The organism is Sagittula sp. S175, from assembly GCF_049800975.1.
Lineage (GTDB): Bacteria > Pseudomonadota > Alphaproteobacteria > Rhodobacterales > Rhodobacteraceae > Sagittula.
Genome location: NZ_JBNAGB010000006.1, coordinates 167,423 through 221,445 on the forward strand (window position 1 = coordinate 167,423; position 54,023 = coordinate 221,445).

A 54,023-nucleotide genomic window follows, 5' to 3' on the forward strand; every position below is an offset into this window, starting at 1 on the left:
CCCCCCGCGGGCGGCGCGGGCGCCGCCCCCCCCGGGCCGCCCGGCGGCCCGCCCCCCCCCCCCGCGGGTCGCCTCGGCGTCAGCCGAGGCGAAACATCATGCGGCGATGAACTCGTTCCACTTGCGGACCATGTACTGGTTCTCGTCCATGACGGCGTTCCAGCAGGCCACGCGGCCCATACGCTCCTCGAAGGACCCGCCGTCACGCACGTCGCCCGCCTTCGCCAGCACGTCGCCGGTGGGCGAGGTGATGTCGCCGGTCGCGGGTTTGCCCTCGAACCAGTAGCCCCACTCGTTCTCGGACATGAACTCCTTCGAGGTCTCCGGCACCGCCGAGTAATAGCCCTGGCGCATCAGGTAGCCGCCGACCCAGCCCGAAAGATACCAGTTGATGTATTCGTAGGCCGCATCCAGTTCCATGCCGGACAGCGAGTTCGACAGGCCGATGCCGCCGCCCCAGGACCGGTAGCCTTCCTTCAGCGGTTGGTAGACGCACTCGATGCCGCGCGACTTCACCGCCGTGATGGCGGGCGACCACATGGACTGGATGACGACTTCGCCCGAGGCCATCAGGTTCACCGACTCGTCAAACGTCTTCCAGAAGGCGCGGAACTGGCCGTTTTTCTTGGCTTCCATGAAGATACCGATGGTCTTGTCGATCTCTTCCTTCGTCATGTTGCCCTTGTCGCCATACTGGATCTCGCCCATGGCCTCGCAGACCATGGCCATGTCCATGATGCCGATCGACGAAATGTCGAGGATCGAGGCCTTGCCCTTGAACTCCGGGTTCAGCAGCTCGGCCCAGGACTCAATGGGGCGGCCGATCAGGTCGGGGCGGATGCCCAGCGTGTCGGCGTTGTAGATCGTCGGGATCAGCGTCATCCAGTTGGTCTGCTCGTCGGCAAAGGTCTTTGCGCCCTGCTCGGGGACAAAGCCCACGGTGTGCGGCGCGGTGCCCTGCGCGATGACCGAATCCTCAGTCAGCTTGCCGGATTTGAAGATGCCGACGATCTTGTCGTAGTTCTTGATCTTCGAGACATCCATCGCCTGCAGGTTGCCGGTCGGCCAGACCTTCTTGCAGATCCAGTACTCGATATCGGCGATGTCAAAGCTGTCCGGCTGGGTGGCGGCGCGCTGTGTCACGGCGTCGGAATCCAGTGCGGTCATCTCCAGGGTAAAGCCCAGGTCTTCCTTCACCTTGTTGGCCACGTCGTTCAGGTTCGACACGCCGGTGCCGAACTGGCGCAGGGTGATGTTCTTGGTCTCCTGGCCCCAGACCATGGGCGCGGGCAGGGCCGCTGCGGCCAGTGCCGCGCCGCCGGTCTTCAGCAGCGAACGCCGCGAGTAGCGGACTTTCGAAATCGTCGTCATGGTGTCATCCCTGTTCTTGGTTGGTGGTGTCCGAAATTTCCAAGGAAATTTCGATCACGCCCGTCGGGCGTGGTTTCGCGTCAGGCCCGCAGCGCGTGCAGGGCCTCCTGGTCCCAGTCGAGGCCAACGGCCTCGCCCACATCCTTCGGCGCGCCGAAGAAATCCCTGTCCGTCATCAGAGCCGTCAACTCCTGATCGCCCGCGACCATGGCGGTCAGGGCCACGTGGATGCCCTGATACTCGACCGAGGCCACGCGGCCCTGCAGTTTGGCCGCCTCGGGCGCCACGATCCGCAGCTGGTCGGACCGCACCGCGAAATGGCCTTCGGGGAGCGCGATCACGTTGTGGCTGCCGAGGAATTTCGCGACAAAGGCGGTGGCGGGCGCGTCGAACACCTCGCGGGTCGGACCCGCCTGTTCGATGACGGCGTTGTTCATCACCACGATCTGGTCGGCCAGCGCCAGCGCCTCGTCCTGTCCGTGGGTGACATGGATGAAGGTGATCCCCAGTTCCTTCTGCAACTTGCGCAGCTCGGCGCGCATGCGGATGCGCAGGAAGGGGTCCAGCGCCGACAGGGGTTCGTCCAGCAACAGCACCTGCGGGTTGGTAATCAACGCCCGGGCCAGCGCGACACGCTGTTGCTGTCCGCCGGACAGTTGCGCGGGCAGGCGGTCGGCAAGGTGGGTCATGTCCACCAGTTCGAGCATCTCCATGGCACGCTTGCGGCGCGGGGCGGCGTCGGTGCCTTTCATCTTCAGGCTGAAGGCCACGTTGTCCGCCACGCTGAGGTGGGGGAACAGCGCGTAGCTCTGGAACATCATCGCCGTGCCACGCTTGGCGGGCGGCAGGTGGCCGATGTCCTTGTTGCCCAACAGGATCGCGCCATCGCTGACGCTTTCGTGCCCGGCGATCATGCGCAGGGTCGAGGACTTGCCGCAGCCCGAGGGGCCGAGCAGGCAGGCGTAGGTGCCGGCAGGGAACATGTGGTTGATGGCGTCGACGGCGACCGTATCGCCATAGCGCTTGGTCAGTTTGACGAGCTCGAGGTCGAGGTCGGATCGCATGAGTGGCCCCCTTCAGATTGCATACGATCTGGCGGCGAACCGTCGCGAATCGGAACGGTTTTCTGTGATGGCGCAGAGGGATTGGTCATGATTTGCCGCAAATTTGTGCGAAAACCGCCAAGAAACGTCGAAAAACTGGCGCTGGATTGTATACGATCTGGTCAGTGATCGTGTGGCGGAGGGGCGAATCTTGCCGATGGTCCGGTCGGCGCATACCTCTAAAGGCAGATAACGAGGAGCAGTCAGGTGGATGTGACACCCCATGGCGCCAGCACGGCAGAGCAGATCGCGGCGCAGTTGACCGAGGCGGTCCACGAGCATCGCGTCCTGCCGGGCATGAAGCTGTCCGAGGACGAGGTGGGCGAGATCTTTGGCGTCGGGCGGACGGTGGTGCGGCAGGCGCTGCACGCGCTGGCCCATGACGGCCTGCTGACCATCGAGCGCAACCGGGGCGCATTCGTGGCGAAACCAACCGTGAAGGAGGCCCGCGAAGTCTTTGAGGCGCGGGCCCTGCTGGAGCCGCGCATGGCGCGCTCTGCCGCCGAACGCACCACGCCCGGGGACATTGCCCTGTTGGAACGGCACATTTCCGAGGAGCACACGGCGCTCAGAAACGGTGCGCCGGGGCTGGCGCTGAAGCTGTCCGGGCATTTCCACGTCGAGATCGCCCGGATCGCCGATCAGGCCACGGTGGAGGCTTTCGTTCGCCAGCTGGTGTCGCGTTCGTCGCTGGTGATCGCGCTGTACTGGCGGCGGCGCAATGCCATGTGTGAAAGCCACGCGCATCACGCTCTTGTGGACGCCCTTCGCAGGCAGGACGGCGACGCCGCCGAGGACCTGATGAAGGGGCACCTTCTGGACCTGATTTCACAACTGGACCTGCGGGACCTGCCCGATGGGGCGCAGTCGCTGAGGGAGGCTTTGGGGCGATGATCTTCTTTCGGAACATGGGCTTGGACGAATTGCAGCAGGTGCTGGACTGGGCCGCGGCAGAGGGCTGGAACCCGGGGCTGGACGACGCCGTATCCTTCCATGCGGCGGACCCGGAGGGGTTCTTTGTCGCCTGCGACGGGGAAGACATCGTGGCGGCGATCTCCGTCGTCAATCATTCCGAGGCTTATGCCTTCCTCGGCCTTTACCTGTGTCTGCCGGAGTATCGCGGCAAGGGGATCGGGTACGCCCTGTGGCAACATGCGCTGGCGCATGCCGGGACGCGCTGCGTGGGTCTGGACGGGGTGCAGGCGCAGCAAGCGAATTACGAACGCTCGGGATTTGTCCGGTCGGGAGAGACGGTGCGCTACGCCGGGCGGATCGCGGCGGACACCCATCCGGCGGTGCGGCTGATGCAGCCGACGGAGGCCGGGGCCGTGGTGGCGCTGGAAGCGCGCGCATCCGGTCAGGCAAAGCCCTATCTGGAGCGGTGGGTGCGCGGAGATACGACGCGGCAGACCTTTGTGCTGGACCGCGGCGGCGAGATTGCCGGGTTCGCCACGGTCCGGGCTTGCCGGGCGGGGGCGAAGATCGGGCCGTTTTGGGCGCAGACCGCGGAGGACGCGCGGGCGTTGTTGCAGGTGGCGGCGATCCCCTTTGGCGAAAGCGTGATGATCGACGTGCCGACACGCTCTGATCTTCTGGGTGGTATTTGTGACGACATGGGATTAACCCCCGGTTTCCGCACCGCGCGCATGTATCGCGGAACCGCGCCGGATTCGGCGGAAAGGCTTTTTGCCGTGGCGACGCTGGAGCTGGGCTGAGGCTTGAGCCTGCGCGTCGGGAATGGCATGTCTGGCGCTAACAGCGGAGGGCGACATGCGCACGATTGACGATATGGCGGCGGACATCCTGAATGCGGTTGCCGGGCGGCCCGCGCGGGGGCGGCGGCGGCTGATTGCGCTGGCCGGGGCGCCGGGGTCGGGGAAATCGACGCTGGCAGAGGCGGTGGCGGCACAACTGCCCCATGCGGTCGTGATGCCGATGGACGGCTTTCACCTCGACGACCGGCTTTTGGAGCCTGCCGGACTGCTGCCGCGCAAGGGCGCGCCGGAGACCTTCGACCGGGGGGGCTTTGCCGCGACGGTGGCGCGGGTCGCGACAGAGGAGGTGGTCTACCTGCCGGTGTTTGACCGCGCACGAGAGATTGCCATCGCGGGCGCGTCCCGCATCGGGCCGGAGACGGAAACCGTTGTTGTCGAAGGCAATTACCTGTGTCTGGACGAAGAGGGCTGGCGCGATCTGGGCGCGCTGTGGGACGTGTCCGTGTTCCTCGACGTGCCGGTGGAGGAGTTGGAGCGACGCCTGATTGCGCGCTGGCTGGGGTTCGGGTTCGACGCGGCGCGCGCCCGCGAGAAGGCGCTGGGCAACGACATTCCCAACGCGCGCCGTGTCGCGGAACGAAGGGTCGAGACAGACGTTACCGTGCACTGGGCGTGAATTTCGCCGCAATGCAGCATCAGGGGTGGTTGTCCGGTCCCCGGTTGGGCATAGTTGGTGAAGGCACGTAACGAGGGGGCACCATGGGGCTGGTTGTTTTCACCGATCTGGACGGGACGCTGCTGGACCACGGGTCCTATTCCTGGGAGGCCGCGCGACCCGCGCTGGAGGCGTTGAAGGCACGCGGGGTGCCGGTGGTGCTGGCGACCTCGAAAACCGCCGCCGAGGTGGCGGTGCTTCACGACGCACTGGATCTGGGCGACACACCCGCCATCGTCGAGAACGGCGCGGGGCTGTACCGCCCCGGCGAGGCGATCTCGGGCGGGGCGGACTATGCCCGGATCAGGCAGGCGCTGCAGGATGTGCCCACCGAGTTGCGGGCGGTGTTCGAAGGCTTTGGCGATGTCTCCGAGGCGCGGGTGGCTGAGCTGACGGGCCTGTCGGAGGAGGCCGCCGCACTGGCGCGCCAGCGGATGTATTCCGAGCCGGGGTCCTGGACCGGGACCGATGCGGAACTGAGCCATTTCAAGGCGATGCTGGGCATGTACGGGGTCAGCGCGCGCCATGGCGGGCGGTTCCTCACGCTGTCTCTGGGACGCACGAAGGCGGACGCCATGCGCGAGGTCATGGACATGCTGGGGGCGACGGTGACGATTGCGCTGGGCGACGCGCCCAACGACCGCGAGATGCTGGAGACGGCAGATTACGGGGTGATCGTGCGCAACGATCAGGGCACCGGGTTGCCGCCGATGGACGGCGAGGAAGACGGGCATATCCGGCGCACAGAGGCGCCGGGGCCGGAGGGCTGGGCCGAGGCGGTCCTGGCCCTGTTGAACGAGATCGAGAAGGACTGACCCATGGCGGATTTTCACCAGAACGGCAACATTGCCCAGTTTCACAATCTCCGCCAGCGGCCCATCGAAGAACTGGTCTACGAGATCGAAAGCTACGCGCAGACGCGGAAGATCTCGCTGGTGCTGCCCTCGCTGTTTTCCGAGCTGGAGGGGCCGGCGCTGGCAAACATCCTCAAGGAATTGAGCGAAGTCAGCTACTTGCACCGGATCATCATCGGGCTGGACCGCGCCGACGAGGACCAGTTCCGGCGGGCGAAGGACTTTTTCTCGGTGCTGCCGCAGGAGCATGTGGTGCTGTGGAACGACAGCCCGCGCATGAAGGCCTACATGGACAAGCTCGAAGGCCTTGGGCTTGCGCCCGAGGAGCCGGGCAAGGGCAAGAACATGTGGACCTGCATGGGCTACATGATCGGTTGCGCGGATACCTCGGTCATGGCGCTGCATGACTGTGATATCGTGACTTATCAAAAGGATATGCTGGCGCGGCTGGTCTATCCCGTGGTCAATCCGAACTTTCGCTATCAGCTGTCAAAGGGGTTCTATCCGCGCATCGGCGACGGCAAGCTGAACGGGCGGGTGACGCGGCTGCTGGTGTCGCCGCTGCTGATCGCGCTGAAGAAGGTGATCGGGGATCGCGACTACATCGACTACCTGCGGGCCTTCCGCTACCCGCTGTCGGGGGAGTTCGCCCTGCGCACCGGGCTGGTGCCGGATCTGCGCATCCCCTCGGACTGGGGGCTGGAAATTGGTGTGTTGTCAGAGGTTTGGCGGAATTCCGGGCGGCATTCTGTCTGCCAGGTGGAGATCGCGGATGCCTATGACCACAAGCATCAGGACGTGGGCGAAGAGGATGCGAAATCCGGTCTGAACCGCATGTCGACGGACATCTGCAAGGCGATCTTTCGCAAGCTGGCGGCGGACGGGACGCTGTTCTCGGCTAATACCTTTCGGACGCTGAAGGCGACTTATTACCGGATCGCATTGGATTTGCTGGAATTTTACGACAACGATGCGCGGATGAACGGGCTGACGCTGGACCGGCACCGCGAGGAGAAGACCATCGAGATGTTCGCCGAGAACATCATGGCGGCGGGGCATGTGTTCCTTGCGAAACCCAACGAGGCGCCGTTCATCCCGAACTGGAGCCGGGTGAATGCGGCGGATGCGGGCCTGATCGGTGAGTTGCGGGGAATCGTGGCAGCGGACAACGAGGAATTCGTGGCCAAGGCGTTTTGATGAACGACCGTTAAGGTTAATGCACCGGGCGCACGGGTTAAGGCCGCGTGCGCTGGGCAGGTATGGGGGGCTGGGCGGTACGAGCCACAAGGGTATAACCGTTTGGTAACGCAGCTTTCCGGTCTGTAAGGGGTAAACCGGCCGGTTTGCCCCGGTTAAACGGCCGGTTGGTAACCTTTCTGCGCTGCGGCGCGGAAAAATGGTTAATGATGGGCCGGGTCGGGGACGGGACTCGCGCGTGCCGCGCATCGCCCGCCCGCCGACCCGTCGGTCCCCGTGGCGGCTGCAGGTACGATGCTGTCGATTGGCGTGGGGCTCGCGCTTCCATGGCGGAGACCGTCAGGGGAGACAGGGTGCCGTCCCCCCTGACGTGGATCAGGTCACGAGCAGGCCGATATAGGCGGCGTATCCTGCCAGCAGCACGGCCCCTTCGCGGCGCGAGATGCGCAGGCCGGTCTTGGCGAAGATGACGAAGAGGGCCGAGACGGCCAGCATGACCAGATTGTCGAGAGTGACGATCTGGGCCGGCACTTCGGATGGCGCGCTGAGGGCGGTGATGCCGCCGATGCCGAGGATGTTGTAGATGTTCGATCCGACGATATTGCCGAAGGCCACGTCGCCCTGTTTGCGCAGGGCCGCGATGACCGAGGTCACCAGCTCTGGCAGCGAGGTGCCGACCGCGACGATGGTGAGGCCAATGACCTCCTGCGAGATGCCGGCGGATTCGGCCAGCGAGACGGCGCCGGACACGAGGTAGGTGCCGCCCGCGACAATCATGGCAAGGCCGCCGAAGGTCAGAGCCAAGGGCCAGAGGATGGGGCCCGGGGGCAGGGCATCGTCCTCGATGGTGGGCGCGGTGCGTTCCTGGCTGTAGACCAGCACCACGTAGGCGATCAGCGCGCCGACGCAGAGGAGGCCCGGCAGGCGGCCCATGTCCAGCACGAAGCTGAGCACGGCGAAGGCCGCCGCCACGGCGACCATGACCGTGGCATCCCGCTTCAGCCCGGCGGGGGAGACCGCAATCGGGAACAGCAGCGCCGAGAGGCCGCCGATCAGCAGGATATTGGCGATGTTGGAGCCCACGATATTGCCGTAGGCGATGCCCGGCGCGCCCGTCAGCGCGGCGCGGACCGAGGTCACCAGCTCTGGCAGCGAGGTGCCGAAGCCCACCAGCACAAGGCCGATCATCAGGGGCGAGACACCTAGGCGGCGGGCCACGTCAACCGCCCCCCGCACCAGCACGTCACCACCGACCACGAGAAGCACGAGACCGCCGAGCAGCGGCGCCCATATGTCGAGCATTTGATCTTCACACGGTAAGGCCCCGTGCGGGATGCACGGGGCGGTTCGGCTCAGGTGTGGTGGTGCGATGCGGCCCGCAAGAGGGCGGGGGGCAGGAGTCTGAAATAAACATCTCGGGCGCGAGGGGGGCGGTACGCCTGCGTCCCCGCCTGACCAATTGGGCACCGTGCCCCTGCCCGGAAGCTTGGCGATGGTTTGTCCGCCGCTTCGCTGACTCGCAGTATGTGCCGAAGTGGGGGCTCTGCCCCCGTCTCCCGTGCCGGGAGACTCCCCCGCGGTATTTGGATCAAGATGAAGGGCAAGGGCGCGCGCCCCTGCTTCTTTGGTTTTTCAAATACCCTCGGGGGAGTCCCGGAACGGGACGGGGGGCAGAGCCCCCTGCCACGGTCACGACCGGTGCGCGGTCTGGAGCCGGGGAGAGGCTGTCGGTTTTACGGGAGCAAGGGGGAGGGCGCGGCGGCGGCTCGGGGCTTTACCCCCGGTTGGTGATCCAGCGGCACTGGTAGGGGGCCAGCGTCACGCCGTCGGTTTCCGGGTGGAGGGTTTCTTTGGTTAGGAGGTCGGTCCAGTCTTCGTCGGCGATCAGGTTCATGGCCTTGGGGGGCAGCTCCACCGTGTCGGCGCTGACGTTGTGCAGGGCGAAGATGGATTGCGAGCGGTCGGGGGCCTGCCGCCAGACGGCGAAGACGCGGTCGTCGAGGGCGAGAGTGAAGTTCGTCGCGTTGGGGTGGAAGGCGGGTTGTTTCGCGCGGATCTTCAGCCGGTCGGAGAGGGCGGTGAGGACCTGCGATTGCGGGCTGGCGGGGTCCTTCAGCAGCGCGCGCAGCTCCGGGTAGTCCCAGCGGTGGCGGTTGATGGCGCGGTTCATCTGGCGGCGGGTGACGCCGTCGAGGTCATTTTCCGTGGCCAGCATGGCGTGGATGTAGAAGGCTGGGACGCCTTCGAGCGACATGACGATGGTTTGCGAGGCAATGAAGCGCGCGAGGTGGTGGTCCGTGTCGCCCTTGTACGTGCGGGCGGTGGCCGAGAAGAAGGTGGCGTTCAGTTCGTAGACGGCGGTGCCGCCGTCCGGCAGGGCGCGCATCGACGCGCGGCCGCCGGAATCCATGACGGTGGAGATCATCCTGGCGATTTCCTCGTCCGGGAGCAGCCCCTCGGCGGGGCGCATCCCGATGCCGTCATGGGAGGCGGTGAAGTTCAGGTAGGCGCAGCCCTGCGGCGCGGGCGGCATGGCGCGCATCCAGTTGGACAGGTAATGCGCGTCGCCCGACAGCATGGCGTGCAGGATCAGCGGCGGCAGCGGGAAGTTGTAGATCCAGTGGGCCTCGTTCAGCTGGCCGAAGTAGCTGAGGTTCTCGGCCTTGGGGACGTTCGTTTCGGTGAGCAGGACCACGGGTTCCTGCGCGAAGTCCGCCAGCACGCGGAGCAGTTGCACGATGGCGTGGGTCTGCGGCAAGTGGATCGAGGGCGTGCCCGGCTCCTTCCAGACGAAGGCCACGGCGTCGAGGCGGATGATCTTGACCCCCATGTCGACGTGCAGGCGGATGATGCGGATGATCTCCAGCAGCACCTCGGGATTCTTGAAGTTCAGGTCGACCTGGTCGTGGGAGAAGGTGCACCATACGTGTTTGGTGCCTTGGGCGGTTTCGATTTCCTGCAGCAGGGGGGTGATGCGGGGGCGGACGACCATCGACAGGTCGTCGTCGGGGGAGGCTTCGAAGAAGAATTCATCATAGGGTTTCTGGCCCTGGCGGTAGGCGTTGAACCATGTCCCCTGGCTGGAGACGTGGTTGAGGACGAGGTCGGACATCAGGTGCCAGTCCTCGCCGATGCGTTGGATGTCGGGCCAGTCGCCGAGCGTCGGATTGACCTTGGTGTAGTCGGTGACGGCGAAGCCATCGTCGGAGGTGAAGGGAAAGAACGGCAGGATGTGGACGCCGTTCACCACGCCCTTGAGGTTCTGGTCGAGAAAGTCGCGCAGCAGGTCGAGCGGTTTGTAGACGCCGTCCATCAGGCTGTCGCCGTAGGTGATGAGCAGGGCGTCCTTTTGGCTCCAGAGCGTGTTGAGCGGTTTGCGGGCGCGGCCACGGGGTTTGTGACCCTCGGGCCAGAAGGCGGCGGTGACCGCGTGGGCCAGCTCCTCGGGGTCGCGGTCCTTGTAGAGGCGCATGAGCAGGTCGCGCAGGCGGTTCGTCAGGGCGGTCGGGGCTGTGGTCATGGCGCGTCTTTCCGGTTTTGCGGACAAGTATAGGGGGCGTGGGCCGGGGGAACAGGGGCGGGCCGGGTCTGCGGCGGGCGGCGTTCGGGGGATGCCCGGTTTTTGGGCACAGATGCGGGGTTGCGCGGGGGCGCGCGTTGGGGGACCGTCGGGGGAAACAGGAGGGCCAGGGATGGATGTGACGGTCGAGGCGCGATGCCGCGTGCTGGAGATCACGCTGGAGCGTGGCAAGGTGAACGCCATGGATGCGGCGACCTCGCGGGCGCTGGGCGATGCCTTTGCGCGGTTGCAGAAGGACGACGGGTTGTCGGTGGGGATCATCACGGCGCGGGGGCGGTTCTTTTCCGCCGGATGGGATCTGAAGGCGGACGAGGACCCGGTGGCGGACATGGGTGTCGGCGGCTTTGCCGGTCTGACGGAGTACTGGGGCCTGACCAAGCCGGTGATCGCGGCGGTGAACGGGACGACGCTGGGCGGCGGGTTCGAGCTGGTGTTGAGCGCGGATATGGTGGTGGCGGCGGAGGGCGTGGAGTTTGCGCTGACGGAGGCGGCCATCGGGCTGGTGCCGGATTCGGGCGGGGTGATCCGCCTGCCGCGCCGCCTGCCGCGCGCCGTGGCGATGGAGATGATGATGACCGGCCGCCGCGCCTCGGCCGAGGAAATGGCGCGCTGGGGGCTGGTGAACGAAGTGGTTCCTGCGGACGGATTGATGGAGGCGGCGCGGGCCTTGGCCGAGCGGGTGGCGGCCTGCGCGCCGCTCAGCTTGCGGGCGATCAAGGAGATCGACCGGGCGACGGAGGGGCTGTGCGTGGAGGATGCGTTTCGCCGGATGCGGGCGGGGGACCTGTCGGCCTATGGCCGGATCTATGCCAGCGCGGACGCGAAGGAAGGCGTGGCGGCGGTCATGGAGAAGCGCAAGCCGGAGTGGACGGGGCGATGATCGAGACGGTCGAGATATTCCACGACTGGACCGGGGCCGTGGAGGCTCCCTTGCGGCTGGTCGAGGGCGTGGTGCCGGGGGACTGGGTCGACGAGTACGGGCACATGAACATGGCCATGTACCTCGCCGCCTGCGACCAGGCGAATTGGGCATTCTTCAACTGGATCAACGATCCGCTGCGGATGCCGGATCGGGGCGGGCATGAATACGTCATCGTGGAAAACCACGTGACCTACGGCGCGGAACTGGCGGAGGGAGATGCTTTTGCCATCGAGACGCAAGTGCTGGCGTGGGACGCCAAGCGGTTCATCCTGTTTCATCGGGTGCTGACCGCTGACGGCGCGGTGGCGGCGACGAACGAGGTGAAGATGCTGGGCTTCAATCTGGAGACCCGGCGACCGGAGGCATGGGTGCCGGAGGTGGCTGCGCGGCTGGAGCGGATCGGGCAGGCGCACGGCGCGCTGGAGCGGCCCGCGCAGGCCGGGCAGGGCATCGTGCTGGGGCGGCGCTAGGCGGCTGTTCCCACGCGGAGCGCGCGGATGCGCGCACAGGGGAGCGCGGGCTGCGCCCACGCCGGGTGGGGGCTCTGCCCCCGTCTGCGCGTCCCGCTCAGACTCCCCCGAGGGTATTTGGATCAAGATGAAGGGCAAAGCGCGCGCCTCCTGCCTTCATCTTGATCTAAATACCCTCGGAGGGGGTCCGGGGGAGGCAGAGCCTCCCCCGGCTGGTCGCCGCCGTCAGGCGGCGAAACCTTTCTTTATTGAAGCGCCTTGTCGGTGATGGCGTGGGTCCATGCGCCTTCGGGCACCTTGGTGATCACCGGGTCGGAGCCGCCGGACATCAGCGTGTCGACGGTGCGCTGGTAGTCGGCCTCGTCCAGGGCGCCGTTGGAGCCTGCCGTCAGCTTGGCCACTTCGCCCATCATGCGCATCTGGTGTTCCTCGGTCTGGGCGCCGGTCTCGTCGTAGTCCAGGACGATCATGGCCGCCTCTTCGGGGTTCTCCTCGGCCCATTTCCAGCCGGCCATCGACGCCTTCACGAAGCGGGCCATCTTGTCCTCAAAGGCTGCGTCGCCGAGCTTGTCCTCGAGCACGTAGAGGCCGTCCTCCATCGTGGCGACGCCCTGGTCCTGGTATTTGAAGGTGACCAGTTCCTCGGGCGTGATGCCGCTGTCGATGACCTGCCAGTATTCGTTGTAGGTCATGGTCGAGATGCAGTCGGCCTGGCGCTGGATCAGCGGGTCGACGTTGAAGCCCTGTTTGAGGACTTCGACGGAGCCTTCGGCCTTGCCGTCCGTCTTGATGCCCAGCGTGTTCATCCACGACAGGAAGGGGTATTCGTTGCCGAAGAACCAGACGCCGAGGGTGCGGTTGGCGAGGCTGTCGGGGCCGTCGATGCCGACGTCGCCCCAGCAGGTCAGCATCATACCGGAGGATTTGAACGGCTGGGCGATGTTCACCAGCGGCAGGCCGTTTTCACGCGCTGCCAGTGCTGCGGGCATCCATTCGACGATGACGTCCGCGCCGCCGCCCGCGATGACCTGCGTCGGTGCGATGTCCGGGCCGCCGGGGAGGATGGTGACGTTGAGGTCTTCGGCCTCGTAGAGCCCCTGGTCGAGGGCGACGTAGTAGCCTGCGAACTGGGCCTGCGTGACCCACTTGAGCTGGAGCGTCACGTCGTCGGCGGCGAGCGCCTGCGTGGCCATGAGCGCGAGCGCCGAGGCAGTGGTGAAGATGGATTTCATGGGAACCTCCTTGGGTTTGTTTGCCCCCGATTCTGCGTCGGGGGATTGGGAACAGGTTAGCGTTTGCGTTGGCTGGCGTGCCAGAAGGTTGCACGTTTTTCGAGCAGTGCCATGAGGCCATAGAAGGCGGTGCCTGCCAAAGCGGCAGTGAGGATCGCGGACCAGACCATGGCGAGGTCGAGTTGTCCGATCGAGGTGGAGATGCGGAAGCCGAGGCCCAGCGTGGGGGAGCCGAAGAATTCCGCCACGATGGCGCCGATGAGGGCCAGTGTCGTCGTGATCTTCAGCCCGTTGAAGATGAAGGGGAGGGCTGCGGGGAGCCTGAGCGCGGTCAGGGTCTGGATGTGGCTGGCGGCGTAGGTGCGCATGAGGTCGCGTTGCATGCTCGTCGTCTCGGACAGGCCAGCGACGGTGTTCACCAGCATGGGGAAGTAGACCATGAGGACGACCACGGCGGCCTTGGATTGCCAGCCGAAGCCGAACCACATCACGAGGATCGGCGCGGTGCCGACGATGGGCAGGGCGGCCATGAAGTTGCCCAAGGGGAGCAGGCCCCTGCGCAGCCAGTCGGAGCGGTCGATGAGCAGCGCGGTCAGGACGGCGGCGGTGTTGCCGATGAGGTAGCCCGCCAGAGCGCCCTTGAGGATGGTCTGGGTGAAGTCGCCCCAGAGCAGGCCGAGGTTGGCCGCGAAGCTTTGCGCGATCTGGCTGGGGGGCGGGAGGATCACCGTGGGGACCTCGGCGCCGCGCACGATGAGTTCCCACATGGCGAGGAGCGTCGCGCCGAAGATCAGCGGCACGGCGAGGCGGACGACCTGCGTGTCACGGGCGGAGCCGTTGGCGAGGGCCACGTTCAGCGCGAAGCCTGCGGCCCAGAGGGCGAGGGCGGTGAGGATGAGCGTCATGCGTGGCCTCCGGCGAAGGTCGCTGTGTCGGGGGCGGAGGTGAGTATTTGGGCCAAGAAGACGCTTGTAGAGTTTTGCTTGGTCTGGGTCATTGGGCCATTCCCATCTTTGCCAGGGTGCGGCGTTCCACGGCGCCGATGGCCCAGACCAGCGTGGCGGCGAGGCCTGCGGCCATCAGGAGCGCGGCCCAGATCTGGGCGGTCTGGCCGTAGTAGCTGCCCGCCAGCATGCGCGCGCCGAGGCCGCCTTTTTGCACCGGGAGTTCGCCGACGATGGCGCCGACGAGGGAGGCGGCGATGGCGATCTTGAGCGAGGCAAAGAGGTAGGGGACGGAGGCGGGCAGGCGCAGTTTCAGCAGCGTGTCTCGGGGCGTGGCGGACCAGGTCTTCATCTGGTCCATCTGCATGTGGTCGGGGGAGCGCAGGCCTTTGACCATGCCGACGACCACGGGGAAGAAGGAGAGGTAGGCGGAGATGACGGCCTTTGGCAGCAGGCCCTGGATGCCGACGGAGTAGAGGACGACGATGATCATGGGGGCCAGCGCCACGATGGGGATGGTCTGGGAGACGATGGCCCAGGGCATGACGGACATGTCCATGGTGCGGCTATGCACGATGCCGATGGCCAGCAGGATGCCGAGGCCGGTGCCGATGAGGAAGCCCACGGCGGTGGCGTTCAGGGTGACGAGGGCGTGGTAGAGGAGGCCCCGGTTCGACAGCGTGCCGGAATTCACGAGGCCGCGGCGGCCTGTGAGTTCCTCGGCGATGGTGGATTGGTAGAGTTCCGAGAGCACCTGGTGCGGTGCGGGCAGGCGGGGGCGGTCGAGGGACCAGCTGTCACCGAGGAGGTCGGGGTTGCGGGCGACCAGCGCGAGGTTGCCCATGTCGCGGCGTTCCACGGCGGTGGCGGGGCTGACGGTGGCCCCGGCGCGTTCGGCGTTGGTCAGGGTTTCCTGCACGTTCATCGGCACGACGGCGATGTACCAGACCGCGATCAGGGCGGCGATGACGCCGAGGAGGGGGGGGATGTGTCTCATGCCTCTCTCCACCATTCCATGCGCAGGCCTGCGACCGGGTATCCGGCCATGGGGGCGGGGCCGCCGATCGGGACGAACCCCTGGCTGCGGAAGAACATCTGCACGGGCGCGCTGAGGGTGGGGGCGTTGAAGAACAGGAAGTTGCGGCCCTGTTTGGCGAGGTCGAGCAGTTCGGTGGCGCGGCCCTGGCCCTCGCGGGTGGAGAAGAGGCCACGCACCTCGTGGCTGGTGGTGTCGAGGGAGAGGAAGGCCTCGACCGGGTCGCCCGCGACGAGCACGGTGTGCTGGCGGATGGCGCCCGTCACGCGGGCGGTGACATGCGCGGTGGTGATGCCCTCGGGGACCCAGAGGCAGTCGGCGAGCCAGCGTTCCACCATGGCGGCGCAGGTGGGGATGTCGGCCTCGGTGGCGCGGCGGATCAGGGTGGCCGGAGGTGCGAGGGCGACGGCGAGGTCGCGCAGGTCGGTCGGCGGGATGGTGTCGTGCGGGGGCGTCATGTGGTCGGTCCTTCGCGGTGCCAGTCCATGCGGTACATGGCGGGGCGGCCGCTTTCGGTGGGGATTTCTTCGGTGCGGGTGAAGCCTTCGCGCGTGTAGAAGGCCTGTGCGCGGGTGTTGGGCAGGTAGACCGTCAGCCAGAGGTGGTCGCGGCCATGCTTGGCGAGGTCGAGCAGGCGTTTACCGGTGCCCTGACCGGGGTTTTCAAGGTAGATCGCGCCGATCTTGCCCAGACCCGGGTCGATGGAGAGGTAGCCGTCCACCGGATCGCCCGTGACGTAGAGGTCGCGTTCGGGCAGGGCGGCGGCGATGAGCGTTTCCAGCACGTCCAGCGGCGGGGTGTCGGTGATATAGCCCGTGGCGCGCTCCCAGTCGTGCACGATGCGGGCGCAGGCGGCGACATCGGCGGGCGTGGCGGGGCGTATGCGGTGGGGCATCAGGTGCGGCCTCCGCCCGGCCAGAGGATCAGGGCCACCGAGACGACGCCAAGGGCGATGCCGGCGGTTTGCAGCGCTGTGGGGCGTTCGTGAAAGAGCACGAGGCCCACGGCGGCGGCGAGCACCAGTTGCAGCACTGCAGACAGCGAGATGGCGACGGTCATGCCGCTTTCGCGCATGAGGCGGACCATCATGAGGTTGCCGAGGGTATAGAGGGCGAGCGCGCCGACGAGCGTGAGCCAGCGGCCATCGTCGACGTGCTGGCGCAGCGTGGCCGAGGCCGCGAGGAAGACGGCCATGGCGGCGGCGAGCCATGAGAGGAAGGCGGTGCTCATGTTCGCTGTCCCGGGGTGGGGGCGATTTTTCTGCGAAAAATCATGGCCGGTGGTGGGGTCATTCCTGATACCCCGCGCGGAGGCCTTCGCGGACGCGGTGGGCGATTTCGATGAATTCGGGCGTGTCGCGGATGTCGAGGGGGCGTTCGCGCGGCAGGGGGCTTTCGATCACGTCTGTGATGCGGCCCGGGCGCGGGGACATGACGACGATATGGGTCGACAGGTAGACGGCCTCGGGGATGGAGTGGGTGACGAAGGCGATGGTCTTGCCGGTCTTGTCCCAGAGGCTGAGGAGTTCCTCGTTCAGGCGGTCGCGGACGATTTCGTCGAGCGCGCCGAAGGGTTCGTCCATCAGGAGGATGTCGGCGTCGAAGGCCAGCGCGCGGGCGATGGAGGCGCGTTGCTGCATCCCGCCGGACAGCTGCCAAGGGAATTTCTTTTCGAACCCTGCGAGTTCCACGAGGTCTAGGACCTTGGCGATGCGCTTTTGCTGCTCGGCCTTTGAGTAGCCCATGATTTCCAGCGGCAGGGCGATGTTGCGCCCGATGGTGCGCCAGGGGTACAGCCCCGCCGCCTGGAAGACATAGCCGTAGGCGCGGGCCTTGCGGGCGTCGTCGGGGGTCATGCCGTTCACGGTCAGCGTGCCGCCGGTGGGGTGTTCGAGGGCCGCCATGCAGCGCAGGAATGTCGTCTTGCCGCAGCCCGACGGGCCGATGAAGGAGACGAAGGCGCCCTTGGGGATGTCGAGGGACACGTCCTTGAGCGCGTGCACCGGGCCGTCATTGGTCTGAAAGGTGAGGTCGAGGTTCTTGGCCTGGATGACCGGGGTGGACGTCATGCGGTGGGGCTCCGGTGGTCTGGGTCGTGTCGGGTGCGGTGATTGGTGTCCGTGTCGGGCGGGCCATGGTCAAGGCGCGGATATGTGACAGCGGGTGCGGGGTCGGGGCGGGTCATAGCGGGTCCTGCACCTGTGGGGGCGGGGGGCCGTAGGTGAGGCGGGTCGTCATGGGGCCGAGTTCTACCGGGCCGCTGTAGGTGGCGGTCGGCGCGTGGCGGCGGGCCAGTTGGACCGTGCCCTTGCGCCCGTCGCGGCAGGTGAGCGTACCGGAGAGGAGCGGGGCCGCCGGGGAGGCGGAGGCGGTGGGCGATAGGCGGGCGGTGCAGGTGGTGTCGGTGAGGTCGAGCGTGAGCTGGCCGTTGCCGGGGTCGAAGCTGCCGGACGCGCCTGTCGGGCCGACGGACAGAGCGAGTTCCGTCGCGCTGCTGGCGCAGGCGGCGAGGGTGAGGCTCAGGATGGGCAGGAGGGCGCGGAGCATGGCGGTCAGTCGCAGCGGGCGAGGGCGGTGCGGGCGTCGGGGTTGTCCTCGGGGTAGAGGGTGAAGCCGTCGTCTTCGGTGGTTTCCAGCATGTAGTAGGCCTCCCACGTGTCGCCTTCGCCGGAGCATTGCACGGTGACGACGGTGGCGCCCGCGCCGACCATGGTGAAGCCGGTGATGGGGCAGGTGCTTTCCCAGAATTCGAGGTTTTCGCCGGGGCGGAAGATGGCGACGGAGTCGCTGCCTTCGGGCTGGCCGTTCACGCGGTTGCAGCCGGCGGTGTTGCCGTAGGTCTCGGCCAGCGTGACGGTGGGCAGGAGGAGGAGGGCGGTCAGTAGGGGTTTCATGCGGACAGGTCCTTTACGCAACAGGCGACGAGGTCCTCGGTCGCCTTGAACAGGGTGGGGGCATTGTTGCGGGCGCGTTCGCCTTCGACGAACAGGGTCAGCCGGTCCCAGTCGCGCAGCAGGGCGCCTTCCCAGAAGTCCTGGAAGAGCTTGGTGTCGATGGCGTCGTGTCGCACCATGCGGGCGATGACGCCGTAGACCGACAGGATGCGGCGGGCGTCGGATTTGGCGTAGTCGGAGAGTTCGGCGTAGGGCGTGGCGCGGTGTTCCTTGAACCGCTCGCGGCTGTCGCGGAAGCGTGGGTCCTGGAGGGTGTCGTGCAGGGTGGTGATGCTCTCGCGCATGAAGCGTTTGCGGTCGTTGACGGAGACGGTGCGCTGAAGGGCGGCGGCCCAAAGGGCGGTGCCGCCGGAGACGATCAGCGAGGCGATGGCGGTGAGGAGGGCCCAGTCGATTTCGTTCATGGCTGCGCCTCCGGCGTGGCGTGTGCGGCGCGGTTGCTGTGAGTATTTGGGCCAAGAAGAAGCAGGGGCGCGCGCAGGGCGGAGGGGTGGGTCATGGTGTGGCCTGCGCTGTGGTGAACTGCATCATCTTGTGGTGAGTGCGGCGGGCGATTGGCAGGGCTGCGAGGCCGCCGATCAGGATGAAGGGGATCGCAATGGGCAGCAGTCCGGCGGCGGTCAGGGCGGCGGCGAGGGTCCAGAGGGTGACGGTGGCCGGCAGGCGGACCCTGTGATGGCGCAGGGGGTGCCAGGCCAGCCAGCCGGTCAGGACGGCGGGCAGGAAGGTGATCGCCGCCGCCACCAGCCCCAGCAGCGCACCGAAGGTGGCGAAGGCCACAGGGAGAACGAGGCCGGAGGGGATACCGCTCCATGGTCTGAGGAAAAGCTCCGCCAGCCCCGCGAGCAGCCCGGTGGCGCCGCCGGTGACCATCGCCGCGAGGGCGGTGGTCACGAAGCAGAGCAGGACGTAGTCCATGAGGCTCTCGCGGAGGGGCGGCATGGGCGGCTCAGACCCCCGTTGCCGGGATGCCGGTGCGTTCGACGGGGCGCGGGGAGGTGAGGGCCTTCCATTTGCTGAGCGCGGTGTTGGTCGGCGTGTTGGGCGTGCGGGCGACGAATTCGCCGTGACCCTCGCGCGAGGTGAGCGTGCCGTCGGTGACGGCGACGTGGCCGCGGGTCAGGACGAAGCGGGGGAGGCCTTTGACCTTCTGGCCCTCGAAGACGTTGTAGTCGATGGCAGAGGTCTGGGTGCTGGCCGAGATGGTCTTTTCCTTGTTGGGGTCGAGGACGAGGATGTCGGCGTCGGAGCCCACGCGGATCGCGCCCTTGCGCGGGTAGCAGTTGAGGATCTTGGCGATGTTGGTGGAGGTGACGGCGACGAATTCCTCGGGGGTCAGGCGGCCGGTGCCGACGCCGTGGGTCCAGAGCATGGGGATGCGGTCCTCGAGCCCGCCGGTGCCGTTGGGGATCTTGGTGAAGTCACCGACGCCGTAGCGTTTCTGATCGGTGGTGAAGGCGCAGTGGTCGGTGGCGACGACTGAGAGCGAGCCGGACATGAGGCCCGCCCAAAGCGAGTCCTGATGTTTCTGGTTGCGGAAGGGGGGCGACATGACGCGGCGCGCGGCGTGGTCCCAGTCGGCGTTGAAGTATTCGCTTTCGTCCAGCGTCAGGTGCTGGATGAGCGGTTCGCCCCAGACGCGCTTGCCCTGCTGGCGGGCGCGGCGGATGGCCTCGTGCGCCTCTTCGCAGGAGACGTGCACGATGTACAAAGGCACGCCCGCCATGTCGGCGATCATGATGGCGCGGTTGGCGGCCTCGCCTTCGACCTGCGGGGGGCGGGAATAGGCGTGGGCCTCGGGGCCGGTGTTGCCTTCGGCCAGCAGCTTGGCCGAGAGTTCCGCCACCACGTCGCCGTTTTCCGCGTGGACCATGGCGATGCCGCCGAGTTCGCCCAGGCGTTTGAAGGAGGCGTACATCTCGTCATCGTTCACCATCAGCGCGCCCTTATAGGCCATGAAGTGCTTGAAGGTGGTGATGCCGCGGGTGTCGATCACGGTCTTCATCTCGTCGAAGACCTGCTCGCCCCACCATGTCACGGCCATGTGGAAGGAGTAGTCGCAATGCGCGCGGGTGGATTTGTTGTCCCACATTTGCAGCGCATCCAGCAGGCCCTGACCGGGCGAGGGCAGGGCGAAGTCGATCACCATGGTGGTGCCGCCCATCAGCGCGGCCTGTGTCCCGGTGTCGAAATCGTCGCTGGAATAGGTGCCCATGAAGGGCATTTCCAGATGGGTGTGCGGGTCGATGCCGCCGGGCATGACGTGGCAGCCGGTGGCGTCGAGCACCGTGTCACCGGAGAGGTTGTCGCCGATCTCGATGATCTTACCGCCCTCGATGAGGACGTCGGCCTTGTAGGAAAGGTCTGCGGTGGTGACGGTGCCGTTCTTGATGACGGTGGTGGTCATGTCTGGTGCTCCCTGTGTGTGGACGCACGCCCCGGCCCTGTGCCGGGGCCTTGGCCCGCGGTCAGGGAAGGGCGTGTGTCATGTCTTTCCAGTTGGGGTTGAACTCGGTGATGAGTTGGTTCTTCCACGCGCGGCGCCAGCGTTTGAGCGTGCGTTCGCGGTGGAGGGATGTGGAGAAGTCCTCGTGTGGTTCGAACCAGACGAGGGTCCTGATCTTGTTTTTCGCTGTGTGCTGCCAGAGGCCTGCACGATGCGCCTCGACCCGGGAGCGCAGGTTGCTGCTGCGCCCGATGTAGATCGCGCCATTCGGGCGCGAGGCCATGATGTAGACGAAGTGGGTCACGCGGCGAGGTTGGCGATTTTGGGTTAACAGGAAGTGAACCCCGCCTCGGGCTGGTCCCGGGGCCTTGGGGTTTGTGGCGACGGTGCTTGTCTGTGTTTTGCGCCGTGCGGTGGCAAAGGGCGGAGGCCCCGGCGCAAGGCCGGGGCGGGGCCGAGGGGGCGCGGCGGGTGCGAGGCCCCGCGTCAAGCCCGGGGCGGGGTTCCGGAACAGACTTGCGTTGGTTGGGGGTGGACAACGGTAGCCTCATCCGACGCACCCGAGGAAGTGGAACGCGCCGTCGCGGCGGTAGTAGTAGCAGGAGTCGTCGGTGACGTAGACCTCGGTCTGCGGCACGTCGGCGGGGAGGTTCTCCGCCATGCCTAGGGGCAGGGGGAAGTCGACCTTTTTCACCTTGATGGTTTCGGCAGCGGTTTCTGTGGCCAGGGGCGTGGCGAGGGTCAGCAGGAGGGCCAGAAGTCGGGTCATTTCACATCCTCGCAGGTGCGCAGGCGGCGGGTGAGGTCGCGGTCCTTGTAGATCAGCGAGACGCCGTAGCGGGCGGCGGCCTCGCATTGCTTGGGCCGGGGGCGGGAGTATTCGGCGGCGAAGACGGGCTTGCGGGCGTCGATGTAGGGTTGGAACTGCTGGCACCAGCCGTATTCGAAGCAGGATTCGAGGATGGCGAAGTCCATCAGCGGCACGAGAGTGGCGGCCAAGTCGGGGGCGTTCTTTTGCCCGATCTCGAGTCCCAGCGCGTGGGCGCGGGCGGCCAGCAGGGTGACGTATTCGGCGGTGTCCTCGGACGTCAGGGGAAAGCCGGAGTCGTTGCTGTGCAGGTCCATGTTGTCAGGTTCGACGGCGTCGAAGCCTGCGGCTTTGCAGCGTTCGAAGCGTTCGGTCATGATCGGCAGGAGGATGTCGTGGCGGCGGATGTCGAGGTAACGCTCGTCGGGCCAGTCGGGAAGCTGCTTGCCCAGGACGGCATCGGGCGGCGGGTTGCCACGCCAGTTTTCCCATGTGCCGACGGAAAGGTAACAGATCAGTTTGACGCCGCGCGCCTTGAGGGCGTTGATCTCGGATTGCGTGTGGTTCTGCGGGTCGATGTCCATGACCTCGACCGCACGGGTCAGGTCAAAGGGTGCGGTGAGCTGCCAGTCCCACGACGGCGCGGCCACGGCGGGCGTGGCGAGCAGGGCAAGGAGGGGCAGCACGCGGATCATTGTGTCGGCCTCCTGTCGGCGGAACCGCTGCGGCGTTGCGGCGTTGGGCAGGAGCACACAGGAGAACGCCCATGTCCGACACCAAGGATCACCTCGCCCACGAACTGGACAAGATGCTGGAGACCGCCGAGGAGAACGGCAAGGACAGCCTGACCGTCAGCGTGCAGGACCTGCACAACGCCGGAGAGGCGGACGGCAACCTGCCCGGAGACACAATGGCCGAGGCCGAGCGCGTGCTGCGCGCGGCGATGGGCGCGGGCGACAGCGAGGCGCCGGGCGACGGGTTCGCGGTGGCGTTCAAGCTGCCGCGCTGAGCCACGCGGGCAGAGGTGGTTGATCGGTTTCACCATTCCTCCACCACCCATTCGCCGTCCTCCATGATGGCGGCGTCCCCCAGTTCCAGTTGCGGCAGCCAGGGGAGGCCCTCGCGGAACATCCCGTAGCAGTGGTCCAGGCAGACGAGGTGCGGCGGCTTGCAGGTGGACTCGTCGTCGCCGTGCTGCGCGTCACAAAGCGCCTGCGGCTCCATGTCGGTGAACAGGAACAGCGTCATGGGACGCTGCCCGGTGAACACGCCGTCACAGACATAGACGATGGTTTCGCCGGGCAAATCACCAAGTTTCATGATGCGCCCTCCGCCGGGGTGAAGGGGGCGTGGAGGAAAGCTTCGCGGCCCCGGGTGGCCTGCGCGTAGGCACTGTCGAGATTGGCCAGCAGGTGGCTGGTCTCGGTCCAGAGGTTGGTGTTGTCTGCCCAGAAGGGGGCGGGCAGCGTTAGCAGCGCGTCGAAGAGGTCGCCGGGGTAGTGGCGCGCTTCCATCAGCGGGTTGAGGGCGAGTGCCCGCAGCGCGCGGGGGACGATGTGTTCCGGCGCGATGCCTTGGGACAGAAGCGCCTGCATGTCGGCTGATGTGAGTTGTGACAGGGGCTTGGCCATGGCGGCTTCGCAGGTCTCGATCAACGGCGTGTCGAAAGGGCCGGGCGGGTCCGTCCGTTCGTAGAGGCCGTTGATCGAGGGGTCCTGCGTGGTCATGGTCAGGCGACGATCTCGGCGGTTTCGAGGACCGCGTGGAACAGGACGTCTGTTCCGGCCTTCGCCCAGTCCTTTGAGATCTCCTCGGCCTCGTTGTGGCTGAGGCCGCCCACGCAGGGGCACATGATCATCGCGGTGGGGGCGACCTCGTTGATCCAGCAGGCGTCGTGGCCCGCGCCAGAGACGATGTTCATGTGGCTCAGGCCCAGCCGTTCGGCGGCGTTGCGGACGGCGGTGACGCAGCCCTCGTCGAAGGTGACAGGATCGAAATGGCCGGAGGGTTCGATCTCGAGGCCGAGGCCAAGCTCGTCGGCGATTTCCTTTGCCTTTGCCTCGTATTGTTCGCGCATCGACGTGAGTTTGCCCAGGTCCGGCGAGCGGAAGTCGACGGTGAAGACCACCTTGCCCGGGATCACGTTGCGCGAGTTCGGGTAGACGTCGCAATGGCCGACCGCGCCCACGGCGTGCGGCTGGTGGGCCATGGCGATCTGATGCGCGGCCTCGGTCATGCGGGCCATGCCGAGCCCCGCGTTGACACGCATGTTCATGGGGGTGGAGCCGGTGTGGGCGTCCTTGCCTGTCACGGTGCATTGCAGCCACCACAGGCCCTGACCATGGGTGACGACGCCGATGTCCTTGCCCTCGGCCTCGAGGATCGGACCTTGTTCGATGTGGAGTTCGAACATGGCGTGCATCTTGCGCTGGCCGACCTTTTCGTCGCCCTTCCAGCCGATGCGTTCCAGTTCCGCGCCAAAGGATTTCCCTTCGGCGTCGGTGCGGTCGTAGGCCCATTGCAGGTCGTGTTTCCCGGCAAATACACCCGAGGCCAGCATGGCGGGGGCAAAGCGGGTGCCTTCCTCGTTGGTCCAGTTGGTGAGGACGATGGGGTGCCTGGTGCGGATGTTGAGGTCGTTCATGGAGCGCAGCACTTCGAGGCCGCCGAGCACGCCCAGAACGCCGTCGTATTTGCCGCCGGTGGGCTGGGTGTCGAGGTGGCTGCCCATGTAGACGGGCAGGGCGTCGGGGTCGGTGCCTTCGCGGCGGGCGAACATGTTGCCGATCTCGTCCACGGCCATGGTGCAGCCTGCGGCCTCGCACCAGCGCTGGAACAGGGCGCGGCCCTCGGCATCGGCGTCGGTCAGGGTCTGGCGGTTGTTGCCGCCCGCGATTCCCGGTCCGATCTTGGCCATGTCCATGAGGCTGTCCCAAAGGCGGTCACCGTTGGTTGTCATGTTTGCCGCGATTGCCGTCATTTTATACACTCCCGTTGGACCGTTCGATGTGCGGTCTCTTGCGATTTGACCAATCGGTCAAAACAACGCTACCAAAGGTCGAGTGTCAGTCAAGCATTCTGCCGGGGTCCGCGGCAAGTGATTAGGAATTGAGCAGGTAAGGTCGGCAATGGTTGAGAATTCGGCGGCGGTGCAAAAGGCGGGCGGAACGCGCATCCAGCGCGAGAAGCGGGCGGCGATCCTGGAGGCCGGTCTGACGGTTTTTGCCGAGGCGGGATTCCGGGGCGCGACGCTGGATCGGATCGCGTCGGAGGCCGGGCTGTCGAAGCCGAACCTGTTATACTATTACCCTTCGAAGGAGGCGATCTACGAGGCGCTTCTGCATGGGCTGCTGGAGACCTGGCTGGACCCCTTGCGGGCGCTGGATCATGGCGGCGATCCGGTCGAGGAATTGCTGGCCTACGTCGCGCGCAAGCTGGAGATGGCGCGGGATTTTCCCCGTGAAAGCAGGCTGTTCGCCAACGAGATCCTGTCGGGCGCGCCGCAGATGCTGCCGGTGTTGCAGGGAGAATTGCGCGCGCTGGTGGACGAGACGGCGGGCGTGATCGAGCGCTGGGTGTCCGAGGGGCGGCTGGCAAAGGTCGATGCACGGCACCTGTTGTTCTCGATCTGGGCGCAGACGCAGCATTACGCGGATTTCGACGTGCAGGTGCAGGCGGTGCTGGGCGGGCAGGACTTCGCGGGCGCGGCGGCGCATCTGGAGCAGGTGTTCCGGCGGATGCTGACGGTGTGATCTTCACGCCGGTTCAACCCTGTGCGGGGCAGGGTTGCGCCATGCACCCGGTCCATTTGTCCAATCATCCCGTGAACGAGCCGTGGCTCAGGCAGATCTTCGAGGCGAAGGCTGTCCGCGAGGGGGGCATCGTGCGCCGTGCCGTCCGGGATGTGGAGCGCGAGGTCGGCCGTGGGCGGCTGTTCGAGGAAGTGGCGCGGCGCGGGTTTCACATGATCGAATGCGGCGGGCAGTTCGTCATCATCTGCCGGACCTCTGATCTGATCGTTCACCTGTGAGGGGGGCGAAGGCTTTGCGTCGCAAAGCCTTCGCGGGGGAAAAGTCCTCGTCGAGGACTTTTCCGGGAGGAGCCGGTCATTCGGCGGCCTTGGCCATCGGGTTGTTGGGATGTGTCGTCCAGTTGCCGTAGTCGGCGGGGACGGTGCGGCCGGTGCGCGGGTCCGTGGTGCCCGGGGCGAGGCGTTCCATGGTGATGCAGTTTTCCACCGGGCAGACGTCGACGCAGAGGTTGCAGGCGACGCATTCGGCGTCGTTGACCTCGAACGTGCGGTCTTCGTGCATCCAGATCGCCTGATGCGACGTGTCCTCGCAGGCGGCAAAGCAGCGGCCGCACTTGATGCAGTCGTCCTGGCTGATGCGGGCCTTGGTGATGTAGTTGAGGTTGAGGTACTGCCAGTCGGTGACGTTGGGCACGCCCGCGCCGATGAAATCCGCCGTCGAGGTGTAGCCCTTGTCATCCATCCATTGGCTCAGGCCGCGGATCATTTCCTGTACGACCTTGAAGCCGTAGGTCATTGCCGCCGTGCAGACCTGCACGTTGCCCGCGCCCATGACCATGAACTCTGCCGCGTCACGCCATGTGGTGATGCCGCCGATGCCGGAGATGGGCAGGCCGTGGGTTTCCGGGTCGCGGGCGATCTCGGCCACCATGTTCAGCGCGATGGGTTTCACCGCCGGGCCGCAGTAGCCGCCGTGCGTGCCCTTGCCGTCGATGGTGGGTTCGGGCGCGAACAGGTCGAGGTCCACCGAGGTGATCGAGTTGATGGTGTTGATGAGCGAGACGGCGTCCGCACCGCCGTTTTTCGCCGCCTGTGCCGGGCGGCGGATGTCGGTGATGTTGGGCGTGAGTTTCACGATGACGGGCTTGTCGTAGTACTGTTTGCACCAGCGGGTGACCATCTCGATGTATTCCGGCACCTGGCCCACCGCCGAGCCCATGCCGCGTTCGGCCATGCCGTGCGGGCAGCCGAAGTTCAGCTCGATCCCGTCCGCATTGGTTTCCGCGACGCGGGGGAGGATGGCTTTCCAAGAAGCCTCGTCGCAGGGGACCATGATCGAGGCGATCAGCGCGCGGTCGGGGTAGTCGGATTTGACCCGGGCCATTTCCTCGAGGTTGGTTTCCAGCGGGCGGTCGGTGATGAGTTCGATGTTGTTGAGGCCCAGCAGGCGGCGGTCGGCGCCGTAGACCGCGCCGTAGCGGGGGCCATTGACGTTGACCACGGGCGGGCCTTCGGCGCCGAGCGTCTTCCACACCACGCCGCCCCAGCCGGCCTCATAGGCGCGGCGGACGTTGTATTCCTTGTCCGTGGGCGGGGCGGAGGCCAGCCAGAACGGGTTGGGCGAGGTGATGCCGAGGAAATTGGTCGTGAGATCAGCCATTTGCGGTCTCCTCATTCGGTGGACAGGCACAGCGCGTAGAGGCGCATGGCGAGGGGTTGCGGTTTGCCGGAGGTGTTGCGGATCTCGACCCGCCAGCCGTCCTGGAACGGGTAGGAGGCGGTCACCATGAAGTCGATCCGGTCGGAGGGAAGGTTGTAGAGCGCGTAGCCGCCGCCGGTGAGGGTGGTGCCACGCGGGCAGTCTACGGTTTTCGAGACTTCTTCGTCGATGTTGACGCGCTTGCGCTCGAAGCGTTCCGAGACGCGGAAGACGTCCGCCTGTGCCGTGGTCGCCATCAGGGTGAGGGCGGTGGCGGCGGCGAGGGCGCAAGGTGAGTATTTGGACCAAGAAGAAGCCATGGGTCAGGAGCCTGACAGGGTGGCGTGGATGTCCATGGCGGCGTCGCGGCCATCGGCGACGGCGACGACGGTGAGGTCTTCGCCCGCTGTGCAGTCGCCGCCCGCCCAGACGCCGGGGATGGAGGTGCGGCCGGGGCCTGTGACCTTGATCTTGCCGCGCTCCAGTTCGGGGCCGTCGAACCCGGCGAAGGTCTGGCCGATGGCGCGGAAGACCTGGTCGGCCTTCAGGTGCAGGGTCTCGCCGGTGCCCTTGAGGGTGCCGCCGTCGGAGGTGGTGTATTCCAGCGTGAGGCCGGTGGCGTCGATGGCGACGGGCATGGTGTTGGCGAGGATGCGCACGCCTTTCGAGGTGGCGAGGTCCTGTTCATAGCGGCTGGCGGGCATTTGCGCCTGTTTGCGGCGGTAGGAAATGGTGACGTTTTCCGCGCCGAGCAGTTTCGCCTGAACGGCGGCGTCCACGGCGGTCATGCCGCCGCCGATCACCACAACGTCGCGCCCGATGGGCAGGGTGGAGAGGTCCGAGGCCTGCCGCAGGTCGGCGATGAAGGTGACGGCGTCGGTGACGCCGTCGCGGTCGTTGCCCTCGCAGGTCAGAGCGTTCACCGCGCCCAGCCCCAGCCCGAGGAAGACCGCGTCGAAGTCGGATTGCAGCTCGCCCAGCGTGATGTCCTGCCCGAGGGTGCGGCCCGTGTGGAGCGTGATGCCGCCGATCTGCATGAGCCATGCGGCCTCGCGGGCGGCAAAGTCCTCGGTCGATTTGTAGGAGGCGATGCCGTATTCGTTCAGGCCGCCCGGCTTGGGCTTGGCGTCGAAGAGGGCGACGTCGTGGCCCAGCATCGCCAGACGGTGCGCGCAGGAGAGGCCGGCGGGGCCTGCGCCCACCACGGCGACGCGCTTGCCCGTGGGGGCGGCGCGGGTGAAGGGGTGGCTGTTCGCGGCCATCATCGTGTCGGTGGCGTAGCGTTGCAGGCGGCCGATCTCGACCGGCTTGCCCTCGGCTGTTTCGCGGACGCAGGCCTCTTCGCACAGCGTTTCCGTGGGGCAGACGCGGGCGCACATGCCGCCGAGGATGTTCTGTTCGAGGATCGTGCGGGCGGCGGCCTGCGGCTGGCCGGTCGAGATCTGGCGGATGAACAGCGGGATGTCGATGTCCGTGGGGCAGGCGGTGATGCAGGGCGCATCGTGGCAGAAGTAGCAGCGGTCGGCGGCCACGGCGGCCTCGTGGCCGTCATAGGGCGCGTGCAGGTCGGCGAAGTTCTGCGCCAGCGTTTCCGGGTCAAGACGACCTGCGGCGATGCCGGGGGTAAGCGGGCTGGTCATGGCGGCTCCCAGTTGGACGTTTCTGTTGTTCGTTGAACTCAGAGTGCCACAGGTTGAAATTTTATCAATTGGTAAAATTTCTGGAGTGGGAATTTTTGGCGGGGTCTGCCTGTTTTTCGGGCAGGGCGCCCGGTGTCGGGGAAAGGCAGTCAGGTGCCGGGGATCAGGACCAGTTGCACGCGGCGGTTCTGCGGGGAGGTCGGGTCCAGCGTGTTCTTCAGGCGCGAAAAGCCAACGCCCACCGCGTCGAGGCGTGAGGGTGGCAGGCCCATGGTGCCCTGGACAAAGCGCGCCACGGACTCGGCCCGGCGGCGGGAGAGGTCGGTGTTATAGGCAACGGAGCCCACGGCGTCGGTGTGGCCGATGAAGATCAGGCGCGCGTCGGAAAGGCGGGGATCGCGCAGGGCGGTGCCAAGGGCGGAGAGTTTGCCCATGGCCTCGGGCGTGAGGTCGTCCGAGTTGTAGGCGAAGAGGATTTCGAGGTCGATGGAGGGCAACGGGTCGACGTTGGAGCGGTCGGTTACGGCGATGGGGGCGGTTTCGGCCGAGGGTTGCGGCATGGCCTGCGGGGTGGCCTCGCGGTCGATGACGCCGAGGTTCACCACGTCGTCGAGGGTGAAGGTCGCACCGCCGGAGTATTCCGCGCTGTCGCAGGCGGCGGGATCCACGAGGCACTCGCGCATCTCGGCCTCGGGTGAGAGTGCCGGTTGTGGCGCCGGGTCCAGCGAGAAGCTGTCGAGCGTGACGGTGGATTGTGCCCAGAGCGGGGCGGCGATCAGCGCGAAGGGGGCGGCGAGGACGGCGGCTTTCATCGGCGGGCTCCTGCGGGGCAGTTCGACGAGGATGGTGTCAGCATAGCCGGGACGCGCGCGGATTTCCACGACCGCGATCGGGCATGGACGGGCGGGGCGCTTCCATGGTTTCCTGTGGGTAAGCGAGGACGGAGGATCAAAGATGCGCTCTGCGGGATGGCTGGCGGGGGTCTTGTGCGCGGCTCTCGGAGCGATGGCCCTGGCCGAGGGTGTGCCGGACGAATTGCTGGGCGCGCAGGACGAGGTGGCGATCCGGGGATACAACAACGAACTGGTGTCGCGCTACGATCCGCAGGCGGATTTCCGGCAGATGGGGCGCGGGGTCGGGATGCTCTGGACCGAGACCGACGCGGGGCCGTTTCCCTGCACCGCCTTCCTTGTGGCGCCGCACCTGCTGTTGACGAACCACCATTGCGGGCCGGGGTTGCTGGCGGATGACCGCACCGGCGCGACCCGCATCCTGTCCGTACAATGGCTGACCGATTTTACCGAGGAGGGCAGCCCGGACAAGGCGACCTTTTACGAGGTGAACCCCGAGCCGGTGGAGACCTCGGAACCGCTGGATTACCTGGTGTTGGAAGTGCGGGGCGATCCGGCGGAGACGCATCCGGTGCTGCCGCTGGCGCCGACGCCGCTGCGCGCGGGGATGCCCTACTGGATCATCGGTCACCCGCTGGGCGAGGCGCAGCGCATCAGCCGCGAGGATTGTGCCGCCGCCGATCCACCGCTGAACGACAACCGTCTGCGGCACACCTGCGACACGATGGGGGGGAATTCGGGTTCGCCGATTATCGACGCCTCGGCGCGCAAGGTGGTGGGGCTGCACAACTCGGGCAATTCGAAGATCGGGATCAACTTCGGCATTCCGATGTCGCTGATCCTGGCATCGTCGAAGGTGCTGAAGGCCGAGGTCGAGGTCGGCACGCTGTCGTTGTACCCGACGCGGCTGACGGTCGGGCAGGAGCTTTCCGTCGTGGCGGATGTGCCGACGGGCTGCGTGCCGTCTTTCGTGGTGGTCGCCCCGAGCGGGCGGCTGACGCCGATCCCCTTGCGGTTTTTCCAGACCGTGCAACTGGCGGGGGCACAGCAACGCTACCAGATTTCGCCCGGCGGGCGGTTCGGACTGGTGATCGAGGAGCAGGACGAGAAGGGCGGACATCAGTTCGGCCACCTCTGCGCGCCCGGGCCGCTGGAGGACAACGATCTGAAGGGCGCGCTTCAGGCGGTGATGGGAGAACTGGCGGCGGGCACCACACGGGGATCGGTGCAGTCGGTGGCCGGGCCGGTGGGCTTTCTGTTCCGCCCCTACGAGGTGTTCTGAGGTGGTCCGGTGGGGCGGATGTCTCTGCGGCGCGGTGCGGTTCGCGGTCGAGGGGGAACCGGACCGGGTGGGGCTGTGCCATTGCCTCGACTGCCGCAAGCATCACGGCGCGGTGTTCTTTGCCGCCGCCATGTTCCCCGAGACGGCTCTGAAGGTCACGGGAGAGGTGGCCAGTTACGAGGGCCGCTGCTTTTGCCCGCGCTGCGGATCGTCGGTCTTTGGCCTCAGCGGAGGAGAGGCCGAGGTGCATCTGGGCGCGCTGGACGAACCTGACGTCTTTGCGCCGAGCTACGAGTTGTGGTGCGTGCGGCGGGAGAGCTGGCTGCCGGATCTGGGGGCGGAGTGTTTTCGCAGGGAACGCGACTGACGCGGCCTGTCGGCCCTGTACGGCAGGGACCGGAACGCCGCGCGCCCACTTGCGTCCTGAGCACGGGCCGGGCGAGTCGGGGCCATCGTCTGGGCAAGCCCAGAGCTGCGCGCAGCCTCTGTCGTTGCGTAGGTCGGGGTTTCACCCCGACCCGGTGCCATGATCGTGAGGCGCGTCAGAAGGCGCGGAAGGTCAGGGTGGTCAGGGTGCGCTCAATTCCCTCGATGTCCAACAGGTTGTCGTTGATGAACTTGCCCACGTCCTCGCCCTCGGGGATGTAGAGTTTCACCAGGAGGTCGTATTCGCCGCTGGTGGAATACAGCTCGGAGTGGATTTCGCGCAGGACGATGTCGCCTGCAACGCGATAGGCGGTGCCGGGCTTGCAGCGGATCTGGATGAAGACGCAGGTCATCTATGGCTTCCGGTTGTCTCTGGAATGGTTCTTCGCGGTGAATAGACCCGAAAATTCCCCGCGAGGCCAGCCCTTTGACGGCTTGCACCTACGTCATGCATTCGTCACATTCTGTCCCCGAGATGTTGGGCAAAGACCCAAGGGGAGGGACGGACGAGTGACAGGCATGGTGCGCTACGCGGATCTGGAGGGGGCTTCGGTGTTCATCACCGGAGGAGGCGCGGGGATCGGGGCGGCGCTGGTCGATGCCTTTCTGGAACAGGGCGCCCTGGTGGCTTTTTGCCAGCGCTCGGACGCGTCGGAGTTCTGTGCCGAGATGGCGGCAAAGCATGGCCGCGCGCCGCTGTTCGTGCCCTGTGACGTTACCGATATCGCGGCTTTGCAGGAGGCGCTTCAGACCGCCGCCGAGGCACATGGTCCCGTCGGCATGCTGGTGAACAATGCCGCCAACGACATGCGCCACGCCACGCTGGACATGACTGCCGGCGAATGGCGGCAGTCTCTGGCGGTGAACCTCGACGCCTATTTCTTTGCCACGCAGGCGGTGGTGCCGATGATGCAGAACATGGGCGGCGGGGCGATCGTCAACTTCAGTTCCATCAGCTACATGATGGGTATGGGGGATATGCCCGCCTATACGGCGGCGAACGGGGCGATTACGGCGCTGACGCGGGGCCATGCGCGGGAGTTCGGGCGCGATGGTATCCGGGTCAATGCGGTGGCGCCGGGCTGGGTGCTGACGGAGCGGCAGCTGCGGCTGTGGTCCACGCCCGAGGCGCTGGCCGCGCATCTCGACCGCCAGTGTTTGCCGCGCCATCTGGAGCCGCGCGACGTGGCCGGGCCGGTGCTGTTCCTCGCCTCACAGGCGTCGGGCGCGATCACGGGGCAGTGCATTGCGGTGGACGGCGGGGTCGTGACGGTGGCAGGGTAGCGCAAACATCCTTTGCGAGGCCCCATGACCCCAGAGACCACGATTACCGTCCATACCCTGTCCGACACGAAATGTATCCTTGGCGAGGGCGCGCTGTGGCACCCCGAGCGGGGGACGTTCTTCTGGTTCGATATCCTTGGGCACAAGCTGTTCGAGCATGACGGCAGCGCGCAGCGGTCGTGGGACTTTGACGGTGCGGTGTCGGCGGGGGGCTGGGTGGATCGCGACCGGCTGCTGATTGCCTCGGAGCGGGACCTGTTCGTCTTTGACCTGCGCGACGGGTCGCAGACGCATGTGGTGGACCTCGAGGCCGATATGCCTGCGAACCGGTCGAACGACGGGCGCGCAGATCCACAGGGCGGTTTCTGGATCGGGACCATGGGCTACAAGTTCGAGGACAAGGCCGGGTCGATCTACCGCTATTACAAGGGCGAGTTGCGCCGGATTTTCCCGGACATAACGATCACCAATGCGATCTGTTTCGCCCCGGACGGGCGGACGGCCTATTACGCCGACACGCCGACGCGGACGGTGCGCAAGGTGGCGCTGGATGCGGACGGCTGGCCGGTGGGCGAGAGCAGCCTGCACGTCGACATGACGGATCAGCCGGTGGTGAAGCCTGACGGCGCTGTGATCGACACCGAGGGGCGGCTGTGGACGGCGCAGTGGGGGTCGAAGCGGGTGGCCTGTTATGGCACGGATGGCGCGTTCCTGCGGGCCATTGAGACGCCCGCCGTGCAGGCCAGTTGCCCGGCCTTTGGCGGGCCGGACCTGCGGCGGCTGTTCGTGACCTCGGCCTCGGACCGGCTGCCGGAGGACCCGGAGGGCGGCAAGACCTTCTATGTCGATCTGGACGATGTGCAGGGGCAGGCGGAACACCGGGTGATCCTGTGAGCGGCCACCACGGCGATGTGACCCGCGAGGGCGAAGTGGCGGCAGAGCTGCCGCCCGCCACGGACGCGGGGCTGCGGTTCGTAGGGCGCATTCACACGCCCTTTGCCACGCGCGCCGATTGCCCCCATGCGGGGGACCGCGAGGAAGGGCCGGATTGCGTGGTCGAGGTGTTCGACGACTACGCCCCGGCGTTGGAGCGCATCGAGGAGCGCGCGCATCTGCAACTGCTCTACTGGCTGCACGCGGCGCGGCGCGACCTGCTGACCCAGCGGCGCAAGGGCGACGGGCCGGTGATGGGCACCTTCGCCCTGCGCTCGCCGCTGCGCCCGAACCCCATCGGGGTGTCGGTGGTGCGGCTGATCCGGCGCGAGGGCAACCGGCTGGTGGTGCGCGGGCTGGACTGCCTGGACGGGACACCGCTGGTGGATGTGAAGCCGATCACCTGCGCCGAATAGCGCTTAGCCCTGCGGGGAGTCCTCGCGGGGGATGGCCGAGAAGCCCTTGGCGACGAAGGCCGCCTGCGTGGTGGGCCATTCGGTCTGCATCTGGCGGAGTAGCGTGCGCAGCCTGTCGAGCGTTTCGGGCGTCGCGGCGGTCTGGGTCTGACGGAGCAGGTCCGCCATGCGCATGGCGCCGAAGACACCCGCAGATCCGGCCAGTCTGTGCGCCTCGGCGGCAAGGTCTGCATAGGCCGGGTCGGTCGCGTCGAGGGCCTGCGGCAGGGTCGAAAGGAAGGCCTGCATCTCGGTTGCAAAGTCACGCAGGGCGGATTGCAGGCGGTCGGCGGGCAGGTCTTCGAGCAGTTCGGCGAAATGCGCGTCATCCAGAGCGGAATGCGAACCGTCGGCAGCGGGCGTTTCGGAGGGCGTCGCGTGAAGTGACAGCGCGGTGGCCAGAGCGTGACGCAGGCTGCGGGTGGTGATGGGCTTTGTCAGGACGGCGTTCATGCCCGCCGCGTGGAAGGCGCTGACCTCGTCGGGCAGGGCGTGCGCGGTGGTGGCGACGATGGGCGTTGCGATACATGGGCCAGCGCTGCTGCGGATGGCGCGCGAGGCGGCGATACCGTCCAGACCCGGCATGGAAATGTCCATGAGGATGACGTCGAAGGCCTGCTGCGCGGCAAGGTCGACACCGGCCTGACCGTTCTCGGCCTCGGTTACGTAATGGCCGTCGCGGGAGAGCATCTTTTGTGCCACCTCGCGGTTGATGGCGTTGTCCTCGACCAGCAGCACCTTCAAGGGCGGCAGGGCCGGAGCCTCGGGTTCTGTATGGAGGGACATGGGCGGAGGGGGCTGGTCGCCGTTCCGGGGTGGGGCCAGCGGCAGGCGCAGCCAGAAGACCGAGCCGTCGCCAGGTTCGCTTTCGGCGCCCAGATCGCCCCCCAGCGCGGCAGCCAGCCGGGTGGAGATGCCCAGCCCCAGACCGGTGCCGGCGTTGCGCCGCCCGTAGCTGGAATCGATGGTCACGAAGTCATCGAAGATCCGTTGAAGGTCTTCCGGCCTGATCCCCACGCCGGTGTCGATCACGCGGATTTCGACCTCCTGCAGCCCTTCGGAGCAGTCCGCCTCGATGGTGATCCGGCCATTGCGGGTGAACTTGATCGCGTTGGACAGAAGGTTCAGCAGGATCTGCCGCAGGCGGTCGGGGTCGGACCAGACGTTATGCAGTTCGGGGCTGGGCGGGGCCAGCACCAGTTTGTTGCCCTGCGCGCGGGCGCGTTCCGACTGGCTTTCGACGATCTCTTCGAGCAGGGCCACAAGGTCGAAGCGCGTGTTGCGCAGGGTCATCTTGCCCGCGTCCAGCCGCGAGATGTCGAGAACGTCGTTCACATGCGCCAGCAGCGCCTCGCCAGACTGGCGGATGATGCGCAGGTAACGCTTGTTCTCGTCGTCCAGCTGGATGTCGTTGAACAGGTCGATGGTGCCGAGGATGCCGTTGAGGGGCGTGCGCATCTCGTGGCTCATGACGGCCAGCAGTTCGGCCTTCTGCTTTTCCCCAGCGACGGCGCGGTCGCGGGCGTGTTTCAGCGCCTGTTCGCCGCGCACACGGTCCGAGATGTCGCGGATGAAGGCCACGAACATCTCTCCGCGCGGGCTCTTTGCCTCGGCCAGCGACAGGTCGACAGGGAAGATCGTGCCGTCCTTGCGCTGCGCTTCCAGCTGGACGATGCCGCGTCCGATGATGCGTCCCGAACCCGTGCGGGCATAGTGCAGCATGGCCTGACGGTGCATGCCCTGAAAATGCGGCGGGACGATGAGGGATGCCATTTCGGCGCCCACGGCCTCGTCGTGGCTGTAGCCAAAGACCCGCTCGGCGGCGCCGTTCCATTCAACGATGCGGTCGGTGCGGTCGATCACCACGACGGCGTCCAGCGAGGTGGAGATGATCGTCTCCATGCGCTCGCGCGTTTCCTGGTTTCGGAGGGATTCCCGCTCGCGCTGGCGGGCGAGGCGCAGGACGGCGATCATCAGGATCATGAGGATGCCGACGAGCGCGACGGTCATCATGCCAATGGAGGACAGGATGCGCGAAATCTCGATCCGGCGCAAATCGCCGACGCGGGCAAAATAGGCGACGCCATCCAGTGCCAGCGCGCGCAGTTCGCCGCGCAGGGCCGCCGATTCGCCGAAGAAGGCGGGCAAGGCGTCACGCAGGGCGTCATCCGGGCCGTCAACCACGGGCACCCATTTGCTGCGGAACATGAGCGCATCGTCGAGGCGCTGTTCCATGCCCGGCAACTGGCGCAATTCCGCCAGCACCTGCGCCCGGTTCAGCGTGTCGATGCGACTGTAGACGATGTCAAAGCGCAGCCGCACATCCCGCAGGCTGTCGGGCTCGTTCTGTGCCGCCATGATGGCCAGTTGCAGCGCCATGATCTCGGTCTCGGCCTGACCGAGGGTCCATTGCACGTTCTCCGACGCGGAGGCGTCGAGCAGGGTCAGCTGGTGACGGACCTCTATGACGAGGAGAACGATGACGCCGATCAGCAGGGCAACGACGCAGGCAGCGAGGCCTCGCCGCACGAGGGCATTGGGCGAAAAACCGATGGCGCCCTGTCGGATCAAGCGCTGCTCCTGCTGCTTGCGGGGCACGTGTCGGTGCCGGGTAAAGATCGGCTGGGGTGATAGCAGCTTTGTGCGGTCACGTCAGGTGCCTCGTGTCGTCGCGACAGTGTGGGGCGCTCAGGGCGCGACGACAAGACGGACCAGCTGCCAGATGCTGCGCGCGTGATAGGTTTCCGAACGGTAGCGGAGGTCGGAGTCATAGGGGTAGATCAGCCAGATCGGACCCTTGTCCCGGACGGACATCGGATTTCCGTTGCGCTTGATTGCGAGGATGGCGGCATCCTCGGTGACATCTGCAAAGGGAATTTCCACGGCGTAGTCGTTGACCGCGACGGCGCTGATCATGCCGCCCTCGATCCCGAGCAGATCGGCCAGCGTTTTCAGCGGGACGCCTTCGAAGGTCTGCGGGCCTTCGGTCCAGATTGTATGGGTCACGATCTTGCGCAGGCCGAGGTCCTCGAGCATGGCACGGTCAAACTGCGCCGTGTCGCCGACATTGGTCTGGTTGATTTCTCCTGAAATTGTCAGGAGCACATCCCCTTCGGGTGTGCCCAGTTCCTGGGCGTGGAGGGGTGTCGCCATCACAAGAATGGCCAAGAAAGTTTTGAAATATCTCATAAAGAGCTTTTCCATAACATTAACCTTCGTTAATGACACTGGCATCAGCGGACATACAGAACCGTATCGCAACTGACGCCAGTTCGCTACTGCGGGTGTCACGAAATGTGCAAGTGCATTCGTATAGGCTGTGCGGTATAGGCAAATACCCGCATCGTTTATTTACCTTTTGTTAACTTTATCGGTGGTTGCACAACCTTGGTCGGGATTGTGATCCTGTACTGTATGGCCGACATGTAAGTGGTGTCTTAATCTTCGCGGGCGTAAAGTCGTTCATGCGCGAGCGGAGTGGCAATTCGGGGCACCTGTGCGCAATGTGAATGGCGCCGGGGTAGGGCAGAAAGGACATCGCTATGCGGATTCTTGTGGCAGACGATCACGATCTGGTCCGCGAGACCATTGCAGCCTTTCTGGACGGGGCCGATATCGACGAGGTCCAGACCGTCGCCACGCTGGACGAGGCCGTGCGCGCGGCGAAGGCTTCGGGCAGTTTCGATCTGGTTCTTCTGGATTACAACATGCCGGGAATGAACGGGCTTGAGGGGCTTGGCCGCATGCGGGAAGCCAACGATGGCCGCCCGGTGGCGATCCTGTCCGGCAGCGCATCGCGCGACGTGGCGGATGCGGCACTGAAGTCCGGGGCGCAAGGGTTCATTCCGAAGACGCTCAGCGCCCGGTCGCTGCTGACGGCCGCGCGGTTCATGGCGGCGGGCGAGATATACGCGCCCATCGATTTCATGCAAAAACCGGCGGACGAGACCGGCGGCACGCTGACACGGCGGGAGCTGGAGGTGCTGCGCGGCATCTGCGAGGGCAAGTCCAACAAGGAAATCGCCCGCGACCTGGAGTTGCAGGAAGTTACGGTGAAGCTGCATGTGAAGACCCTGTCGCGCAAGCTGGAGGCGCGCAACCGCACCCACGCCGCAATGATCGCGCGCGACCGCGGGCTGGCCTGAGGGTTGGTTTGACGGCGGGCTTGACTGTTGATTTGACGACGGGCCCGCGGGATCAGATGCGGTCATTCGCCGCCCCGTAGTGGATGTAATTCACCCATTCCGCGCTGCCCTTGGCGTTCACGTCCCGCCGTGCGCGGGTCAGGGCCGCGCCGATGGTCTCGTTGCGGATGCCCTCGTAGAACATTGATGAGAATTGCAGCGCCGTGTCGTCGTAGACCGGCCAGAACGTCCCCACGAGGTGCCGCACACCCGCCAGCAGGAAGGCCTCGGCGAGGCCCGAGTTGCGGGCGGCGAAGTCCTGCGGCGTGGGCTCGGCGGCGTCGGGGTCGGGGGCCTTGCGGACGCGCCCGGATTCACAGGCATTGAGGAAGACGAAGCCCGGCACCTGCGCCATCTGCGCGATGTCAGTGCCGTGCAGGTACTGGTTCCCGGCCAGCACAAGCCCGCTGCGGGCGCGGTCTGTGGCCTCGAAGAACGCGTGCCCGGCGTAGTGGAAGACGTCGAACAGCTTGTCACTGTCCGAGCAGCCCAGCAGCTCGGTGACGGCGTGCAGCGTGGCCTCGGCGCCGGATTTCGTGCGCAGGGCAAAGCCGTCGTGGCCCAGCAGGGTGGACTTGATCGCCTCGGCCTCGGCGCGGGCACCGCGCAGGTTCTCGGTTGGATCGGAGACCAGCAACATCCTGATATCGCGGGCAGATCGGACCTGTAGCGGACGGCGGGCGGACCGGCTGACTCCGGCGGCGGCGGGCAGATACCAGCGGCTGATGCCGCCGTTCAGCGCGATCGGCGGACCGCCCAGATGCAGCACCTCCCACGGGATGCGCGAGGCCCAGGCGTCGCAAATGATCTGCAGGCCGTAGCCGGAGTCGTGGTCGTACTCGAACGCATCGAGGAAGTCGCGGTGCAGGATCAGGTGCTCGATTTCATCCGCGATCTTCGGCAGCTGGTCCGGGCTGGGGGATTTGGACAGCGGCTCCATCCGCGTGGTGAGATCGTTCAGGCCAAAGTGCGCCTCGGAGGTCTGGACGCTGGCGCGGGTCCGCCCGGAGCCGGAAACATGGTGCAGGAACAACGCGATACGCGGATTGGCGGTCTCCACTCCGGTGATCTCGGCGCGCACGGTGAAGATGTCCGGCAGCGGCTGGCGCTGGCGCGGAGCGTTGCGGCGGGGACCACGGGCGGCGGGGGCGGGTTTCTCCTGCACGACGATTTCGCAGTCGGGCATGTTCACGTCGGCGAAGGTCTTGTTCAGGCTGCGCACGATGCCGGTGTAGCGGTCCTTGTCGAATTCGCAGATGCGGATGCAGGAAAACGATTGGTCCTCGTCCCAATCCTCCAGCGCCTCGAAGATGCCGGTGAAGAGGGCCTGGAAGATCTTGACCGGGGCGGGGCCGGAGCCCGCGCCGGGGAGGATGCTTGCGAAACTCGCGACCTCGGAAATGCACAGCGATCGCATGAGGTTACGGCCCGCGACGCGGACGGCGGAGAGGATGGTGTCCTCGGGGCCAAAGGGGCCGAGGCCGACGATGACCACATGCGAGGTGCGCAGGTGGTGGCGCGGGATGGGGATGAAGCTGACCTCGCCCTTGCGGCCGCTGATCTGACCGTCCGCCAGAAGCGCCGAGAGGATGCCGCCGAGTTCGTGGTCTACCGCACCGATGGCGCCGCCGAGGGTGGTGACTCCTTCAAAGATACCAAAGACATAGGCGTCCGCAGGCACATCGAGGATATCGGCGTTCATGACGTTGATGTTGATGCGGCGCAGCGCGGTACGCTGGCGGGTGTAGACGTGTGTCTGGGGTTCGGGTTCCGGCTGCGGTGTCGGGACGGGCGGTTCCGGGGCTGGCTGGATCGGCTGGAGATCGGCGGTGGCGGCGAGGAAACCTTCGAGAAGGGCGGCGTCGCTGACGGCGTCGGGGGCATCCGCTTCGCGGGGAAGGCCGCTGCGGGCGGCGCTGCGCAGGGTCTTTTCGTCGTGCGTTTTCGGCGTCGTGCGGCGCGAGAGCGCGTCGGGCGTGGTGGCGAGGGACGGTTTACGGCCGCTGAGGATATCGTCGCAGGCCTTTATTAACAAAGACTGATTGCACAGTCCGCCGTGCTCCCCCTCGACGTAATAGCGGTTGGCGGCCCCGTCCATCTCGGCCAGGTCGCGGGGCACCGTGCCGTCACCATCGGTGTCCGAGGTGAACTCCATGGAATCGCTGTCGATTTTCACACCGCGCAGGGTCTCGTGACCGAGGCCGATGATCTGGGTGAAGCGGTCATCGGGCGGCGGCAGGTCGGACTGGGCCGTGGCTGCGAGGGCGAGGGCGTCACCGGGGGGGAGGGACGTGCCGGAAGGCCAGAAATCTGTTTTGAACCAATGCTCTGCGGGACGGGCGTCGGGGCTGGGGAGCATCTCGAGCAGGCCGGGGAGACGGCACATGACCTGATCGACGAGCTGTTTGGGGGAGTGTGTCTTGTCCAGACGGGCGAGGAGGTGGACGTTCTTGTGCAGCCCGCGCAGGACGGTGACCGGGGCGTAGGAGCCGCGGTTCGGGGTGCCCAAGGTGATGACATTGCGGATCTTTTCGCGGTTTCCGGCGGCAAGGGCACGGCCCACGAGGCCGCCCATGGAATGACAGATCAGCGAGACGGGGCCCGTGGCCTGTTCGATCAATGGGCTGATTTTATTGGCAATATCCGGGACGCTATGACGCCAGTCAAAGGGGATGTGCTGGACCTTGTAGCCCTTCAGTTGCAGGGCGAGGCGCATCCGGGTGTAGGCGAAGTGAAAGATGCCGGAGGCGAAAATATCGTGGGAATCCGGGTATTTGAGTTCGGATATGCGGCCCATGCGCAGGGCGAGGGGGTTCAGCCAGACCAGGTCGGTGTCGCGGGGTTCGCGCACCGACAGCTTTGATCCCATGATGCCGGGGAGGATAAACACTTGGCCGGAATGGCTTTTCCGGGTCGGGCGGGTGGCCTGATCCTGCCGCGCGAGATGGCGGAGTTCCTCGTAGAGCGGGTCGCCGAAGCTGTCGCGCAGTTCGGCCTCGCGGTCGCCGGAGACAAGGAGGGCGTCAAGCTCCTCCTCGGAGAGGGGCGGCAGGGACATGAAAATTTCTTTCGTTACGACAAAGGGTTGTGCAGGAATGGCCCGACGGTAATGGGGCTATTAAGACATTTTTCCGAGGTGCGCGTCAAGGTTGAGCTGCCCTTGCGGCAATGCCACGAAAGCGGTGCGCGCGGTCTGTTACTTTCAGGATGTTTTTACCGTACCGGCCGGAAATGCGCCGAGTCCCGGCCGATTGGTAAGGATATCGACTCGGGGAATTGGGCGCGAGAGGGCGCAGTTAACGCGGCGGGCGCTGGGGAAACGGTGGGTTTGCCCCGAGTCGGAGGCGGAAAAGGCCGAAAAGTTTTCGCGCGAAACCGGAGGGATGCGCGGAGCGTTTCGCGCGAAACGAAAGGTTAAAGTGACGTTACGGAATAATTAACCAAACTCACGGTAGGGTGAGGCGGCACAGGTGGGTTGCAAACCCACCCTACGGATCGTGACGGGCCGTCGGGGATAAGTCCGGGGGTAGGCGGAAACTTGAAAAGTTTCCGGGGCAGTTTCCTTGCAGGAAACCGGTTGCGCGTCGGGAAAGGAAAAGGCCCCGCCGGTGAGGGCAGGGCCTTTGGGAATTGGTGGCGCGCGATCAGAGCGCTTCGTCGCAGCGCGCGCAGGTGGCCGGGTGTTCGTGGGTGCCCACGTCCGGCAGGATCTTCCAGCAGCGCTGGCACTTCTCGCCCTCGGCCTTGGCGAAGACCACGGCGATCTCCGGCACGTCGGTGACGCGGAAGGCGTCATCGGGCGCAGGCGCGTCGGTCAGCGTGATGGCCGAGGTGATGCAGACATCCTCGAACGGGATGCTCTGCAGCGAGGCCAGCAGGGCCGCGTCGGAGACATGCACGGTCGGCGCGGCCTCGAGCGAGGCGCCGATGACCTTGTCGGTGCGCTGCACTTCGAGGGCGGCAGTGACGGCGCGGCGGGCGCGGCGGACCTTTTGCCATTTGTCAGCAAGGGGCTGGTTCGTCCAGTCGGCGGGCGTCTCGGGGATGTCCTGAAGGTGGACCGAGGAAGTGTCGCCCGGGAAGCGTTCCAGCCAGACTTCCTCCATCGTGAAGACGAGGATCGGTGCGAGCCAGGTCGTCAGGCGGTGGAAGAGCGCATCCATGACGGTGCGCGCGGCGCGGCGGCGGGCGGTGTCGCCGTCGCAGTACAGCGCGTCCTTGCGGATGTCGAAGTAGAAGGCCGAGAGTTCGATGGTGCAGAAGTTGAACACCTGCTGGAACACGCCCTGGAAGTCGTACTTGGTGTAGCCCTCGCGGACGGTCTTATCGAGTTCGGTCAGGCGGTGCAGGATGTATTGTTCCAGCTCCGGCATGTCCTGCGGCTGAACGCGCTGGTCCTCGGTGAAATGGCTGACCGCGCCCAGCAGGTAGCGCATGGTGTTGCGCAGGCGGCGGTAGCTGTCGGCCACGTTCTTGAGGATTTCCTTACCGATGCGCAGGTCGGCGGTGTAATCCGACTGCGCCACCCAGAGGCGGAGGATGTCGGCGCCGTATTCCTTGATGACATCCTCTGGCGCCACGGTATTGCCGAGCGATTTGGACATCTTGTTGCCCTTCTCGTCCAGCGTGAAGCCGTGGGTCAGCACGCCGCGATAGGGCGCGCGGCCACGGGTGCCGCAGGCCTGAAGCATCGAGGAATGGAACCAGCCGCGGTGCTGGTCGGTGCCTTCGAGGTAGAGGTCGGCGAGGCCGTCCTTGGTGCCGTCCGGTCGGTCGCGCAGGACGAAGGCGTGCGTGGAGCCGGAGTCGAACCAGACGTCGAGCACGTCAAAGACCTGATCCCATTCCGAGGGGTCGTAGTCGTTGCCGAGGAAGCGTTCCTTGGCGCCGTCCTTGTACCATGCGTCGGCACCTTCGGACTCGAAGGCTTCGAGGATGCGGGCGTTGACGGCTGCGTCCTGCAGCAGGAAGCCGTCCTCGTCCGGCTGCACGCCCTTGCGGGTGAAGCAGGTGAGCGGGACGCCCCATGCGCGCTGACGCGACAGGACCCAGTCCGGCCGCGCCTCGATCATGGAATAAAGGCGGTTGCGGCCGGTCTGCGGGGTCCAGGTTACGAGTTCGTCGATGGAGGTCAGGGCGCGCTGGCGGATGGTCTTGCCATAGGCGTCGTTGCCGTCGCCGACCTCGCGGTCGATGGCGGCGAACCACTGCGGGCGGTTGAGGCGGATCACAGGGGCCTTGGAACGCCAGGAATGCGCGTCCGAGATGGTCAGGCGCTGGCGGGCAAGCAGACCGTGCAGTTCGACCAGCTTGTCGATGACCGCCTTGTTCGCCTTGCCCGGCTTGCCTTTCTCGTCATAGACGCGCAGGCCGCCAAAGAACGGCAGGTCGGCGCGGAAGCTGGAATCGTCCATGATGTTGTAGGTCATGGGCAGGCCGTGCTTCAGCCCGATCATATAGTCGTCGTCACCGTGCGAGGGCGCGGTGTGCACGAAACCCGTACCTGCATCTGCGGTGACGTGATCGCCCGACAGCATCGGCACGGTGAAGTTCCACTCGCCCGCGGCCTCGGGCGCGCCCTCGAAGGGGTGGGCGAGGGTCATGCATTTCAGCAGTTGCGGCGGCGCGTCGCGCAGGCGGCGCACCATGTGCGGTTCCAGACGGGCACGGGCAAAGGTCGCCTCGGCCAGATCATCGGCGAGGATGTATTTCTGTTCCTTGACGGCCCAGCATTCCTCGGGCGTGTCGAGGATCTCGTAGATGCCGTACTTGATATCGTCGTTGTAGCAGACGGCGCGGTTCTGCGGGATGGTCCAGGGCGTGGTGGTCCAGATGATGACATAGGCGTCGGCGCAATCCATCGTCAGCGACTGCACCTCGGCCTGGTAGGCCTCCTCGCCCACCTGGTCGATCATGAAATCCACCAGCTCGTCGGAGCCGGAGATGCCGGCCACGCGGAACTTCACCCAGATCGCGTCGGTCTGGCGGTCGTGGTATTCAACCTCGGCCTCGGCCAGGGCGGTCTTTTCGACAGGCGACCACATGACGGGCTTGGACCCCTGGTAGAGCACGCCGTTCATCAGGAACTTCTGGAATTCCTCGGCGATGACACGCTCGGCGTGGAAGTCCATGGTCAGGTAGGGATCCGCCCAGTTGCCGGTGATGCCGAGGCGCTTGAACTCCTCGCGCTGGATGTCGATCCAGCCCTCGGCGAACTTGCGGCATTCCTGGCGGAAGGAGACGACGTCGACCTCGTCCTTGTCGAGGCCCTTGGCGCGGTACTGCTCCTCGATCTTCCACTCGATCGGCAGGCCGTGGCAGTCCCAGCCGGGGACGTAGCGGGCATCGCGGCCCATCATCTGCTGCGAGCGGACGATGAAGTCCTTCAACGTCTTGTTCAGCGCGTGACCGATGTGCAGGTGACCGTTGGCGTAAGGAGGGCCGTCATGCAGGGTGAAGGGCTCGCGTCCGCCGTCTTCGGCCTTGGTGCGGAGCTGGCCGTAAACGTCCATGTCCGCCCAGCGCTTGAGCCAGTCGGGTTCGCGCTTGGGCAGGCCCGCGCGCATCGGGAAGTCGGTTACGGGCAGGGCGAGGGTGTCTTTGTAGTCAGGGGTGGTGTCGGGAGTGTCGGCGCACATGGGGGGCGTCCTGTCGATCTGTCGTGTCACTGGAAGGGTGCGGTCGGCGCGGGAAGCCCATGCGCCTTGTCCCGGCGTCTGGAGGTCAGAGCGCCGGGCAAATAATTCGAATGATGATCGCGGTGCGTATCGTCATGCGCGCCTTATAGGACGCAAGGGCAGAGGGGTCCAGAGGGGACGGGCGTGGCTCGGGGCCGCTCTCCACAGGGCGTCCCACGCAGGGAGGACGTACCGCCGCCCCTGCTTCTTTGGTTTCCCAAATACCTCGGGGGGTGAGGCCCGGTCCGGCGCAGCCGGTGAAAGGTCCGGGGGACCTTTCAAGGGCCGAACGGGGCGGAGCCCCGACTTCACCGGGACACCGTGACGCCTTGCATGGGGCGCGCCGCGGGTCCATCTGGGGGGTACGATTTCTCGACGAGAAATCGGGCAGCGCGCGTGGAAGGGGAGGCTCATGGCCGCATTGGCGAAATTCGACGTGACCCGCGACGAGATCGAGCGCGTGGTGGCGACCTTCTACGATGCCGTCCGACGGCATCCGGGGCTGGGTCCGGTCTTTGCCGCGCATGTCACCGACTGGCCGTCGCACGAGGCGAAGGTGGCCTCCTTCTGGGCCAATGCGATCCTCTATGAAAAGGGCTATGACGGCAATCCGCTGATCGTGCACCGGGATGCGGGCAACGTGCGGCCGGGGATGTTCGAGACATGGCTGGGGCTGTTCGACTCTGTCCTGCGGCTGGAATTGCGCCCCGATCAGGCCGAAGCCTGGTCGGCGCTGGCGCACCGTATCGGGGCCAGCTTGCGCGCGGGGGTGGTCGAGCGCATGAGCGGGCCGGGGGGCGTGCCGATCCTGCGATGAGTCGCTGTATCCGGGCGCGCGGAGCGTGGCCTTCGGATTTCTCCTTTCGTTATCAAATTGTTAACTGTCTCGTGCGAAGCCGTCTCCTCACGGGTTTCGTGATTTGCGTCGGTGGGTTTTGGCCGATGCGAATCGTCGCTTTGGGCGGGTCCGAGCCGGTCCACGCCGATCTGCGCGACAGCCGTTGAGCTGTGGCACAAAGGCCCCATCTTTGCCTCAGCGCAGAGGCGCACGGGATAGCCCCGCGCCCCATGCCGAGGCCTTGAACAGCCCGGTCCTGTGCAGGTTTTACGTGTTTGCAGGGAGGAGGCCCCGATGACCTACGAAGCTCAAGGCGATGCAAGGCCCCCGTACATGCGGCCCTCGTATATGCGGGCGCCGTTCATGCTGGACATGCGCGCGCCGGTTCGTTCGACGCGGCTGAGCGCGGGCAGCTGGCTGGGCCTGATCGTGGCGGGGCTGGTGATCCTCGCCGGGGCCATCGCCGTCAGCCTGTCCCCGGGCCTGACCGAGGCGCAGGGCCCGATGTCCGGCCAGTCGCGGCTGGTGCAGGTGATGCCGACAGATGGCGCCGGAACGGAGCGTCCGGCGGCCATGCAGATTCCGCCATCCGAGTGAAAGCCGCCCGGAACGCTGCCGGGCGCGTCGTTATCCCCCATGCGGGTGGCGGGAACGGGCCGGGGGTCTTTGGACCTCCGGCCTTTTTGTATGCGTTTTGGGGGCGTGGTCTGCTGCGTTACCCGAGGGACGGGCGCGTCAGCATCAGCCAGAGGATCGCGGCCACGGCAAAGAAGGCCGGAAAGCCGCAGATGAACCAGATGCGGAACAGCCTGAAGTAGCGCTCTGGCAGCGGTTGGCCGCTGTCGCGCGCCGCGCGGGCAAGGTCGCGCAGGCGGATCTGGATCCAGACCACCGGCAGCCAGAACAGCCCCGTCAGCACGTAGAGCACCAGTGACAGCGCCAGCCAGCCCTCGGTCAGCGGCCAGCCGATCTCGCGCGCGAGGAGGTAGCCGGTGACAGGCTGGGCGATGACGGCGGTGGCGGTGAACAGCGTGTCCGCCAGCACGACGGTCCCGGCGGTGTGGGCGATGATCCTTGCATCGCGGCTCAGGTGCGCCATCAGCATGAAGAATGCGATGCCCGCCCCGGTGCCGAACAGCACGGTCGCGCCGATGACGTGCAGCCAGCGGAGGATCTCTTCCATTCAGCGGGTCTCCATCAGCGTGGGCGTGAGGGCGGCGAGCATCACGGCGGGCAGGACCTTGACCAGCGGACCAAGCGGGTCAGCCCACATCTCGGGCGTCAGGACCGTGGCCGAAGCGAGGTAGATCACCGAGGTGGCGATCATGGCGGCGCAGGCGCGCGGGGCGGAGGGGCGGTGCAGCACGGCGAGGCCGAGGGCGATATCCACCAGCGACCAGAAGGCGACAGAGGCCCTGGCGAGGCCGGGCGGCCAGCCGATGGCGGTCAGGTGGGTCGCGGCGTCGTCCAGGTGGACCAGCGCGATGACGCCGGAGAGCAGCCAGAACAGGCAAAGCGTCGCGATGGCGAGCGGCATGAGCAGGGCGGCGCGGGCCTGCAGGCGATGCTCGGGGCCGAGGGCGGCGTGTGACAGGGTGTCCGTCAGGGGCGTCAGCGGACCATGCCGGGCGCGCCACGGGGCGGGATCGCCGGTGACACCGCCGTCCAGCACCCGGATCGCGGTGGACCGCAGCGGGCTGCGCCAGCCGAGGTGTGCGAGAGCATCGGCAATGCGCGCGGTGGGGGCGAGGGTCCATTCCGGCACGGTGAATGTCAGGTGCGCCGGGGCAAAGCCCAGCGCGTGACGATGCGCGGCGATGACCTGCGACAGCGGGTGCGCCGCGTCCTCGACAAGGTCCCAGATGGTGCCGGGGGGCAGGGTCAGGGCGGTCTCGACCGCCTGCGCCAGATCGCCGAGCGCCACGGTCTGTACGGGCGTGTCGGGCAGCGCCTGCGGCTGCACCCATGGCACGGCGGCCAGCATCCGCAGCAGGGCGGTGCCGCCATAGGCGCTTTGCCCGATGACAAGACCGGGGCGCAGGATCACCGCCTCGGCCCCCGAAGCCAGGAGCGCCGCGTCCCCCCGCGCCTTCGACGCGAAGAAGATGGTCGGATGATCCGCCCGCACCCCGGCTGCCGAGACCTGCACGACGCGGATGCCGCGCGCCGCCGCCTCGGCCCCCAATGTCGCCAGAGCGTGATGGTGCAGCGCTTCCAGATCGTTGCCCGGCCCGTCCTGAAGCGCGCCCGCGCAGTTCACCACCGCATCGAGGCCGTCCAGAAGTGCGGGCCAGTCGGTCGCGGCCATGCGCGCCAGATCGGCGCTGCGGAACGGCAGATGCGGCAGCACGCGGGCCGCGGCGCGTGCATCGCGCCCCGAGGCGATCACCGTATGCCCCTGACCGGACAGATGCCGACAGACCTCCGCCCCGATCAGCCCGTAGGCGCCAAGGACGAGGATGCGCAGCGGAAAGGGTTGGTCGGCCATGGAACCTCCGGGGAGTTGGGCGGGAGTGTTCCGACGCGGCGCGGGGAATGTCCAGACGCTTGCGGCCCCGGCAACCTCGACGGGGTGGGAGACCCGAGGTTGCCGGAGCCTTGCGGCCCGCTCGACGGTCAAGACGGGCCTTGCGACCCTCAGGCTGCGATGCGCGCCGGACCCCGGGGACAGGGCTGGGCAACATCGGCCTGAGGGCCAGACCGCGCCTCGCGGGCGAGGGCGGCCCATGGGATCTGGGCGGGCGGAATGGCACCGGGACGGCGCAGCCCGCCGCGCAGCACAAGGGCAGTCAGGCTGAGGCCAACCCAGGCCAGCGGAACAATTGCCGCCACAGGCGACAGCAGACCGAATGCTGGCGGGATCAGGCACAGCCCGCCAAGAACGTGGCACAGGAACGACCCGACCGACGCCCGCCCGCGCGGCCGCAGACTGTGCGCCGCATAAGCGCAAAGGATCAACACAGCCCCGAGAACGGCGAGAAACTGCAAGACATCAAAGGACAAGAAGCCGGGAAAGGCGTTGGTCATGGCAAGCACCTCGAGAGAAACGGATTGGTCTGAATGCGCCCACTATGGGTCAGCCCCGCGCGGCGGTTAAGTGGGGAATACCCCACCGAACAGACGAGGCTCACGAAGGCACGCCGGCCTTTGCCTTCATCTTGATGAAAATACCCTCGGGGGAGTCTCCGCAGGAGACCGGGGGCAGCGCCCCCGCCTCACCGAAGGTGAGCTCCGGACACGCCCCTAGCCGAACAGCGTCCCGACATAATAGGCAATCGCCGCCGCCACACCGCCCACGGCCAACGTCTCCAGCCCCGACCGCCACCAGGGCGACAGCGACCAGACGCTTTTCAGCGTGCCGATGCCAAAGAAGGTCGCCAGCGTCATGCCCGCCGCCACGGCAAAGGCGTTTTCCAACCCCAGAAGAAAGGGCAGCATCGGCACCAGCCCGGCCACGAGAAAGGCGGCAAAGGTCACCAGCGCGGCGCGCATGGGGTGAGGATCGACGGAGCCCAGTCCGTATTCGCCGTCCAGCATCAGGTCGATCCAGGCGCGGCGGTTCTGGCTGATCTGGTCCGTCGCGTCCTCCAGCGTGGCACCGGACAGGCCCTTCGAGGCAAGGATGGCGCGCAGTTCGGCGCGCTCGCCTTCGGGGAAGCGGGCGATGTGGTCCTCTTCGATGCGGCGGATGCGGCGGATGTTGTCCAGTTCGGCCTTGGTGGCTGAATAATTCCCGGCGGCCATGGAAAATCCGTCCGCCAGCACGTTGGCAAAGCCCAGCGCCAGCACGATGAAGGGCGACAGCCCCGCGCCCTCGACGCCCGCGACGATGGCAAAGGTGGTCACCGCGCCGTCGATGGCACCGTAGACCACGTCGCGCAGGTCGCCGCGTCCGGGCGGGGCGGCGAGGCGGGCGGCAATCTCGGCCTCGGAGTGGCCGTGGTTCGGGTCGATCATGGCGCTCTCTTTCGGCGGCCGTAGGTCGGGGGTGTCCCCCGACCTAGCTGGTGGCAAAGGGCGCGGCCTTAATCTGTGTCAATCGTCCGGCGCATCTGCACCCACCGATTGAGCCAGGCCAGACCCGCCAGCGACAGGCCCAGCAGCAGGAAGGAGAACACCCGCGCCAGCCCGTCCAGCCCCGAGGCGTCGATCAGGAAAACCTTGGCGATGGCCAGCGCGATGACGCCGATCCCGGCGCGGCGAAAGCCGTCGCGGCCGGTCTGCAACGCGCGCAGGAACAGCGCGGCGCCAAGGAACAGCAGCGCAACGGTGTAGCTGTATAGCTCGGGCTGGGTGATGCCGTGGCGCATCTCCATCGCGTCGCCGCCCTGCCAGGCGTGACGGATCACCAGCCCGGCCCAGAACGCGGTCAGCGCCAGTGCAACCGCGCCAAGCGCACGGCGCAGCAGGCGCGGCAGGTGGCCGTCCCTTTCCCAGCGCCAGAGGCCCGCCAGCAGCACCAGCGCGGGCAGCAGGTAGGCGGGGGCCAGCGTGTTCAGCAGCACCGGACCGGCGATGTGCTGGGTGTCAAAGATCGCGTCGAGCGGGTTGGCGACAAGCAGGCCCAAGCCCATCAGCGCCAGGGCCACCAGCCCGAACAGTGCCGCCAGCCCGATGCGCAACCACTTGAGGCGGCTGTGCAGGCGCAGGCGGTCGAGTTGCGCCAGTGCCACCGCGGCCCAGGTGGCCGCGTAAAGGCCCAGTTGCCAGTGCTCTGTGCCCGAGGTGGTGCCTCCGGTCAGCGCGTCGATCAGGTGGTCGAGCAGGACAGAGACCGTCAGCGCGCCCACCGACCAGCAGGCGCTTTCGAGAAAGACCCTCTCGCGGGGGCGATCCATGGGTTTCAGCAGGTGCCACGCGGCCAGCAGCGCCGCGAGGGTGCCCGCGTAGGCGGCGAAGGCCTCGATGAAAGGGGCGGAGGTGGCCCAGTCGAGGCCCGGGTCGGCCACCAGCCGGTAGCCCAGCGCGAGGACGCCCGCGACGATGTAGCCGCCCAGCGGGGCCAGGTCGAAGCGGCGGTCGAGCGCGGCGGCGGCCAGCACCGTGGCGGCGAGAGCGAGGGTCAGCGCGGCTTCGGTCAGGATCACCGACAGGGCGAAGGCCAGGCAGGCCAGGGCCGAGATCGTCGCCAGCGCGCTGCGCAGCTTGTCCGCGCCGTCGACGCGGGCAAAGCGGGCGGCGAGGCCGGTCATCAGGGCCGCCACCGCAAGGGCGTGCAGTGCCCAGGGCCATGTGCCGATCAGCTCGGCGGGGTGCCAGGTCAGTTCCAGCGCAAGGCCGCCCAGCGGTGCCATGAGGGCTGCGGCCGCGGCCCAATGCGCGGCAAATGGCGCGCCGCGCAGGGAGCGGTGGGCGGCGGCCAGTGTGAGGGCCAGCGGCGCGAGCAAGGCGAGGGTGACCTGGAGCGGGAGGCGCTGCTCGGTCTGGGTCGCGGTCTCGGCCAATTGGGTGCGCAGGGCGTCCAACAGCGGCCATGTGAGTTCCGGCGAGACGAGGAGGAACAGGACGGCCAGCGCGGGCAGGGCGGCGAGATCTTGCAGACCGGGCGCGCGTTTCGACCAGTAGGACAGCAGCGCGGCGAGCGCCGTGGCGAGGATCAGGGCGGTCCACCACGTGGTCGGGCTGCGGTCGGCGGCCACGATCAGGATGAGGCTTGCGGCGAGGGTCGCCCCGGCGGCCAGCAGCGTCGGGAAGGACGGCGTGCCGGCACCCAGCGCCTGTGTCAGGCAGATGCCCTGCTGGTCGGGGGTCAGGCTGCGTGCGGGGATCAGGATCGCCATGAGGGCGAGGGCGGCAGCGTAGGCTCCGAAGGCCATGTGCATGACCTCGGACCCGGTGGTGTACCAGAGCAGCGCTCCGGCGAGGACGCCCGCGACCAGCGAGAGCACCGAGACCCAGGCCCAGCGGCGCAGGGTGTCTATCCCGAGGCCAAGGGCGGTCAGCAGGGCGAAGTACAATAGCAGCCATTCCGGGGCGTCGGAGGAGCCGCCGACAAGGAAGGGCGCGGCCATGCCGCCGAGCACGCCGATGGCGGCCAGGAGCGGGCCGTTGAGCCAGCCAAGAAGGAGGCCGCCCAGCGCCGTGGCAAAGAGGGCGATCAGTGCCGGGGTGGGGGCGATGAGGTCATAGAGCTGGCGGGCGGCGAGGGTGCCGCCCATCAGGGTGACGAGGCCCGCCGAGGACAGGGTCGAGGGCAGGTAGGCCGTGGCCGTGTCCTCGGTATCGCCGGAGCGGCGGCGGATGCGTTCCCCGCCCGCGATGAGCGCGAGGCCAAAGGCGAGGGCAGAGGCCACGCGCAGGGGCGGAGAGAGCAGGCCTTTTTCCACGCCGTATTGCACGAGGAACAGCCCGGCCAGTGCGAGGGAGACCGCGGCGATGGCGTAGAACCAGTTTTGTTGCAGCCAAGCAGCAAAGCGCGCGGCAGTCTGCGACAGGGCAGAGGGGGGCGCGGGCGGTTGAGGCTCTGTCGGTTGTGGCGGGGTGCGGGTGGTCCAGGGCGTCGCGGGGGTCGCAGGCGGCGCAGAAGGATCGGGGCGCGGCGGGGCGACTGGGTTGACTGGTTCGACTGGGGCAACCGGGGCGGTCGTCGTGGCCGGAGGTGGGGTGTCCTGCGCCTTGGGGGGCGTGACCGCGATTGGCGGCGCTGTCGCGATGCGTGCTTCGAGGGCGTCAAGGCGGCGCCGCAGCCGGGCGTTCTGGACGAGGGTGATGATGACCCCCGCCGGAAGCCCCAGGACAAATGCCAACGCCAGGACAACAAGTAACGCTTCCACGAGGGACACTCCGCTGTTTGGCGAAGGTTAAACCCGTGAAGGCATTGACTGCAAATAAGGAATTCCGGACCCGGGCTTCGGGCTGCTCTGCGGAGTGCCCTGCGGGCACGCTTTGACAGGCCCTGCGGGCCCGGTGGTGGCTCTGCCCCCGTCTCCCGTGCCGGGAGACTCCCCCGAGGGTATTTGGATCAAGATGAAGCCCGGGGCCGGTCAGGCCTTGTCCTGGGTGAAGAGACCGCCCAGGGCGCTGCGGATGATGCTGCGCACCGAGGGGCGTTTTTTCGCGGTGAAGGGGAGGGGGCGGCAGACCTCCATCGCGGCGACGCCGACGCGGGCGGTGAGGGCGCCGTTGACCATGCCTTCGCCGAAACGGCGGGACAGTTTGCCGAGGATGCCCGCGCCGAAGATCGGTTCCAGCATGTCGTCGCCCACGGCCACGGCGCCGGTTGCCACGAGGTGGGAGAAGACGGCGCGTGTGAGGCGCCAGCTGCCCAGCGTACCGGAGCGGCCGCCGTAGATCTCGGCGATGCGGCGGATCATGCGCAGGTTCGACGTGAGCGCGGCGGCGACATCGGCCAGGGCGAGGGGCACCATGGCCGTGACGGCGGCGACCTGGCGGGCGGCGGCTTCGACCTCGCGGCGGGCCTGGGCGTCCAGGGGGGCGAGGATTTCGTTCTCGGCATGGTGGATGAGGGCCGGGGCGTCGAAGATCTCGTCGCGGCGCGCACTGAAGCGGTCGCGGCCCCAGCGGGTGTCCTCGCGGCCCTTGTAGAGGGAGACGAGGTCATCGGTCAGGCTGCGGGCCTTTTCGAGATCGTCTTCGGCCAGCGCGGCGTCGGCGGCGCGGTGCAGGGCGTCGATGCGGGCAAGGCGGCGGAAGGCGGAGAGTTCCTTGACGACGATGGCGGCGCAGACCAGCAGGAAGGCTGCAATCAAAGCGGTGACGGCATAGCCGAGGATCGGGTAGGCGGCGATCAGGCCCAGAGCGTAGTTCCAGGCTGCCAGCGAGATCACCGTGACCAGCAGGGCGCCGAGAAGGCTCCAGAACCAGCGGGCCAGCGTTGACGGGCGGTAGGCGGCCACCGCCGCGACGGTGCCCATGGCCGCGCCGTCCGGCAGCGGCGTCAGGTCCGGCACCGGCGGCGCGTCGGCCGGAGAGGGAGACGGGCCGCGCGTGGCGGTATCGAGGTCGATCAGGACGGGCCCCTTGGGCGGCTGGCTCATGATAACTGCTCCGAAGTCTTGGTGGGAACATAGGGGCGCAGGCCGCCGTCCGCCATCCCGGGTGCCGCCCTCTGGCTTCTTTGGTTTCACAAATACCCTCGGGGGAATCCGCCGCAGGCGGATGGGGGCAGAGCCCCCTCTCGGGCGCAGGGTTCCGGCGTTTCACGTCAAAGTGAAAATTCTCGGAACCAAGGCCGCGTGGGGACGTTGGCCCTCGGTAGGGCGTGAAGGGGACAGGATCGCGTGGGGCGCAGGATTGCATTGTTTACAGGGCTGTTGCTGGCCCTGTCGGCCTGCGACGGTCGGCACAACTGGATGGCCGGGGCGGGCGCAGAGGCCGCGACCGTGGAGCGGTTGTTCATCGTCCTGATGATCGGCGCGGCGGTCATCTGGACCGCTGTCGTGGGGGCCGCGGTCTATGCCCATACCCGGCGCGCCCATCCGAACCGCGAACGCGAGGCGCGTCTGTTCGTGATCTGGGGCGGGGCGGTGCTGCCGACCCTGTTGATCGGGGCTCTTCTGGTCTGGGGGCTGACGATCCTGCGCGACATCACCGCCGACGAGGGCGATCTGACCGTGCGTGTCGATGGCGAGCGCTGGTGGTGGCGGGTGATCTACGAAACCCCCGGCGGCGATGTGGTCACCGCCAACGAGATCCGC

Annotated in this window: 56 protein-coding genes (1 of these 56 cut by a window edge); 19 read left to right on the plus strand and 37 right to left on the minus strand. The window is 66.8% G+C overall.

Annotation, left to right across the window (positions count from 1 at the left end; all coding sequences use genetic code 11):
• Nucleotides 1-96: 96 nt before the first annotated feature.
• On the minus strand, nucleotides 97-1,362 hold the full coding sequence (locus tag ACP16H_RS10045) for an ABC transporter substrate-binding protein (protein ID WP_425072254.1): 1,266 nt from the start codon (nucleotides 1,360-1,362) through the stop codon (nucleotides 97-99).
• A gap of 89 nt (nucleotides 1,363-1,451) precedes the next feature.
• Nucleotides 1,452-2,435: an ABC transporter ATP-binding protein gene (locus tag ACP16H_RS10050; RefSeq protein WP_425072148.1), complete on the minus strand. Its 984-nt coding sequence runs from the start codon at nucleotides 2,433-2,435 to the stop codon at nucleotides 1,452-1,454.
• Nucleotides 2,436-2,681: 246 nt separating this feature from the next.
• Here ACP16H_RS10050 and ACP16H_RS10055 point away from each other — a divergent pair, with 246 nt between their 5' ends.
• The 5 genes from ACP16H_RS10055 (at nucleotide 2,682) to ACP16H_RS10075 (ending at nucleotide 6,955) form a co-directional block, all read left to right on the plus strand.
• On the plus strand, nucleotides 2,682-3,368 hold the full coding sequence (locus tag ACP16H_RS10055) for a GntR family transcriptional regulator (RefSeq protein ID WP_425072149.1): 687 nt from the start codon (nucleotides 2,682-2,684) through the stop codon (nucleotides 3,366-3,368).
• Nucleotides 3,365-4,189, plus strand: coding sequence for a GNAT family N-acetyltransferase (locus tag ACP16H_RS10060; RefSeq protein WP_425072150.1), 825 nt, complete (start codon nucleotides 3,365-3,367; stop codon nucleotides 4,187-4,189). Before ACP16H_RS10055 ends, ACP16H_RS10060 begins: the two co-directional genes overlap by 4 nt.
• A gap of 55 nt (nucleotides 4,190-4,244) precedes the next feature.
• Nucleotides 4,245-4,865: a nucleoside/nucleotide kinase family protein gene (locus ACP16H_RS10065; protein WP_425072151.1), complete on the plus strand. Its 621-nt coding sequence runs from the start codon at nucleotides 4,245-4,247 to the stop codon at nucleotides 4,863-4,865.
• A gap of 83 nt (nucleotides 4,866-4,948) precedes the next feature.
• Nucleotides 4,949-5,719, plus strand: coding sequence for an HAD-IIB family hydrolase (locus ACP16H_RS10070; RefSeq protein WP_425072152.1), 771 nt, complete (start codon nucleotides 4,949-4,951; stop codon nucleotides 5,717-5,719).
• A gap of 3 nt (nucleotides 5,720-5,722) precedes the next feature.
• A complete protein-coding gene (locus ACP16H_RS10075) occupies nucleotides 5,723-6,955 on the plus strand; it encodes a glycosyl transferase (protein ID WP_425072153.1) in 1,233 nt (410 codons plus the stop codon).
• A gap of 375 nt (nucleotides 6,956-7,330) precedes the next feature.
• Here ACP16H_RS10075 and ACP16H_RS10080 read toward each other — a convergent pair whose 3' ends face one another.
• The gene (locus ACP16H_RS10080; protein WP_425072154.1) at nucleotides 7,331-8,257 is read right to left on the minus strand and encodes a calcium/sodium antiporter; all 927 of its coding nucleotides are present in this window, start codon (nucleotides 8,255-8,257) and stop codon (nucleotides 7,331-7,333) included.
• A 472-nt stretch (nucleotides 8,258-8,729) separates the two neighbouring features.
• Entirely contained in the window at nucleotides 8,730-10,475 is a 1,746-nt protein-coding gene (locus ACP16H_RS10085) for an alpha-amylase family glycosyl hydrolase (protein ID WP_425072155.1), read from the minus strand.
• Nucleotides 10,476-10,647: 172 nt separating this feature from the next.
• Between ACP16H_RS10085 and ACP16H_RS10090 the strand changes: the two genes are divergently transcribed.
• A complete protein-coding gene (locus ACP16H_RS10090; RefSeq protein ID WP_425072156.1) occupies nucleotides 10,648-11,415 on the plus strand; it encodes an enoyl-CoA hydratase-related protein in 768 nt (255 codons plus the stop codon).
• A complete protein-coding gene (locus ACP16H_RS10095; protein ID WP_425072157.1) occupies nucleotides 11,412-11,927 on the plus strand; it encodes a thioesterase family protein in 516 nt (171 codons plus the stop codon). Before ACP16H_RS10090 ends, ACP16H_RS10095 begins: the two co-directional genes overlap by 4 nt.
• A gap of 245 nt (nucleotides 11,928-12,172) precedes the next feature.
• Here the strand turns inward: ACP16H_RS10095 and ACP16H_RS10100 are convergent, their stop codons facing one another.
• The 15 genes from ACP16H_RS10100 to ACP16H_RS10170 form a co-directional block, all read right to left on the minus strand.
• Complete coding sequence (locus ACP16H_RS10100; RefSeq protein ID WP_425072158.1) at nucleotides 12,173-13,159, minus strand: ABC transporter substrate-binding protein; 987 nt, start codon at nucleotides 13,157-13,159, stop codon at nucleotides 12,173-12,175.
• Between the two features lie 56 nt (nucleotides 13,160-13,215).
• On the minus strand, nucleotides 13,216-14,064 hold the full coding sequence (locus tag ACP16H_RS10105) for an ABC transporter permease (RefSeq protein ID WP_425072159.1): 849 nt from the start codon (nucleotides 14,062-14,064) through the stop codon (nucleotides 13,216-13,218).
• Between the two features lie 88 nt (nucleotides 14,065-14,152).
• Nucleotides 14,153-15,100, minus strand: coding sequence for an ABC transporter permease (locus ACP16H_RS10110; protein ID WP_425072160.1), 948 nt, complete (start codon nucleotides 15,098-15,100; stop codon nucleotides 14,153-14,155).
• On the minus strand, nucleotides 15,097-15,597 hold the full coding sequence (locus tag ACP16H_RS10115) for a hypothetical protein (RefSeq protein ID WP_425072161.1): 501 nt from the start codon (nucleotides 15,595-15,597) through the stop codon (nucleotides 15,097-15,099). Before ACP16H_RS10115 ends, ACP16H_RS10110 begins: the two co-directional genes overlap by 4 nt.
• Nucleotides 15,594-16,034: an N-acetyltransferase family protein gene (locus tag ACP16H_RS10120; RefSeq protein WP_425072162.1), complete on the minus strand. Its 441-nt coding sequence runs from the start codon at nucleotides 16,032-16,034 to the stop codon at nucleotides 15,594-15,596. Before ACP16H_RS10120 ends, ACP16H_RS10115 begins: the two co-directional genes overlap by 4 nt.
• The gene (locus ACP16H_RS10125) at nucleotides 16,034-16,369 is read right to left on the minus strand and encodes an EamA family transporter (protein WP_425072163.1); all 336 of its coding nucleotides are present in this window, start codon (nucleotides 16,367-16,369) and stop codon (nucleotides 16,034-16,036) included. Before ACP16H_RS10125 ends, ACP16H_RS10120 begins: the two co-directional genes overlap by 1 nt.
• 58 nt (nucleotides 16,370-16,427) lie before the next feature.
• Nucleotides 16,428-17,207, minus strand: a complete 780-nt coding sequence (locus ACP16H_RS10130) for an ABC transporter ATP-binding protein (protein ID WP_425072164.1) — start codon at nucleotides 17,205-17,207, stop codon at nucleotides 16,428-16,430.
• 112 nt (nucleotides 17,208-17,319) lie between these two features.
• The gene (locus tag ACP16H_RS10135; protein ID WP_425072165.1) at nucleotides 17,320-17,685 is read right to left on the minus strand and encodes a hypothetical protein; all 366 of its coding nucleotides are present in this window, start codon (nucleotides 17,683-17,685) and stop codon (nucleotides 17,320-17,322) included.
• A gap of 5 nt (nucleotides 17,686-17,690) precedes the next feature.
• Entirely contained in the window at nucleotides 17,691-18,032 is a 342-nt protein-coding gene (locus ACP16H_RS10140) for a hypothetical protein (RefSeq protein ID WP_425072166.1), read from the minus strand.
• A complete protein-coding gene (locus ACP16H_RS10145; protein WP_425072167.1) occupies nucleotides 18,029-18,496 on the minus strand; it encodes a DUF4760 domain-containing protein in 468 nt (155 codons plus the stop codon). Before ACP16H_RS10145 ends, ACP16H_RS10140 begins: the two co-directional genes overlap by 4 nt.
• Nucleotides 18,497-18,587: 91 nt before the next feature.
• Nucleotides 18,588-19,034: a hypothetical protein gene (locus ACP16H_RS10150; RefSeq protein ID WP_425072168.1), complete on the minus strand. Its 447-nt coding sequence runs from the start codon at nucleotides 19,032-19,034 to the stop codon at nucleotides 18,588-18,590.
• A 7-nt stretch (nucleotides 19,035-19,041) separates the two neighbouring features.
• On the minus strand, nucleotides 19,042-20,499 hold the full coding sequence (gene hydA / locus ACP16H_RS10155; RefSeq protein WP_425072169.1) for a dihydropyrimidinase: 1,458 nt from the start codon (nucleotides 20,497-20,499) through the stop codon (nucleotides 19,042-19,044).
• A gap of 61 nt (nucleotides 20,500-20,560) precedes the next feature.
• On the minus strand, nucleotides 20,561-20,842 hold the full coding sequence (locus ACP16H_RS10160; protein ID WP_425072170.1) for a GIY-YIG nuclease family protein: 282 nt from the start codon (nucleotides 20,840-20,842) through the stop codon (nucleotides 20,561-20,563).
• 243 nt (nucleotides 20,843-21,085) lie between these two features.
• On the minus strand, nucleotides 21,086-21,307 hold the full coding sequence (locus ACP16H_RS10165) for a hypothetical protein (RefSeq protein ID WP_425072171.1): 222 nt from the start codon (nucleotides 21,305-21,307) through the stop codon (nucleotides 21,086-21,088).
• On the minus strand, nucleotides 21,304-22,041 hold the full coding sequence (locus tag ACP16H_RS10170; RefSeq protein ID WP_425072172.1) for an endo alpha-1,4 polygalactosaminidase: 738 nt from the start codon (nucleotides 22,039-22,041) through the stop codon (nucleotides 21,304-21,306). Before ACP16H_RS10170 ends, ACP16H_RS10165 begins: the two co-directional genes overlap by 4 nt.
• 71 nt (nucleotides 22,042-22,112) lie before the next feature.
• Here ACP16H_RS10170 and ACP16H_RS10175 point away from each other — a divergent pair, with 71 nt between their 5' ends.
• Entirely contained in the window at nucleotides 22,113-22,355 is a 243-nt protein-coding gene (locus ACP16H_RS10175) for a hypothetical protein (protein ID WP_425072173.1), read from the plus strand.
• Between the two features lie 29 nt (nucleotides 22,356-22,384).
• Here ACP16H_RS10175 and ACP16H_RS10180 read toward each other — a convergent pair whose 3' ends face one another.
• Genes ACP16H_RS10180 through ACP16H_RS10190 form a run of 3 tightly spaced genes read right to left on the minus strand, consistent with a single transcriptional unit; the run spans nucleotide 22,385 to nucleotide 24,326 of the window.
• Nucleotides 22,385-22,666, minus strand: coding sequence for a hypothetical protein (locus ACP16H_RS10180; protein WP_425072174.1), 282 nt, complete (start codon nucleotides 22,664-22,666; stop codon nucleotides 22,385-22,387).
• Nucleotides 22,663-23,073 (minus strand): contact-dependent growth inhibition system immunity protein, encoded by a 411-nt coding sequence (locus ACP16H_RS10185; protein WP_425072175.1) that lies wholly within the window; start codon nucleotides 23,071-23,073, stop codon nucleotides 22,663-22,665. Before ACP16H_RS10185 ends, ACP16H_RS10180 begins: the two co-directional genes overlap by 4 nt.
• Nucleotides 23,074-23,075: 2 nt before the next feature.
• Entirely contained in the window at nucleotides 23,076-24,326 is a 1,251-nt protein-coding gene (locus tag ACP16H_RS10190) for a Zn-dependent hydrolase (protein ID WP_425072176.1), read from the minus strand.
• A 148-nt stretch (nucleotides 24,327-24,474) separates the two neighbouring features.
• On the opposite strand from ACP16H_RS10190, the gene ACP16H_RS10195 reads away from it, so the two are divergent.
• Nucleotides 24,475-25,098, plus strand: coding sequence for a TetR family transcriptional regulator C-terminal domain-containing protein (locus ACP16H_RS10195; protein ID WP_425072177.1), 624 nt, complete (start codon nucleotides 24,475-24,477; stop codon nucleotides 25,096-25,098).
• 41 nt (nucleotides 25,099-25,139) lie between these two features.
• Nucleotides 25,140-25,376, plus strand: coding sequence for a hypothetical protein (locus ACP16H_RS10200; RefSeq protein ID WP_425072178.1), 237 nt, complete (start codon nucleotides 25,140-25,142; stop codon nucleotides 25,374-25,376).
• 76 nt (nucleotides 25,377-25,452) lie between these two features.
• Here the strand turns inward: ACP16H_RS10200 and preA are convergent, their stop codons facing one another.
• The 4 genes from preA to ACP16H_RS10220 form a co-directional block, all read right to left on the minus strand.
• Complete coding sequence (gene preA / locus ACP16H_RS10205; RefSeq protein ID WP_425072179.1) at nucleotides 25,453-26,757, minus strand: NAD-dependent dihydropyrimidine dehydrogenase subunit PreA; 1,305 nt, start codon at nucleotides 26,755-26,757, stop codon at nucleotides 25,453-25,455.
• 11 nt (nucleotides 26,758-26,768) lie between these two features.
• Entirely contained in the window at nucleotides 26,769-27,116 is a 348-nt protein-coding gene (locus ACP16H_RS10210) for a hypothetical protein (RefSeq protein ID WP_425072180.1), read from the minus strand.
• Nucleotides 27,117-27,119: 3 nt separating this feature from the next.
• The gene (locus tag ACP16H_RS10215) at nucleotides 27,120-28,436 is read right to left on the minus strand and encodes an NAD(P)-dependent oxidoreductase (protein ID WP_425072181.1); all 1,317 of its coding nucleotides are present in this window, start codon (nucleotides 28,434-28,436) and stop codon (nucleotides 27,120-27,122) included.
• A gap of 149 nt (nucleotides 28,437-28,585) precedes the next feature.
• On the minus strand, nucleotides 28,586-29,248 hold the full coding sequence (locus tag ACP16H_RS10220; RefSeq protein ID WP_425072182.1) for an OmpA family protein: 663 nt from the start codon (nucleotides 29,246-29,248) through the stop codon (nucleotides 28,586-28,588).
• A 142-nt stretch (nucleotides 29,249-29,390) separates the two neighbouring features.
• Between ACP16H_RS10220 and ACP16H_RS10225 the strand changes: the two genes are divergently transcribed.
• Both ACP16H_RS10225 and ACP16H_RS10230 read left to right on the plus strand, forming a co-directional pair.
• A complete protein-coding gene (locus ACP16H_RS10225) occupies nucleotides 29,391-30,569 on the plus strand; it encodes a trypsin-like serine peptidase (protein ID WP_425072183.1) in 1,179 nt (392 codons plus the stop codon).
• A 1-nt stretch (nucleotide 30,570) separates the two neighbouring features.
• The gene (locus tag ACP16H_RS10230; RefSeq protein ID WP_425072184.1) at nucleotides 30,571-30,936 is read left to right on the plus strand and encodes a GFA family protein; all 366 of its coding nucleotides are present in this window, start codon (nucleotides 30,571-30,573) and stop codon (nucleotides 30,934-30,936) included.
• Between the two features lie 175 nt (nucleotides 30,937-31,111).
• Here ACP16H_RS10230 and ACP16H_RS10235 read toward each other — a convergent pair whose 3' ends face one another.
• Nucleotides 31,112-31,348: an Lrp/AsnC ligand binding domain-containing protein gene (locus ACP16H_RS10235; protein ID WP_425072185.1), complete on the minus strand. Its 237-nt coding sequence runs from the start codon at nucleotides 31,346-31,348 to the stop codon at nucleotides 31,112-31,114.
• Nucleotides 31,349-31,514: 166 nt separating this feature from the next.
• Between ACP16H_RS10235 and ACP16H_RS10240 the strand changes: the two genes are divergently transcribed.
• From ACP16H_RS10240 to tsaA, 3 genes are read left to right on the plus strand one after another with little or no spacing between them, the layout of a single operon-like run.
• On the plus strand, nucleotides 31,515-32,279 hold the full coding sequence (locus tag ACP16H_RS10240; RefSeq protein ID WP_425072186.1) for an SDR family NAD(P)-dependent oxidoreductase: 765 nt from the start codon (nucleotides 31,515-31,517) through the stop codon (nucleotides 32,277-32,279).
• Nucleotides 32,280-32,303: 24 nt separating this feature from the next.
• Entirely contained in the window at nucleotides 32,304-33,173 is an 870-nt protein-coding gene (locus ACP16H_RS10245; RefSeq protein ID WP_425072187.1) for an SMP-30/gluconolactonase/LRE family protein, read from the plus strand.
• Nucleotides 33,170-33,628, plus strand: coding sequence for a tRNA (N6-threonylcarbamoyladenosine(37)-N6)-methyltransferase TrmO (gene tsaA / locus ACP16H_RS10250; protein ID WP_425072188.1), 459 nt, complete (start codon nucleotides 33,170-33,172; stop codon nucleotides 33,626-33,628). The genes ACP16H_RS10245 and tsaA overlap by 4 nt, the downstream gene beginning before the upstream one ends.
• A gap of 3 nt (nucleotides 33,629-33,631) precedes the next feature.
• On the opposite strand, the gene ACP16H_RS10255 is transcribed toward tsaA, so the two are convergent.
• Both ACP16H_RS10255 and ACP16H_RS10260 read right to left on the minus strand, forming a co-directional pair.
• Entirely contained in the window at nucleotides 33,632-36,238 is a 2,607-nt protein-coding gene (locus ACP16H_RS10255; RefSeq protein ID WP_425072189.1) for an ATP-binding protein, read from the minus strand.
• Nucleotides 36,239-36,355: 117 nt separating this feature from the next.
• The gene (locus tag ACP16H_RS10260; protein WP_425072190.1) at nucleotides 36,356-36,820 is read right to left on the minus strand and encodes a molybdopterin-dependent oxidoreductase; all 465 of its coding nucleotides are present in this window, start codon (nucleotides 36,818-36,820) and stop codon (nucleotides 36,356-36,358) included.
• Nucleotides 36,821-37,209: 389 nt separating this feature from the next.
• On the opposite strand from ACP16H_RS10260, the gene ACP16H_RS10265 reads away from it, so the two are divergent.
• Nucleotides 37,210-37,812, plus strand: coding sequence for a response regulator (locus ACP16H_RS10265; protein ID WP_425072191.1), 603 nt, complete (start codon nucleotides 37,210-37,212; stop codon nucleotides 37,810-37,812).
• A gap of 52 nt (nucleotides 37,813-37,864) precedes the next feature.
• Here ACP16H_RS10265 and ACP16H_RS10270 read toward each other — a convergent pair whose 3' ends face one another.
• Both ACP16H_RS10270 and ileS read right to left on the minus strand, forming a co-directional pair.
• Complete coding sequence (locus ACP16H_RS10270; protein ID WP_425072192.1) at nucleotides 37,865-40,909, minus strand: CHAT domain-containing protein; 3,045 nt, start codon at nucleotides 40,907-40,909, stop codon at nucleotides 37,865-37,867.
• A 586-nt stretch (nucleotides 40,910-41,495) separates the two neighbouring features.
• Entirely contained in the window at nucleotides 41,496-44,489 is a 2,994-nt protein-coding gene (ileS, locus tag ACP16H_RS10275) for an isoleucine--tRNA ligase (RefSeq protein WP_425072193.1), read from the minus strand.
• Nucleotides 44,490-44,940: 451 nt separating this feature from the next.
• Between ileS and ACP16H_RS10280 the strand changes: the two genes are divergently transcribed.
• Complete coding sequence (locus tag ACP16H_RS10280) at nucleotides 44,941-45,345, plus strand: group III truncated hemoglobin (RefSeq protein ID WP_425072194.1); 405 nt, start codon at nucleotides 44,941-44,943, stop codon at nucleotides 45,343-45,345.
• Between the two features lie 315 nt (nucleotides 45,346-45,660).
• On the plus strand, nucleotides 45,661-45,963 hold the full coding sequence (locus tag ACP16H_RS10285) for a hypothetical protein (RefSeq protein ID WP_425072195.1): 303 nt from the start codon (nucleotides 45,661-45,663) through the stop codon (nucleotides 45,961-45,963).
• A 118-nt stretch (nucleotides 45,964-46,081) separates the two neighbouring features.
• Here ACP16H_RS10285 and ACP16H_RS10290 read toward each other — a convergent pair whose 3' ends face one another.
• From ACP16H_RS10290 to ACP16H_RS10315, 6 genes are all read right to left on the minus strand, one after another.
• Nucleotides 46,082-46,549: a DUF2269 family protein gene (locus tag ACP16H_RS10290; RefSeq protein WP_425072196.1), complete on the minus strand. Its 468-nt coding sequence runs from the start codon at nucleotides 46,547-46,549 to the stop codon at nucleotides 46,082-46,084.
• The gene (locus tag ACP16H_RS10295) at nucleotides 46,550-47,854 is read right to left on the minus strand and encodes an SDR family oxidoreductase (RefSeq protein ID WP_425072197.1); all 1,305 of its coding nucleotides are present in this window, start codon (nucleotides 47,852-47,854) and stop codon (nucleotides 46,550-46,552) included. It abuts the gene before it with no gap.
• Between the two features lie 149 nt (nucleotides 47,855-48,003).
• Nucleotides 48,004-48,393 carry a hypothetical protein gene (locus ACP16H_RS10300; protein WP_425072198.1) on the minus strand — a complete coding sequence of 130 codons (390 nt, stop codon included), beginning with the start codon at nucleotides 48,391-48,393 and terminating at the stop codon, nucleotides 48,004-48,006.
• Nucleotides 48,394-48,609: 216 nt separating this feature from the next.
• Entirely contained in the window at nucleotides 48,610-49,323 is a 714-nt protein-coding gene (locus ACP16H_RS10305; RefSeq protein ID WP_425072199.1) for a VIT1/CCC1 transporter family protein, read from the minus strand.
• A 68-nt stretch (nucleotides 49,324-49,391) separates the two neighbouring features.
• Nucleotides 49,392-52,139, minus strand: coding sequence for a DUF2339 domain-containing protein (locus tag ACP16H_RS10310; RefSeq protein ID WP_425072200.1), 2,748 nt, complete (start codon nucleotides 52,137-52,139; stop codon nucleotides 49,392-49,394).
• A 210-nt stretch (nucleotides 52,140-52,349) separates the two neighbouring features.
• Nucleotides 52,350-53,363 (minus strand): YcjF family protein, encoded by a 1,014-nt coding sequence (locus ACP16H_RS10315; protein ID WP_425072201.1) that lies wholly within the window; start codon nucleotides 53,361-53,363, stop codon nucleotides 52,350-52,352.
• A gap of 243 nt (nucleotides 53,364-53,606) precedes the next feature.
• Between ACP16H_RS10315 and ACP16H_RS10320 the strand changes: the two genes are divergently transcribed.
• Nucleotides 53,607-54,023, plus strand: the start of a protein-coding gene (locus tag ACP16H_RS10320; RefSeq protein WP_425072202.1) for a cytochrome c oxidase subunit II. Its footprint extends 549 nt past the window's final position; the window shows 417 of its 966 coding nt (coding positions 1-417); the start codon lies at nucleotides 53,607-53,609; its stop codon lies off the right edge, out of view.

Excerpts from the sequence above, each read along its gene's own strand:
- ACP16H_RS10050 (WP_425072148.1), bottom strand. The coding sequence starts at position 2,435 with ATGCGATCCGACCTCGACCTCGAGCTCGTCAAACTGACCAAGCGCTAT.
- ACP16H_RS10060 (WP_425072150.1), top strand. The coding sequence starts at position 3,365 with ATGATCTTCTTTCGGAACATGGGCTTGGACGAATTGCAGCAGGTGCTG.
- ACP16H_RS10065 (WP_425072151.1), top strand. The coding sequence starts at position 4,245 with ATGCGCACGATTGACGATATGGCGGCGGACATCCTGAATGCGGTTGCC.
- ACP16H_RS10070 (WP_425072152.1), top strand. The coding sequence starts at position 4,949 with ATGGGGCTGGTTGTTTTCACCGATCTGGACGGGACGCTGCTGGACCAC.
- ACP16H_RS10075 (WP_425072153.1), top strand. The coding sequence starts at position 5,723 with ATGGCGGATTTTCACCAGAACGGCAACATTGCCCAGTTTCACAATCTC.
- ACP16H_RS10080 (WP_425072154.1), bottom strand. The coding sequence starts at position 8,257 with ATGCTCGACATATGGGCGCCGCTGCTCGGCGGTCTCGTGCTTCTCGTG.
- ACP16H_RS10085 (WP_425072155.1), bottom strand. The coding sequence starts at position 10,475 with ATGACCACAGCCCCGACCGCCCTGACGAACCGCCTGCGCGACCTGCTC.
- ACP16H_RS10090 (WP_425072156.1), top strand. The coding sequence starts at position 10,648 with ATGGATGTGACGGTCGAGGCGCGATGCCGCGTGCTGGAGATCACGCTG.
- ACP16H_RS10095 (WP_425072157.1), top strand. The coding sequence starts at position 11,412 with ATGATCGAGACGGTCGAGATATTCCACGACTGGACCGGGGCCGTGGAG.
- ACP16H_RS10100 (WP_425072158.1), bottom strand. The coding sequence starts at position 13,159 with ATGAAATCCATCTTCACCACTGCCTCGGCGCTCGCGCTCATGGCCACG.
- ACP16H_RS10105 (WP_425072159.1), bottom strand. The coding sequence starts at position 14,064 with ATGACGCTCATCCTCACCGCCCTCGCCCTCTGGGCCGCAGGCTTCGCG.
- ACP16H_RS10110 (WP_425072160.1), bottom strand. The coding sequence starts at position 15,100 with ATGAGACACATCCCCCCCCTCCTCGGCGTCATCGCCGCCCTGATCGCG.
- ACP16H_RS10115 (WP_425072161.1), bottom strand. The coding sequence starts at position 15,597 with ATGACGCCCCCGCACGACACCATCCCGCCGACCGACCTGCGCGACCTC.
- ACP16H_RS10120 (WP_425072162.1), bottom strand. The coding sequence starts at position 16,034 with ATGCCCCACCGCATACGCCCCGCCACGCCCGCCGATGTCGCCGCCTGC.
- ACP16H_RS10125 (WP_425072163.1), bottom strand. The coding sequence starts at position 16,369 with ATGAGCACCGCCTTCCTCTCATGGCTCGCCGCCGCCATGGCCGTCTTC.
- ACP16H_RS10130 (WP_425072164.1), bottom strand. The coding sequence starts at position 17,207 with ATGACGTCCACCCCGGTCATCCAGGCCAAGAACCTCGACCTCACCTTT.
- ACP16H_RS10135 (WP_425072165.1), bottom strand. The coding sequence starts at position 17,685 with ATGCTCCGCGCCCTCCTGCCCATCCTGAGCCTCACCCTCGCCGCCTGC.
- ACP16H_RS10140 (WP_425072166.1), bottom strand. The coding sequence starts at position 18,032 with ATGAAACCCCTACTGACCGCCCTCCTCCTCCTGCCCACCGTCACGCTG.
- ACP16H_RS10145 (WP_425072167.1), bottom strand. The coding sequence starts at position 18,496 with ATGAACGAAATCGACTGGGCCCTCCTCACCGCCATCGCCTCGCTGATC.
- ACP16H_RS10150 (WP_425072168.1), bottom strand. The coding sequence starts at position 19,034 with ATGCCGCCCCTCCGCGAGAGCCTCATGGACTACGTCCTGCTCTGCTTC.
- hydA (WP_425072169.1), bottom strand. The coding sequence starts at position 20,499 with ATGACCACCACCGTCATCAAGAACGGCACCGTCACCACCGCAGACCTT.
- ACP16H_RS10165 (WP_425072171.1), bottom strand. The coding sequence starts at position 21,307 with ATGACCCGACTTCTGGCCCTCCTGCTGACCCTCGCCACGCCCCTGGCC.
- ACP16H_RS10170 (WP_425072172.1), bottom strand. The coding sequence starts at position 22,041 with ATGATCCGCGTGCTGCCCCTCCTTGCCCTGCTCGCCACGCCCGCCGTG.
- ACP16H_RS10175 (WP_425072173.1), top strand. The coding sequence starts at position 22,113 with ATGTCCGACACCAAGGATCACCTCGCCCACGAACTGGACAAGATGCTG.
- ACP16H_RS10180 (WP_425072174.1), bottom strand. The coding sequence starts at position 22,666 with ATGAAACTTGGTGATTTGCCCGGCGAAACCATCGTCTATGTCTGTGAC.
- ACP16H_RS10185 (WP_425072175.1), bottom strand. The coding sequence starts at position 23,073 with ATGACCACGCAGGACCCCTCGATCAACGGCCTCTACGAACGGACGGAC.
- ACP16H_RS10190 (WP_425072176.1), bottom strand. The coding sequence starts at position 24,326 with ATGACGGCAATCGCGGCAAACATGACAACCAACGGTGACCGCCTTTGG.
- ACP16H_RS10195 (WP_425072177.1), top strand. The coding sequence starts at position 24,475 with ATGGTTGAGAATTCGGCGGCGGTGCAAAAGGCGGGCGGAACGCGCATC.
- ACP16H_RS10200 (WP_425072178.1), top strand. The coding sequence starts at position 25,140 with ATGCACCCGGTCCATTTGTCCAATCATCCCGTGAACGAGCCGTGGCTC.
- preA (WP_425072179.1), bottom strand. The coding sequence starts at position 26,757 with ATGGCTGATCTCACGACCAATTTCCTCGGCATCACCTCGCCCAACCCG.
- ACP16H_RS10210 (WP_425072180.1), bottom strand. The coding sequence starts at position 27,116 with ATGGCTTCTTCTTGGTCCAAATACTCACCTTGCGCCCTCGCCGCCGCC.
- ACP16H_RS10215 (WP_425072181.1), bottom strand. The coding sequence starts at position 28,436 with ATGACCAGCCCGCTTACCCCCGGCATCGCCGCAGGTCGTCTTGACCCG.
- ACP16H_RS10220 (WP_425072182.1), bottom strand. The coding sequence starts at position 29,248 with ATGAAAGCCGCCGTCCTCGCCGCCCCCTTCGCGCTGATCGCCGCCCCG.
- ACP16H_RS10225 (WP_425072183.1), top strand. The coding sequence starts at position 29,391 with ATGCGCTCTGCGGGATGGCTGGCGGGGGTCTTGTGCGCGGCTCTCGGA.
- ACP16H_RS10235 (WP_425072185.1), bottom strand. The coding sequence starts at position 31,348 with ATGACCTGCGTCTTCATCCAGATCCGCTGCAAGCCCGGCACCGCCTAT.
- ACP16H_RS10240 (WP_425072186.1), top strand. The coding sequence starts at position 31,515 with ATGGTGCGCTACGCGGATCTGGAGGGGGCTTCGGTGTTCATCACCGGA.
- ACP16H_RS10245 (WP_425072187.1), top strand. The coding sequence starts at position 32,304 with ATGACCCCAGAGACCACGATTACCGTCCATACCCTGTCCGACACGAAA.
- ACP16H_RS10260 (WP_425072190.1), bottom strand. The coding sequence starts at position 36,820 with ATGGCGACACCCCTCCACGCCCAGGAACTGGGCACACCCGAAGGGGAT.
- ACP16H_RS10265 (WP_425072191.1), top strand. The coding sequence starts at position 37,210 with ATGCGGATTCTTGTGGCAGACGATCACGATCTGGTCCGCGAGACCATT.
- ACP16H_RS10270 (WP_425072192.1), bottom strand. The coding sequence starts at position 40,909 with ATGTCCCTGCCGCCCCTCTCCGAGGAGGAGCTTGACGCCCTCCTTGTC.
- ileS (WP_425072193.1), bottom strand. The coding sequence starts at position 44,489 with ATGTGCGCCGACACTCCCGACACCACCCCTGACTACAAAGACACCCTC.
- ACP16H_RS10280 (WP_425072194.1), top strand. The coding sequence starts at position 44,941 with ATGGCCGCATTGGCGAAATTCGACGTGACCCGCGACGAGATCGAGCGC.
- ACP16H_RS10285 (WP_425072195.1), top strand. The coding sequence starts at position 45,661 with ATGACCTACGAAGCTCAAGGCGATGCAAGGCCCCCGTACATGCGGCCC.
- ACP16H_RS10290 (WP_425072196.1), bottom strand. The coding sequence starts at position 46,549 with ATGGAAGAGATCCTCCGCTGGCTGCACGTCATCGGCGCGACCGTGCTG.
- ACP16H_RS10295 (WP_425072197.1), bottom strand. The coding sequence starts at position 47,854 with ATGGCCGACCAACCCTTTCCGCTGCGCATCCTCGTCCTTGGCGCCTAC.
- ACP16H_RS10300 (WP_425072198.1), bottom strand. The coding sequence starts at position 48,393 with ATGACCAACGCCTTTCCCGGCTTCTTGTCCTTTGATGTCTTGCAGTTT.
- ACP16H_RS10305 (WP_425072199.1), bottom strand. The coding sequence starts at position 49,323 with ATGATCGACCCGAACCACGGCCACTCCGAGGCCGAGATTGCCGCCCGC.
- ACP16H_RS10315 (WP_425072201.1), bottom strand. The coding sequence starts at position 53,363 with ATGAGCCAGCCGCCCAAGGGGCCCGTCCTGATCGACCTCGATACCGCC.